Annotated in this window: 52 protein-coding genes, 3 tRNA genes, 1 pseudogene and 1 riboswitch (2 of these 57 running past the window's edge); of the genes and pseudogenes, 27 read left to right on the top strand and 29 right to left on the bottom strand. The window is 68.0% G+C overall.

Annotation, left to right across the window (positions count from 1 at the left end):
* The 9 genes from argB to rpmH all read right to left on the bottom strand — a co-directional run.
* A protein-coding gene (gene argB, locus FNF32_RS11405; protein WP_131674691.1) for an acetylglutamate kinase crosses the window boundary here: on the bottom strand, nt 1-649 show its 5' portion. It extends 251 nt beyond the left edge of the window; the window shows 649 of its 900 coding nt (coding positions 1-649); it begins with the start codon at nt 647-649; the stop codon falls past the left edge of the window.
* Between the two features lie 71 nt (nt 650-720).
* Complete coding sequence (yihA, locus tag FNF32_RS11400) at nt 721-1371, bottom strand: ribosome biogenesis GTP-binding protein YihA/YsxC (protein ID WP_131674678.1); 651 nt, start codon at nt 1369-1371, stop codon at nt 721-723.
* Nucleotides 1368-2153 (bottom strand): MOSC domain-containing protein, encoded by a 786-nt coding sequence (locus FNF32_RS11395; protein ID WP_131674679.1) that lies wholly within the window; start codon nt 2151-2153, stop codon nt 1368-1370. The genes yihA and FNF32_RS11395 overlap by 4 nt, the downstream gene beginning before the upstream one ends.
* Nucleotides 2150-4015: a membrane protein insertase YidC gene (gene yidC, locus FNF32_RS11390; RefSeq protein ID WP_131674680.1), complete on the bottom strand. Its 1866-nt coding sequence runs from the start codon at nt 4013-4015 to the stop codon at nt 2150-2152. Before yidC ends, FNF32_RS11395 begins: the two co-directional genes overlap by 4 nt.
* 93 nt (nt 4016-4108) lie before the next feature.
* On the bottom strand, nt 4109-5050 hold the full coding sequence (ttcA, locus tag FNF32_RS11385; RefSeq protein ID WP_425467905.1) for a tRNA 2-thiocytidine(32) synthetase TtcA: 942 nt from the start codon (nt 5048-5050) through the stop codon (nt 4109-4111).
* On the bottom strand, nt 5047-5214 hold the full coding sequence (locus FNF32_RS15335) for a hypothetical protein (RefSeq protein WP_185961943.1): 168 nt from the start codon (nt 5212-5214) through the stop codon (nt 5047-5049). The genes ttcA and FNF32_RS15335 overlap by 4 nt, the downstream gene beginning before the upstream one ends.
* Entirely contained in the window at nt 5211-5465 is a 255-nt protein-coding gene (gene yidD / locus FNF32_RS11380) for a membrane protein insertion efficiency factor YidD (RefSeq protein WP_131674681.1), read from the bottom strand. The genes FNF32_RS15335 and yidD overlap by 4 nt, the downstream gene beginning before the upstream one ends.
* Nucleotides 5462-5965: a ribonuclease P protein component gene (gene rnpA, locus FNF32_RS11375; protein WP_246087802.1), complete on the bottom strand. Its 504-nt coding sequence runs from the start codon at nt 5963-5965 to the stop codon at nt 5462-5464. The genes yidD and rnpA overlap by 4 nt, the downstream gene beginning before the upstream one ends.
* A gap of 116 nt (nt 5966-6081) precedes the next feature.
* Nucleotides 6082-6216 (bottom strand): 50S ribosomal protein L34, encoded by a 135-nt coding sequence (gene rpmH, locus FNF32_RS11370; protein WP_073061402.1) that lies wholly within the window; start codon nt 6214-6216, stop codon nt 6082-6084.
* A gap of 291 nt (nt 6217-6507) precedes the next feature.
* Between rpmH and FNF32_RS11365 the strand changes: the two genes are divergently transcribed.
* From FNF32_RS11365 to FNF32_RS11355, 3 genes are all read left to right on the top strand, one after another.
* A complete protein-coding gene (locus FNF32_RS11365) occupies nt 6508-7926 on the top strand; it encodes a sensor histidine kinase (RefSeq protein ID WP_143796640.1) in 1419 nt (472 codons plus the stop codon).
* Nucleotides 7927-8002: 76 nt separating this feature from the next.
* A tRNA-Arg gene (locus tag FNF32_RS11360) sits at nt 8003-8079 on the top strand.
* A 167-nt stretch (nt 8080-8246) separates the two neighbouring features.
* Nucleotides 8247-9518, top strand: coding sequence for an Hsp70 family protein (locus tag FNF32_RS11355; RefSeq protein ID WP_143796639.1), 1272 nt, complete (start codon nt 8247-8249; stop codon nt 9516-9518).
* Between the two features lie 46 nt (nt 9519-9564).
* On the opposite strand, the gene ptsP is transcribed toward FNF32_RS11355, so the two are convergent.
* Both ptsP and FNF32_RS11345 read right to left on the bottom strand, forming a co-directional pair.
* Nucleotides 9565-11814, bottom strand: coding sequence for a phosphoenolpyruvate--protein phosphotransferase (ptsP, locus tag FNF32_RS11350; RefSeq protein WP_143796638.1), 2250 nt, complete (start codon nt 11812-11814; stop codon nt 9565-9567).
* 53 nt (nt 11815-11867) lie between these two features.
* Nucleotides 11868-13124, bottom strand: a complete 1257-nt coding sequence (locus FNF32_RS11345; RefSeq protein WP_131674685.1) for an aspartate kinase — start codon at nt 13122-13124, stop codon at nt 11868-11870.
* Between the two features lie 436 nt (nt 13125-13560).
* On the opposite strand from FNF32_RS11345, the gene FNF32_RS11340 reads away from it, so the two are divergent.
* Both FNF32_RS11340 and FNF32_RS11335 read left to right on the top strand, forming a co-directional pair.
* On the top strand, nt 13561-15354 hold the full coding sequence (locus FNF32_RS11340) for a calcium-binding protein (protein WP_131674686.1): 1794 nt from the start codon (nt 13561-13563) through the stop codon (nt 15352-15354).
* Nucleotides 15355-15356: 2 nt separating this feature from the next.
* Nucleotides 15357-15743, top strand: coding sequence for a Hint domain-containing protein (locus FNF32_RS11335; protein WP_221930709.1), 387 nt, complete (start codon nt 15357-15359; stop codon nt 15741-15743).
* An 88-nt stretch (nt 15744-15831) separates the two neighbouring features.
* On the opposite strand, the gene FNF32_RS11330 is transcribed toward FNF32_RS11335, so the two are convergent.
* The 3 genes from FNF32_RS11330 to FNF32_RS11320 form a co-directional block, all read right to left on the bottom strand.
* Nucleotides 15832-16242: a DUF1178 family protein gene (locus FNF32_RS11330; protein ID WP_131674688.1), complete on the bottom strand. Its 411-nt coding sequence runs from the start codon at nt 16240-16242 to the stop codon at nt 15832-15834.
* 84 nt (nt 16243-16326) lie between these two features.
* On the bottom strand, nt 16327-17547 hold the full coding sequence (locus FNF32_RS11325; protein ID WP_143796637.1) for a 3-deoxy-D-manno-octulosonic acid transferase: 1221 nt from the start codon (nt 17545-17547) through the stop codon (nt 16327-16329).
* A 54-nt stretch (nt 17548-17601) separates the two neighbouring features.
* A tRNA-Cys gene (locus tag FNF32_RS11320) sits at nt 17602-17678 on the bottom strand.
* 294 nt (nt 17679-17972) lie between these two features.
* Here FNF32_RS11320 and FNF32_RS15855 point away from each other — a divergent pair.
* Entirely contained in the window at nt 17973-18614 is a 642-nt protein-coding gene (locus FNF32_RS15855; protein WP_425467904.1) for a recombinase family protein, read from the top strand.
* Nucleotides 18559-18774: a hypothetical protein gene (locus tag FNF32_RS15460; protein WP_221930714.1), complete on the top strand. Its 216-nt coding sequence runs from the start codon at nt 18559-18561 to the stop codon at nt 18772-18774. The genes FNF32_RS15855 and FNF32_RS15460 overlap by 56 nt, the downstream gene beginning before the upstream one ends.
* A 260-nt stretch (nt 18775-19034) precedes the next feature.
* Here the strand turns inward: FNF32_RS15460 and FNF32_RS11310 are convergent, their stop codons facing one another.
* Nucleotides 19035-19943 (bottom strand): LysR family transcriptional regulator, encoded by a 909-nt coding sequence (locus tag FNF32_RS11310; protein ID WP_131673673.1) that lies wholly within the window; start codon nt 19941-19943, stop codon nt 19035-19037.
* Between the two features lie 94 nt (nt 19944-20037).
* Between FNF32_RS11310 and FNF32_RS11305 the strand changes: the two genes are divergently transcribed.
* The 12 genes from FNF32_RS11305 (at nt 20038) to FNF32_RS11250 (ending at nt 31769) form a co-directional block, all read left to right on the top strand.
* Nucleotides 20038-21234, top strand: coding sequence for a lipid-transfer protein (locus tag FNF32_RS11305; protein ID WP_281285671.1), 1197 nt, complete (start codon nt 20038-20040; stop codon nt 21232-21234).
* A gap of 41 nt (nt 21235-21275) precedes the next feature.
* Nucleotides 21276-21767, top strand: a complete 492-nt coding sequence (locus FNF32_RS11300; RefSeq protein WP_185961940.1) for an FAS1-like dehydratase domain-containing protein — start codon at nt 21276-21278, stop codon at nt 21765-21767.
* A gap of 8 nt (nt 21768-21775) precedes the next feature.
* On the top strand, nt 21776-22237 hold the full coding sequence (locus FNF32_RS11295; protein WP_221930708.1) for a MaoC/PaaZ C-terminal domain-containing protein: 462 nt from the start codon (nt 21776-21778) through the stop codon (nt 22235-22237).
* 2 nt (nt 22238-22239) lie between these two features.
* Entirely contained in the window at nt 22240-23400 is a 1161-nt protein-coding gene (locus FNF32_RS11290; RefSeq protein WP_131673675.1) for an acyl-CoA dehydrogenase family protein, read from the top strand.
* 4 nt (nt 23401-23404) lie between these two features.
* A complete protein-coding gene (locus FNF32_RS11285) occupies nt 23405-24262 on the top strand; it encodes an SDR family NAD(P)-dependent oxidoreductase (RefSeq protein WP_246087798.1) in 858 nt (285 codons plus the stop codon).
* Between the two features lie 37 nt (nt 24263-24299).
* Nucleotides 24300-25172, top strand: coding sequence for a branched-chain amino acid ABC transporter permease (locus tag FNF32_RS11280; protein WP_131673676.1), 873 nt, complete (start codon nt 24300-24302; stop codon nt 25170-25172).
* A 4-nt stretch (nt 25173-25176) separates the two neighbouring features.
* Complete coding sequence (locus tag FNF32_RS11275; protein ID WP_131673677.1) at nt 25177-26253, top strand: branched-chain amino acid ABC transporter permease; 1077 nt, start codon at nt 25177-25179, stop codon at nt 26251-26253.
* Nucleotides 26250-27014, top strand: coding sequence for an ABC transporter ATP-binding protein (locus FNF32_RS11270; protein ID WP_131673678.1), 765 nt, complete (start codon nt 26250-26252; stop codon nt 27012-27014). The genes FNF32_RS11275 and FNF32_RS11270 overlap by 4 nt, the downstream gene beginning before the upstream one ends.
* Nucleotides 27011-27784 carry an ABC transporter ATP-binding protein gene (locus FNF32_RS11265; protein ID WP_131673679.1) on the top strand — a complete coding sequence of 258 codons (774 nt, stop codon included), beginning with the start codon at nt 27011-27013 and terminating at the stop codon, nt 27782-27784. The genes FNF32_RS11270 and FNF32_RS11265 overlap by 4 nt, the downstream gene beginning before the upstream one ends.
* A 6-nt stretch (nt 27785-27790) precedes the next feature.
* A complete protein-coding gene (locus FNF32_RS11260) occupies nt 27791-29635 on the top strand; it encodes an AMP-dependent synthetase/ligase (protein ID WP_131673680.1) in 1845 nt (614 codons plus the stop codon).
* Nucleotides 29636-29678: 43 nt separating this feature from the next.
* Nucleotides 29679-30848, top strand: a complete 1170-nt coding sequence (locus FNF32_RS11255; protein WP_131673681.1) for an ABC transporter substrate-binding protein — start codon at nt 29679-29681, stop codon at nt 30846-30848.
* Between the two features lie 63 nt (nt 30849-30911).
* Nucleotides 30912-31769: an enoyl-CoA hydratase-related protein gene (locus FNF32_RS11250; RefSeq protein ID WP_131673682.1), complete on the top strand. Its 858-nt coding sequence runs from the start codon at nt 30912-30914 to the stop codon at nt 31767-31769.
* 262 nt (nt 31770-32031) lie between these two features.
* Here the strand turns inward: FNF32_RS11250 and FNF32_RS11245 are convergent, their stop codons facing one another.
* The 9 genes from FNF32_RS11245 to FNF32_RS11205 form a co-directional block, all read right to left on the bottom strand.
* Entirely contained in the window at nt 32032-33210 is a 1179-nt protein-coding gene (locus tag FNF32_RS11245; RefSeq protein WP_131673683.1) for a lipid-transfer protein, read from the bottom strand.
* A gap of 48 nt (nt 33211-33258) precedes the next feature.
* On the bottom strand, nt 33259-34743 hold the full coding sequence (locus FNF32_RS11240) for a class I adenylate-forming enzyme family protein (RefSeq protein ID WP_131673684.1): 1485 nt from the start codon (nt 34741-34743) through the stop codon (nt 33259-33261).
* Nucleotides 34744-34753: 10 nt separating this feature from the next.
* A complete protein-coding gene (locus FNF32_RS11235; protein WP_131673685.1) occupies nt 34754-36304 on the bottom strand; it encodes an AMP-binding protein in 1551 nt (516 codons plus the stop codon).
* Nucleotides 36305-36312: 8 nt separating this feature from the next.
* Nucleotides 36313-37545, bottom strand: a complete 1233-nt coding sequence (locus tag FNF32_RS11230; RefSeq protein ID WP_131673686.1) for a thiolase family protein — start codon at nt 37543-37545, stop codon at nt 36313-36315.
* Between the two features lie 9 nt (nt 37546-37554).
* Nucleotides 37555-38256 carry an ABC transporter ATP-binding protein gene (locus FNF32_RS11225; protein WP_185961939.1) on the bottom strand — a complete coding sequence of 234 codons (702 nt, stop codon included), beginning with the start codon at nt 38254-38256 and terminating at the stop codon, nt 37555-37557.
* Nucleotides 38253-39002, bottom strand: coding sequence for an ABC transporter ATP-binding protein (locus tag FNF32_RS11220; RefSeq protein WP_131673687.1), 750 nt, complete (start codon nt 39000-39002; stop codon nt 38253-38255). The genes FNF32_RS11225 and FNF32_RS11220 overlap by 4 nt, the downstream gene beginning before the upstream one ends.
* Nucleotides 38999-39955 (bottom strand): branched-chain amino acid ABC transporter permease, encoded by a 957-nt coding sequence (locus FNF32_RS11215; protein WP_221930707.1) that lies wholly within the window; start codon nt 39953-39955, stop codon nt 38999-39001. Before FNF32_RS11215 ends, FNF32_RS11220 begins: the two co-directional genes overlap by 4 nt.
* Nucleotides 39952-40809: a branched-chain amino acid ABC transporter permease gene (locus FNF32_RS11210; protein ID WP_131673688.1), complete on the bottom strand. Its 858-nt coding sequence runs from the start codon at nt 40807-40809 to the stop codon at nt 39952-39954. The genes FNF32_RS11215 and FNF32_RS11210 overlap by 4 nt, the downstream gene beginning before the upstream one ends.
* Nucleotides 40810-40891: 82 nt before the next feature.
* Nucleotides 40892-42115 (bottom strand): ABC transporter substrate-binding protein, encoded by a 1224-nt coding sequence (locus tag FNF32_RS11205; protein WP_221930706.1) that lies wholly within the window; start codon nt 42113-42115, stop codon nt 40892-40894.
* Between the two features lie 269 nt (nt 42116-42384).
* Here FNF32_RS11205 and FNF32_RS11200 point away from each other — a divergent pair, with 269 nt between their 5' ends.
* Entirely contained in the window at nt 42385-43425 is a 1041-nt protein-coding gene (locus FNF32_RS11200; RefSeq protein ID WP_221930705.1) for an AraC family transcriptional regulator, read from the top strand.
* A gap of 293 nt (nt 43426-43718) precedes the next feature.
* A pseudogene (locus tag FNF32_RS15895) lies at nt 43719-44081 on the top strand (P-type ATPase actuator domain-containing protein); the annotation flags it as partial.
* A 36-nt stretch (nt 44082-44117) separates the two neighbouring features.
* Here the strand turns inward: FNF32_RS15895 and FNF32_RS15850 are convergent.
* The 4 genes from FNF32_RS15850 to FNF32_RS11180 form a co-directional block, all read right to left on the bottom strand.
* Nucleotides 44118-44603: a hypothetical protein gene (locus FNF32_RS15850; RefSeq protein WP_185961938.1), complete on the bottom strand. Its 486-nt coding sequence runs from the start codon at nt 44601-44603 to the stop codon at nt 44118-44120.
* A gap of 368 nt (nt 44604-44971) precedes the next feature.
* Complete coding sequence (locus FNF32_RS11190; RefSeq protein WP_131673691.1) at nt 44972-46000, bottom strand: methionine synthase; 1029 nt, start codon at nt 45998-46000, stop codon at nt 44972-44974.
* Nucleotides 46001-46029: 29 nt separating this feature from the next.
* A complete protein-coding gene (locus FNF32_RS11185) occupies nt 46030-47001 on the bottom strand; it encodes a putative oxygenase MesX (RefSeq protein ID WP_131673692.1) in 972 nt (323 codons plus the stop codon).
* Nucleotides 47002-47126: 125 nt separating this feature from the next.
* A riboswitch (cobalamin riboswitch) is annotated at nt 47127-47325 on the bottom strand.
* A 220-nt stretch (nt 47326-47545) separates the two neighbouring features.
* On the bottom strand, nt 47546-48925 hold the full coding sequence (locus tag FNF32_RS11180; RefSeq protein WP_131673693.1) for a short-chain fatty acyl-CoA regulator family protein: 1380 nt from the start codon (nt 48923-48925) through the stop codon (nt 47546-47548).
* A 119-nt stretch (nt 48926-49044) separates the two neighbouring features.
* Between FNF32_RS11180 and FNF32_RS11175 the strand changes: the two genes are divergently transcribed.
* The 4 genes from FNF32_RS11175 to prpB are packed head-to-tail and all read left to right on the top strand — an operon-like array spanning nt 49045 to nt 53060.
* Nucleotides 49045-49452 carry an acyl-CoA thioesterase gene (locus FNF32_RS11175; protein ID WP_131673694.1) on the top strand — a complete coding sequence of 136 codons (408 nt, stop codon included), beginning with the start codon at nt 49045-49047 and terminating at the stop codon, nt 49450-49452.
* Nucleotides 49449-50963 carry an MmgE/PrpD family protein gene (locus FNF32_RS11170; RefSeq protein WP_131673695.1) on the top strand — a complete coding sequence of 505 codons (1515 nt, stop codon included), beginning with the start codon at nt 49449-49451 and terminating at the stop codon, nt 50961-50963. The genes FNF32_RS11175 and FNF32_RS11170 overlap by 4 nt, the downstream gene beginning before the upstream one ends.
* A complete protein-coding gene (prpC, locus tag FNF32_RS11165) occupies nt 50960-52141 on the top strand; it encodes a bifunctional 2-methylcitrate synthase/citrate synthase (protein ID WP_185961937.1) in 1182 nt (393 codons plus the stop codon). Before FNF32_RS11170 ends, prpC begins: the two co-directional genes overlap by 4 nt.
* Before the next feature lie 4 nt (nt 52142-52145).
* On the top strand, nt 52146-53060 hold the full coding sequence (gene prpB / locus FNF32_RS11160) for a methylisocitrate lyase (RefSeq protein WP_131673696.1): 915 nt from the start codon (nt 52146-52148) through the stop codon (nt 53058-53060).
* 1175 nt (nt 53061-54235) lie between these two features.
* Here the strand turns inward: prpB and FNF32_RS11155 are convergent.
* Nucleotides 54236-54309, bottom strand: a tRNA-Cys gene (locus FNF32_RS11155).
* 128 nt (nt 54310-54437) lie between these two features.
* Between FNF32_RS11155 and FNF32_RS11150 the strand changes: the two genes are divergently transcribed.
* Nucleotides 54438-55142, top strand: coding sequence for a protein-L-isoaspartate O-methyltransferase family protein (locus FNF32_RS11150; RefSeq protein ID WP_131673697.1), 705 nt, complete (start codon nt 54438-54440; stop codon nt 55140-55142).
* Nucleotides 55139-55895: the 5' portion of a TolC family outer membrane protein gene (locus FNF32_RS11145; protein WP_246087796.1), read on the top strand. Its footprint extends 650 nt past the window's final position; the window shows 757 of its 1407 coding nt (coding positions 1-757); its start codon is at nt 55139-55141; its stop codon lies off the right edge, out of view. The genes FNF32_RS11150 and FNF32_RS11145 overlap by 4 nt, the downstream gene beginning before the upstream one ends.

Genomic DNA, 55895 nt, shown 5'->3' with positions numbered 1-55895 from the left:
TCACCACCTCGCCCGAGGCGTCCTTGACGCCCGCGACATCGGTCAGCAGCAGCAGCCGGTCGGCCTGCAGCGCGCCCGCGATCGCGCCCGCGGCGGTGTCGCCGTTGACGTTGAACGTCTCGTTGTCGGCCATGCCGGTCGCGACCGGGGCGATCACCGGGATCAGACCCGCGAGGTAAAGGTCGCGGATGATCTGGATGTTCATCTCGATCGGGCGGCCGACGAAGCCCAGTTCCGGGTCGTCCGCCTCGCACACCATCATGTCGTCGTCCTTGCCGGAGATCCCGATCGCGCGCCCGCCCGCGTCGTTGATCGCCTGCACGATGCGCTTGTTGACGAGGCCCGACAGGACCATCTCGACCACCTGCACCGCTTCCTTGGTGGTCACGCGCTTGCCGCGCACGAAGCGGCTTTCGATGCCGAGCTTGCCCAGCAGGTCGTTGATCATCGGCCCGCCGCCGTGGACCACGACCGGGTGGATGCCTACCTGCTTCATCAGCACGATGTCGCGCGCGAAATCGGCCATCGCCTCGTCGTCGCCCATCGCGTTGCCGCCGAACTTCACCACCACGACCGCGCCGGCATAGCGCTGCATGTAGGGCAGCGCCTCGGACAGGGTGTCGGCGGTGGTGGCGAAATCACGGTTCATGTTCTGCTGTCTCATCCGGCGTTCCCCAGGGTCGGCGAAGGCTAGGGCGCGGGGCGGCCGACGTCCACCCTTCAGCAAAGCCCGTCGATGATGGCGCGCAGCGTCGCGATCCCCTGCCCCTTTTCGGACGAGGTCACGACCAGTTCCGGGAACGCGGCGGGGTGCTTTTGCAGCTCTGCCTCGATCTGTTCCAGCGTCTGCGCCAGCACCTGCGTGCCGACCTTGTCGGCCTTGGTGACGACGACCTGGAACGGCACGGCCGAGCGGTCGAGCAGCGTCATGATCTCGTGGTCCACGGGCTTCACCCCGTGACGCGCGTCGATCAGCGCGAAGGCGCGGCGCAGCGTCGGTCGCCCGGCGAGATAGGCTTTCAGCAGCGCCTGCCACTTCTTCACGACCGGCAGCGGCGCCTGCGCGTAGCCGTAGCCCGGCAGGTCCACCAGATAGCCGCGCTCGCCCAGGGCGAAATAGTTGATCTCCTGAGTGCGGCCGGGCGTGTTCGAGGCGCGGGCGATGCCCTTGCGGCCGGTCAGCGCGTTGATGAGGCTGGACTTGCCGACATTCGAGCGGCCGGCGAAGCAGACCTCGGGGCGGTCGGCGGCGGGCATCCCGTCCATCGCGACCACGCCCTTGACGAAATCGACCGGCCCCGCGAACAGCAGCCGCGCGGCCTCGGCGGCGTCCGCCTCGGGCTCGGGGGCGGCGGGGAAGGCGACCTTCACAGGACCACCACGGCGTCGCCCGGACGGATCGTGCCGGGGGTGCGGACCTCGGCATAGACGCCGAAATCCTGATGGCCGAAGGCGGCTTCCAGTTCCGCCGGGGTGTCGCCGTCAAGGCAGCCGGTGCCGGTGTCGGCGCTGGTCGCGGCGCAGCGGCCGATGGGTTCCAGGACCGACAGCTCGGCGTCGCCGATGCGGATCGTGGCGCCGATCAGGTCGCGCTCGGCCAGGGGCGCCCAGCCCTCGACCCACAGATTGCCGCGCCAGCGATCGACGCCCAGGGGGCGGCCCAGCCGATCCTCGACCAGCGCCAGCGACGACAGCGACAGGATCGACACCCACGGCTTGTTCACGTCGCTCAGCGCCTGCGGCCCTTCGACCAGCCGCGCGGCGGGGGACTTGCCCGACGCGGCCCACAGCGGTTCCAGCCACGCGATCAGCGGGGCGTCGTCGCCCGCCGGATCGAACCGCAGCTCGCCCCGTTCGGGATGGGTCAGGACCAGGTCCGCCCCGTCCCAGCCGCCGCGTACGGCCTGCAGCGGCGCGGCCGCCGCGCCGCGCAGGAACGCGGACTTCGGCAGCCAGCGGTCCAGCGCGCCGTTCGTCAGGTGCCGCAGCGCATCGGCGTGCAGCACCCCGAAGCGGCGGTCGCCCGGCAGCGGGCGCGCGGGTTCAAGCGGAGCCTCTGCCAGCGCCTCGCCGCCGATCGACTTGACCGGAAAACGGAAAAGGTGAGCCAGCCGGCCCACCCCTTCCTGCGGTTCCGATGCGGCGGGGGTCATCCCTTGCGCCGCTTCGGCAGGCTGTCGCGGATGTTGCCGAACAGCTGCGGCGGATGCCCGTGCATCGACATGATCGTGTACTGCTGGATGATCGTGATCGTGTTGTTGGCGATCCAGTACAGCACCAGCCCCGACGCGAAGCCGCCCAGCATGAACATGAACAGCCACGGCATCCACGCGAAGATCATCTTCTGCGCCGGATCGGCGGGCGCGGGGTTCAGCTTTTGCTGCACCCACATCGAGATCCCCAGCACGATCGCCAGAGCCGGCAGCGACAGCGAATGCAGCAGCGTGCCCTGCGCGGGCGGCGCATAGGACAGCAGCCAGAACAGGTTGAGAAGGCTGGACGGGTCGGGCGCGGACAGGTCGCGGATCCAGCCGAACCACGGCGCGTGCCGCAGCTCGATCGTGACGAAGATCACCTTGTAGAGAGAGAAGAAGATCGGGATCTGGATCAGCATCGGCAGGCAGCCCGCGGCGGGGTTCACCTTTTCCCGCTTGTAAAGCGCCATCACCTCTTGCTGGTACTTCACCCGGTCGTCGCCGGTGCGTTCCTTGATCGCCTCCATCTGCGGCTGCATCTCGCGCATCCGGGCCATCGAAACATAGGATTTCCGCGCCAGCGGGAACACCAGCATCTTCAGCACGAAGGTCAGCGCGATGATCGCCCAGCCCATGTTGCCGATGATGCCGTGCAGCCAGTGCAGGATGTGGAAGATCGGCTTGGTGAAGAAATAGAACCAGCCCCAGTCGATCGCGTCCACGAACCGCTCGATCCCCCGATCCTCCTGATAGGCGTGCAGGACCTCGTAGGTCTTGGCGCCCGCGAACAGGTAGGACGAGGTGGTCGCGGTCGCGCCCGCCGCCACCGTCTGCAGCGGCATCCGCGCCTCGGTCTGGTAGATGTCGGCGCCGGGCGCGTATTTCACCACGGCCGTGAAGGGCTGGCCCGGCGCAGGCGCAAGCGTCGTCATCCAGTACTTGTCGGTAAAGCCGATCCAGCCGTTGCCCGTGACCTGGCGCACGTCGGCCTGCCCCTCGCCCGCGACCGGGTCGAGATCGGCGATGTTCTTGTACTTTTCCTCGAGCAGCTCGCCGTCGAGCATGCCGACCGCGCCCTCGTGCAGGACGAAGTAGTTCTGCGTGTCGGGGCGGCCGTGGCGCGCGATGATCCCGTAGGGCGCGGCGGCGAACGGCGTGGCGGCGGTGTTTTCCAGCGTCTGGGTGACGGTGAACAGGTACTTGTCGTCCAGCTCGAACGTGCGGCGGAATATCTGGCCCGCGCCGTTGTTCCACGCTAGCGTCACCGGCTGGCCGGGGGCGAGCGTCTGCCCGGACTCGGCCGTCCACACGGTCGCGGGGTTCGGGACCAGCGCCGGGTCCACGCCCGGGCCGGGGGTCCAGCCATAGACCGCGTAGTAGGGTTTCTGGATCACCACCTCGGCCTCGGTCGCGGGCGCGGCGGGGGTCCCTTCCTCGGTCACGCGCGGTTGCGCGGTGGGCGAGAGCAGCCGAACAAAGGGCGAGGCCGGGTCCAGCGTCTCGCGGTAGCCGGTCAGCAGCAGGTCGTCGATGCGCCCGCCGGCAAGCGAGATCGTGCCGCGCAGGGCCGGGGATTGAATCGTCAGCCGCGCCGCGTCCCGGGACGGGTCGGCGGCGCCGGTATCGGCCTGCACCGCGCCGGGGGCCGGGGCGGCGGTTCCGGGGGCGGGCGCGGTAGCGGTCGCCGGTGCCGTGGTAGCGGTGGGCACGGCCGCGGGATCAACGGTCGGCTCGGGCGGGGCGAAGAAGGCATACCATCCGACCGTGACGAGCGCCGAAAGCACCATCGCCAGGATCAGGTTGCGGTTGTTGTCGTCCATCGGGTCACCGGCCTTGCGTCACACCGCGCCGCTTCAATCGAAGCGACGGCTCAAGGTCAAGGGGAAAGCCCGGGATGGAAAGCTTTCCCGGGGTCAGTCGGCATCGCCCGCGGCCAGCATCGGCACGGGCGCGCCGCCCTGCGCGTCCGGCGCGCCCGGCGGGGAAGCGGCGGCCTTCGGCATCAGGTCGGCAAAGTCAAACAGCGCCGGGTCGAGCAGGTGCGACGGGCGCACGTTCATCAGGGCGCGGAACATGACCTGCCGGCGGCCGGGGCTGCGCGCTTCCCATTCGTCCAGCAGGCGCTTGACCTGCACGCGCTGCAACCCTTCCTGGCTGCCGCACAGGTCGCAGGGAATGATCGGGTAGTTCATCGCGCGGGCGAAGCGGTCGCAATCCGCCTCGGCCACGAAGGCCAGCGGACGCAGCACGTTCAGGTCGCCATCCTCGTTCAACAGCTTCGGCGGCATCGTCGCCAGCCGCCCGCCGTGGAACAGGTTCATGAAAAAGGTTTCCAGCATGTCGTCGCGGTGATGGCCAAGGACGACGGCCGAACACCCCTCTTCGCGGGCGACGCGGTACAGGTTGCCGCGGCGCAGGCGCGAACACAGCGAGCACATGGTCCCGCCCGGCGCGATCTTGTCCACGACGACGGAATAGGTGTCCTGATACTCGATCCGGTGCGCGACGCCGCGATCCTTGAGGAACTCGGGCAGCACCGTCGCCGGAAAGCCGGGCTGGCCCTGGTCGAGGTTGCAGGCAAGCAGGTCCACCGGCAGAAGGCCGCGCCATTGCAGTTCATGCAGCACGGCCAGCAGCGTGTAGCTGTCCTTGCCGCCCGACAGGCAGACCAGCCAGCGGTCGCCGGGCGTCACCATGGAATAGCTGTCGATGGCCGAACGCACCTCGCGCACCAGCCGCTTCCTGAGCTTGCGGAACTCTGTCGAGGCCGGGGCGCCCCGGAACAGCGGGTGGATGTCGTCGCCCGCGTCGGGCAGGTCGGCCGCGTCGTCCTGCGTGTCCGTATGCGCGTTCATGCCGAGAACCGCGACACGATGAAGCTGGTGAGCGCCAGCACCACCATCGCCGCCACGATGATGAGCGACAGCCCCAGCAGCAGGTTGCGGGGCTTTCCGGCGGGTTTGGGTGCGGGCTTGCGGGCCTTGCGCGGCGCATCGGGCCGGGGATCGCGGTCGGTCATGTCCTGTCCTCGTCATCTTTGACCCGACCGCCTTGCGGCACCGGATCGTAGCCCTGCCCGCCCCACGGGTGGCACCGGGCGATCCGGCGCGCGGTCAGCCAGCCGCCGCGCGCCGCGCCGTGCCGGTCCAGCGCCTCGAGCGCATAGGCCGAGCAGGTCGGCTGGAAGCGGCAGGCATGGCCGATCCACGGGCTGAGGACCAGCCGATACGCCCGCACCGGCAAGGCCACGACATGGGCTAGCGGGGTCACGCGCCGGCCCCCGTCTTTGGCAGGTTCTTGGGCTGGTTCTTCGGCTGGTTCTTGTGAGGCCGGGGCGGGCGGCCCCCCTGCCCCTCGGGTTGCGAATGGATCCGGTCGAGCGCGGATACTAGGTCGGACCGCAGGTCGGCGAAGGCGCGGTCGATGGTCGCGTCGGGGCGCCCGACCAGCACATAGTCCCAGCCCGGCCGACCGCCCAAGGGCATGATCTCGGCCGCGAGCGCGCGCAGACGCCGCTTGGCGCGGTTGCGCGCGACGGCGTTGCCGATCTTCTTGGAACAGGTGAATCCCACGCGCATCGCGCCGGCGGGGGCCGCATCCGGCCCGCACGCCCCATCCGCACCGCCGTCAGGCCGCTGACGCGCCTGCAGCAGAAAGCCCGCCGTTCCCTGACGGCGGGCCGAGGCAGCCCTGAGAAAATCGGCGCGCTGGCGCAGTCGCTCGATGCGGGGCTTGTCGATGCGGGGCTTTTCGGTTCGCGGCTTATCGATATGGGGCGTCCGGGGCACGGCGACACCCGCCGGATCGGCGGCGTCGCCCGTGGCCGGGACCGCGGGGTCAGGCGCAGGCTGTGCCGCCGCCCTGTCCACGCTCGCCCCGCACGCGATCAGGCCGACAGGACCTTGCGGCCCTTGGCGCGGCGCGCGTTCAGAACCCGGCGGCCGCCTTTGGTCGCCATGCGGGCACGGAAACCGTGGCGGCGCGCGCGAACGAGGTTCGACGGCTGGAAGGTGCGTTTCATTGTCTTCACTCCGAAGGTCGGGTGTGCGCGTTCGACGGCCGGACGGCCCGCGGCGCGCGCAGGTGATGCGAAGCCCGCCTGATAGAAGTGCCGACGGGACGAGTCAACCGCCCATTCGCGCGCCCATTCGCGCGAAGCCCGTGATCGGCAGGCCCACCAGCCCCCGAACTCGCCTTCCGGGCAGGCGATCGGGAACCCCGCGCCGATCACGGTTGTTTGATCGCCACGGGTTGCCCCTGTCGGCGGCGTCATGCAAGCCGGGCGGAAACGGGTGCGCGGCATCGGGAGCAGATGAACTTCAACACGCTATCAGGTCGGTTCGCAGCACTCACGATCCTGTTCGTGGTGCTGGCCGAGGCCGCGATCCTGATCCCATCGCTCAGCAACCACCGCCGCGGCTATCTCGACAGCCGGCTGGAACGGGCCCAGATCGCCAGCCTCGCGCTGCTGGCCACCGACGAGTCGCTCGCCTCGGACCTCGAATCGGAACTGCTGGAAACGGCGGGCGTCTATAACGTCGTCCTGCGCCGCGACGATATCCGCAGGCTGGTGCTGTCCTCGCCGCTGCCTGCGCCCATCGCCGCCACCTACGACCTGCGCGACCCGGGCTTTCTTGCGCTGACGGGCGACGCGCTGCGGTTGCTGGTGCGGCCCCAGAACCAGATCATCCGCGTGATCGGCGCGCCGGTCCGCCAGGCGGGCCAGCTGATCGAGATCACGATGGACAGCGCCCCCCTGCGCGCCGACATGATCGAGTTCGGGATCCGCCTTCTGACCGTGTCGGCGGCGTTCTCGATCCTCACGGCGCTGGTGCTGAACCTTGCCGCGCAGCGGCTGATCGTCCAGCCGATCCGGCGCGTGATCGGGCACATGATCGCCTATGCCAACGCGCCCGACGACGCCCGCCGCATCATCGAGCCGTCGGCCAGCATGGCCGAGGTCCGCGCCGCCGAGACCGCGCTTGCCGCCATGCAGCGGACGGTCACGTCTTCCCTGAAGCAGCGCGAGCGGCTGGCGCAGCTGGGGCAGGCGGTCGCCAAGATCAGCCACGACCTGCGCAACGTCCTGTCCACCAGCCAGATCCTCGCCGACCGGCTGGAAGGCAGCGCCGACCCCGGCGTGCGCCGCACCGCGCCGAAGCTGGTGGGGTCGATCTCGCGCGCGGTGAACCTTTGCGAGACGACGCTGGCCTTCGGCAAGGCCGAGGAGGCGCCCCCGCAGCTGTCGCTGTTCAACCTGTCCACGCTCGTCGCCGACGTGATCGAGGCCGAGCGCCTTGCCGCCGAAAGCCGCGATCAGGCGCGCGAGAAGCTCGAGCCGGTCGAATTCCTGACCGACGTGCCCGCGGGCCTGACGATCCGCGCCGACCGCGAGCAGCTTTACCGGGTGCTGACCAACCTCGTCCGCAACGCCCGCCAGGCGATCGAGGCCACGCGCCGCGCGGGCACGATCGAGATCGGCGCGGGCGAGAACGAGACCGGCTGGTGGCTGCGCGTGGGCGACACCGGGCCGGGCCTGCCGGAAAGGGCGCTCGCGAACCTGTTCCAGCCCTTCACCGGCGGCATCCGCAAGGGCGGCACCGGGCTTGGCCTTGCGATCGCCGCCGACCTGATGCGCGGACACGGCGGCGGGCTGGAGCTGGTGCGGACCGGCGAGGACGGGACCGAGTTCTGCGTTCACCTGCCCCGCGACCCGCACGGCGCGGGCTGACCCCGAAACCGCGCCGCCCGAGCGAAGTTTCCGCTTGCATCCCCCGCCGCCCGGCCGTAGGAACCGCCCTCACGACGGACCCATAGCTCAGCTGGATAGAGCACCAGACTACGAATCTGGGGGTCGGGCGTTCGAATCGCTCTGGGTCCGCCACTTGCCTTGCCAATCTCCTGCCAGCCGCCTTCGGGCGCGCCGCGCGCAGGCATAGACCGACACCGCCGCAAGGGCCAGGCATCGCTGCCGTGGCCCTTTTTCGTCCCAGCCTGCCCTGCCCAGCCCTGCCCCGCCCTTCCCGCCCTTCGACCTGCCGGAGCCGTCCCATGTCCCCCCGCACCCCCGCGCTCGGGATCGACTTCGGCACCTCGAACTCGGCGGCGGGGTTTCTGGACGGCAAACCGCGCCTGATCCGCATGGGTCAGGGACAGTCCACGCTGCCCACCACCTTCTTCTTCGACTATGAGACCCGGCGCACGCTGATCGGCGAGGCGGCGAACCGCGCGCTTCTGGACGGGGTCGAGGGGCGGTTCATGCGGGCGCTGAAGCGGGTGCTGGGCACATCGCTCATGCACGAACGCCGCCAGATCCTGAACGAGCGCGTGACGTTCGTGGACATCATCGCCCGCTTCCTGTCGCACATGAAAACGCGGGCCGAGTCGGAAACGGGCCTGACCTTCGACCGCGCGCTGTCGGGGCGGCCGGTGGTGTTTCACGGCGCGGACGACCCGCGCGAGGGGCAGGCGCTGGACGATCTGCGCCGCTGCTATCTCGCCGCGGGCTTCCGCGAGGTCGAGTTCATGGCCGAGCCCGAGGCCGCCGCGATCGCCAGCGGCGCGCTGGACGCCGACGGATCGGTCGGGCTGATCGTGGACGTGGGCGGCGGCACCTCGGACTTCTCGCTGTTTCGCGCGGGCGGGGGCACGGCTCAGGGCACGGCCGGACTGGGCGGGGTCGACATCCTCGCCAACCACGGCGTCCGCATCGGCGGCACCGACTTCGACCGCGCGATCAGCATCGACCGGGTGATGCCGCTGCTGGGCAGGGGGACCGAGCTTCGCAAGGCGATGGGGCCGGGCACCTCGCCCACCCCGAACGCGATCTTCAACGACCTGGCGACGTGGGAAAAGATCCCCTTCGCTTACACCCCCCAGAACCGCCGCATGACGGCCGAGATGGTGCGGCTGGCCGAAGAGCCCGCGAAGCTGTCGCGGCTGGCCCGGGTGCTGGACGACGAGCTGGCCCATGACGTGGCCTTTGCGGTCGAGCGAGGCAAGATCGCCGCGAACGGGGGCGAGGACGGCGCCGCGATCCGGCTGGACCTGGTCGAGCCCGGCCTGTCGGCGCCCCTGAGCGCCGACGCCGTGTCCGAAAGCCTTGCGCGCCACGCCGACGCGCTGGCGCAGGGCGCGCGCGAGACGCTGCGGATGGCCGGGGTTGACGCGCGCGAGGTCGGGCAAGTGATCTATGTCGGCGGGTCCAGCCTGATGGCGATGGTGTCGGCCGCCATGCGGGCCGAGTTCCCGGCCGCCCGCCATTCGTTTTCCGAGGTGTTCACGGCGGTCGCCGACGGCCTTGCCATCGCCGCGGCACGCTGAGCCGCGCGCGGCTGCCGCCCCATCAACCGCCGCGTCAGCCGTTCCGTCAGCCGTTCCGCGCCAGCCAGTCGGTGATCGCGGGGCGCAGCGTTTCGGCGTCGCTTTCCATGCCGCCTGCCACCACCCGCGACAGTTCCGACAGGTCGATGCGGCGGAACAGATGCTTGACCGGCCCGATCGACGCGGGCCGCATCGACAGCTTGCGCAGCCCCAGCGCGGCAAAGGTCGCGGCCTCGATCGGGCGGCCCGCATCCTCGCCGCAGAAGCTGAGCGGCACGCCCGCTTCGTCGCAGCGGTCCACGATCTGCTTGAGAAGCGACAGGAACGCGGGCGACAGCGTGTCATAGCGGCGGCGCACCGCCTCGTTCTCGCGGTCGGCGGCGAAGAAGAACTGCTTGAGGTCGTTGCCGCCGATCGACAGGAAATCGCAGGACGTGAAGAACGAGCGCGGCGCGAACGCGATCGACGGCGTTTCCAGCATCGCGCCGACGCGGATGCTGGTCGGCAGCTCGTGCCCCAGCTGCCGCTCGCGTTCCAGCTGCTCGCCCAGGATCGCGCGGGCGCGCGTGAACTCGGACGGCTCGGCCACGAACGGGAACATGATCTCAAGCGGCCGGCCCGCGCCCGCGCGCAGAAGCGCCTGCAACTGCATCCGCAGGACGCCGCGCTTGTCGAGGCCGAGCCGGATCGCGCGCCACCCCATCGCCGGGTTCGGCTCGTCCTGCGGCTTCATGTAGGGCAGAACCTTGTCGGACCCGATGTCGAGGGTGCGGAACACGACGGGCTTGCCCTGCGCGTTGTCCATCACCTTGCGGTACAGCGTGGCGAGATCGCCGCGCCGGGGCACGCGGGTTCGGGTCAGGAACTGCAACTCGGTGCGGAACAGGCCCACGCCTTCGGCCCCCGACCCTTCGAGCGACGGCAGGTCGGCCATCAGGCCCGCGTTCATGTAAAGCTCGATCCGGGTGCCGCAGGTGGCGACGGCGGGCAGGCCGCGCAGGTCGGCGTACCGCTTCTGCGCCTCGGCCTGCATCGCGATCTTGTCGCGGAACGCGGCGGCCACGCTGTCCTCGGGGCGCAGGTGGACGATCCCGGTGTCGCCGTCGACGAAGATCGCGTCGCCGTTCAGCGCCTCGACCGCGATCCGGCCCGCGTTGACGACCAGCGGGATCGCCAGCGCCCGCGCGACGATGGCCGCGTGGCTGCCGACGCTGCCTTCGGACAGGACCACCCCGCGCAGCTTGCGGCCATAGTCCAGCAGTTCGGCCGGGCCGATGTTGCGCGCGACGAGGATCGGGTTTTCCGGCATCTCGGCCCCGGTGTCGCGGCCCTGCCCGGTCAGGATCCGCAGCAGCCGGTTCGACAGGTCGTCGAGATCGTGCAGCCGCTCGCGCAGATAGGGGTCGGTCGCGCGTTCCAGCCGCGCGCGGGCCTGCCCCTGTTCCTTTTCCACCGCGGCCTCCGCCGACAGGCCAAGGTCGATGTCCTCTTCCATCCGCCGCATCCAGCTGCGCGAGTTGGCGAACATGCGGAAGGTTTCCATGACGTCGGCGTGATCGCCCCCGCCCAGCGACAGGTCCGCCAGCAGCGCATCAAGGCGGGACCGCAGCATCGCCACGCCCTCGGCCAGGCGCGCGCGCTCGCGCTGCGGATCGTCGCCGACCGGGTTCGTCACGACGACACGGGGTTCGTGCAGCCAGACATGCCCCTCGGCCGCGCCTTCCTGCCCGCTGGTGCCCCGGAACACGGCCGGAAAGCGGTGGCGCGCGGTCACGCCGTCGTTGCTGCCGCCGGCAAAGGCGCCCAGTTCCGCCATCTCGGCCAGCACCATCGCGACGACTTCCATGCCGTAGCATTCGTCCTCGGTGAAGCGGCGGGACTGGCGCGACTGCACGACCAGAACGCCCAGCTTCTCGCCCACGCGCTGGATCGGCACGCCTAGGAACGAGGGATACACCTCTTCCCCCGTCTCGGGCATGAAGCGGAAGCCCGGCTCGGCGGGGGCGTCGGCGGTGTTGATCGGCTGGCCGGTGCGGGCCACGCGGCCCACCAGCCCCTCGCCCAGCCGCAGCCGGGTCTGATGCACCGCCTCGGGCCGCAGCCCTTCGGTCGCGCATAGTTCCAGCGTCTGCGGATCGCGGAACAGATAGACCGAACAGACCTCGGCCCCGATCGAATCGGCGATGTGGTGGGTGATGTTGTCGAGCCGGTCCTGGCTCGCCCCCGGCGCGGCAAGCGTATCCCTGAGCCGCTGAAGCAGCTTGCGGGATTCGCTTTCGGCCAGGTCTCCGCTCAACTCTCCGTCCCCCGCCGCGCGGCCCGGCCGCCGGCTATGGCCGATCCCGGGGATCAGGCCCTTTCAAGCTGGAAGGCATCATGCAGCGCCTGCACCGCCAGTTCCATATATCTGCGGTCGATCAGGACCGAAATCTTGATCTCGCTGGTGGCGATCACCTTGATGTTGATGTTCTCGTCGGCAAGTGCCTTGAACATGCGCGCGGCCACGCCCGCGTGCGAGCGCATCCCGATGCCCACGACCGACACCTTGGCCACGTCGTCGTCCACGACCAGCTCGTCATAGGCGATGGCGCCGCTGGCGCGCGCGTCCTCCATCGCCTTCTTGGCCCGCTCGACCTGGTTGATCGGGCAGGAAAACGTCATGTCGGTGACCGCGCCGGGATGGTTCTCGTAGTCGCGTTCCGAGATGTTCTGGACGATCATGTCCACGTTCACGCCGCCGTCCGCCAGCGGCTGGAAGATGGCGGCCGAGATGCCGGGCCGGTCCTCGACCGTGACCAGCGTGATCTTGGCCTCGTCGCGGCTGTAGGCGACGCCCGATACGACCTTGGATTCCATGATCTCGTCCTCATCGCAGACCAGCGTGCCGCTGGTTTCATCCGTATCCTCGAACGAGGACAGCACCCGCAGGCGCACGTTGTAGCGCATCGCCAGCTCGACCGAGCGGGTCTGCAGCACCTTCGCGCCGAGGGACGCCAGTTCCAGCATCTCCTCGAACGCGATCTTGTCCAGCTTGCGCGCCTTGCGCGCGATCCGCGGGTCGGTCGTGTAGATGCCGTCCACGTCGGTATAGATGTCGCAGCGTTCCGCCCCGAAGGCCGCGGCAAAGGCCACGGCGGTGGTGTCGGACCCACCCCGGCCCAGCGTCGTCACGCGCCCGTCCGGCGCGATCCCCTGGAAACCCGCGACGACGGCCACCTTCATCCCTTCGGCGAACTTCGCGTCGATATTGTCGCGCGGAATCGTCACGAACCGCGCCGCGCCGTGCTGCGCGGTGGTGTTGATCGGCACCTGCCAGCCCTGCCAGCTGCGCGCGGGCACGCCCAGCTCCTGCAGCCTCAGCGCCATCAGCCCCGCCGTCACGTTCTCGCCCGATGCGACCACGGCGTCGTATTCGCGCGCGTCGTACAGGCGCGACGTGCCCTCGACCCAGCCCACCAGCTCGTTGGTCTTGCCCGACATGGCGCTGACGATGGCGATGACGTCGTAGCCGCGTTCCACCTCGCGCTGGACCTTGCGGGCCGCGTTCGCGATCCGGTCGATGTCGGCCACCGAAGTGCCGCCGAATTTCATTACGAGAAGCGGCACGAAAGCCCCCCTGCCATCGACCCGCGGGTCGTCCGTTCGCCACAAGGAACGGCAGGGACCTATCGTCGGCGGCCGCCAAGGGCAAGCGTGCAACACACGAAACGGCATCGGCAAAAAAGTTCCGCAGTCGCCACGTAAATGTAGCTTCAAAGTGAATGGGATGCTAATCCGCCACAACCCTGACGGGTAACGTCGCAACCGGGAACCGCCCGCCGCCATTTCGGCCGGAGGGGTGGTTGCTGGCCAGCGGCACCTGAAAAATCGAACCGCTGTTCGTTGCAGCAACCGCCGGACCCCGCGTCCCGCCGGTGGCCTCGACGACTCGCCAAGACTGCCGGCCCTGCCATGCGCGGAAGGGCCGGACCGATAACGCTCCGCCTGCGGCCAGACCCGGCCGCGGGACGGACCGACGACACTGTTGCCAAGGGAGTGACGCATGGCAGTGAAGACCTATGTCGGCCTTTATATCGGCCGCCTTTCGGACATGGATCCGGTCGAGGGCACCACCAACACGACCACGACGTCGAGCGGCGCGGCGGAAAACGCGCTTTCGACGCTGGGCAACAAGACGTTCGGATCGAACGGGACGCCGCTTTTCGCGCAAAGCACGCGGCTGATGCTGGACGACGTCAACGGCGACGGGTCGCTGGCGCTGAACCAGTACAACACGACCGAAACGATGTCCTACCGGCTGGGGAACGACATCATCAAGGCCAAGCCCGACGCCATCGTCGTGGTGTCGAACGCCTCGGTCACGCAGCGCCTGCCCGACGGCACCTTCCAGACGATCACCGGAACCATCCGCGTCGCGCAGGACGTGAACGGCAACGCCTTCATCCTGCCGCCCCGCACCGCGGACACGGGTGAAACGTCGATCACCAGCTATCCGATCACCAGCGTCACCTTCCCGACCCGGTCGGAAGACTACGTGTCGAACCACAAGGGCGTCACCATGACGCGCCAGGATCTCAGCGCGTTCCAGGACGGCTATATCGACGGCGGCGACGGCAACGACGTCATCGACGAGAACTACACCGGCGATCTCGACGGCGACCGGGTCGACAACAACGACGCGCTGCTGCCCGGCGCGACCGGGAACGAGGACTTCATCCGCTCGGGCCTCGGCGACGACCTGATCTATGGCGGCGCGGGGCGCGACAGCGTGCGCGGCGGCGGCGGCAACGACACGGTCTACGGCTACGGCCGGACCACGGACGACGGCGCGGCCGACACGCTTGAGGGGCTGACCGGCAGCGACCAGCTTTACGGCGGGCGCGGCAACGACGTCATCTACGGCGACAACTTCGACGGCACCCTGACCGAAGGCGCGGCGGACACGCTTGACGGCGGGTCGGGCAGCGACAGTCTGGTCGGCGGCGCGGCGGGCGACAGCCTGATCGGCGGGACCGGCAACGACACTATCTACGGCGACGACATCGACGGCATCAGCACGGTCGGCGGGGCCGACCGGATCGACGCGGGCGACGGCCAGGATTCGGTCGTCGCGGGCATCGGCGACGACACCGTGACGGGCGGGCTTGGCCGCGACACCATCTTCGGCAACGACGGCGACGACAGCATCGCGGGCGACGACAGCGCGGGCTCGACCCTGGGCGACGCGGACGTCATCGACGCCGGCGCCGGCAACGACGTCGTGACCGGCGGCGCCGGCGCCGACACCGTGACCGGCGGCGTGGGTGCCGACAGCGTGCTGGGCGGGATCGGCGACGACGTCATCCACGGCGACGACGCCGCAGGCAGCGACACGCTGGGCGGCGCCGACACCCTGTCCGGCGGCGACGGGAACGACAACGTGGACGGCGGGTTCGGCGATGACCTGATCGCGGGCGACGAGGGCAACGACAGCCTTGCGGGCGGGGCCGGCAACGACACGCTCGGCGGCGGCGCGGGCGCGGACACGCTTGCGGGCGGCGACGGCGACGACCTGCTGGACGGCGGCGCGGGCCAGAACACCCTGACCGGCGGCGCCGGCCGCGACGTGTTCGTGGCGCGCGACACCAACACCGTCACCGACTTCTACGCCGGCGACGACGCGGACCAGCGCGACAGCATCGACCTGTCGGGCTACTACAACGCGGAAAACCTCGCGCGGTGGAACGCGGCCCATCCCGACCAGACCTACCGCAACCCGCTGCAGTGGCTGCGCGCCGACCAGGCGGACGGACGGCTCGACATGCTGGACGGCGCGGACGGGCTGCCGCCGACCTGATCGTGTCGCCGCAGCACCGGGTGCTGGTCCGTTCGGGCATCGCGCGCACGCTGTTCGGCGCGGACGAGGTGCTGGTCGCGGCCAAGCAGCTGCTGGCGCTGGACGGGTTCGAGGTCGCCTGCGACCTTCAGGCGGTCGATTACGTCCACTTCCTGTTCGACGACCACCAGGTCGTGATCTCGAACGGGGCCGAGACGGAATCGCTGCATCCGGGCAAGCAGGCGCTGTCGATGATGGGCGACGCGGGCCGGGCCGAGGTGCTGGCGCTGTTCCCCGACCTCGCGGACGCGGACCACGTCCGCCCGACCGCGCGGATCGTGGCGCCGGGCCGGCAGGCGCGCACGCTGGCCGCCCGCCACGCCGAGGACGCGCGGCCGCTGGTCGCCTGATCCGCAACGCCCGCAGGAGACCAAGGGGACCGGCCGTTGCGCCGGTCCTTTTTCATTGCGGCTTTCGGTGGCGGCAGGGCGCGGGCGCTCAGCTGACCTTGCGGCGGGTGCGGAACGGCAGCGGCGCGACCGGCACGCCGTCCTCCAGCAGCTTGCGCGCCTCGTCCGGGCGCGCCTCGCCATGGATCGCGCGCTCGGGCTTCTCGCCGTCATGCATCGCCCGCGCCTCGGCCGCGAAGCTCATGCCCACATAGTCCGAGGTGGCCTCGACATGCCGGCGCAGCTTTTCCAGCGGGGTCATGTCGGCCGGCGCCGACCGCAGCGGCGCATCCTCGCGCGCGGCGACCGAGGGGGCCATCAGCGCCTTGTCCACGCCCGTGCCGCCGCAGACGGCGCAGGCGACCTGCCCCGCCGCCCGCATCCGGTCGAAATCGTCGGCCGAACGGAACCAGCCGTCGAAGTCGTGCCCTTCGGCGCAGCTGAGCGTGTAGCGGATCATGGATCGGTCTCCTTCACCGTCCGAATATCGTGGGCGGAGGGGACGCGATCAAGCGGGACGCGGGGGAGCGGTTAACGGGCGCGCTTACGCGGACCGATGGGCGAGGTCGAGGATCCGGGCGACCAGCGCCGCCGGATCGCCCGCGCGGTCGCGCAGCAGGGCGCGGGCGCGCCCGCCCATGTCGCGGGCCCGCCCCGGATCGCCCGCCAGCCGCGCCACCGCCGCGCCAAGATCGCCCGGCGCGACCGCCAGCGCCGCCCCGGCCGCATCGAGCGCGGCGTAATCGTCGGCCGCGTTGCCGACATGGGGGCCGTGCAGGATCGCGCAGCCGTGGCCCGCCGGTTCCCACGGCGTATGCCCGCCGTGATCGACCAGCGACCCGCCCGTCAGGCAGACGCCCGCGGCGGCATACCAGCGCGCCATCTCGCCCAGCACGTCCACCAGCAGCACGCCGCCCGGACCGACCGCGTCCTGCCCCCCGGACCGCCGCGACAGCGCCAGGCCCCGCGCCCGCACCAGCGCCGCGACCTCGTCCGCGCGCCGGGGATGGCGCGGCGCGAGGATCAGCCGCAAGTCCGGCGCGGCCTGGCGGGCGCGCAGGAACGCGTCAACCACCACCTCGTCCTCGCCCGGATGGGTCGACGCCGCAAGGAAAGTGGCATCGCGCGCGGCGTTCGGATCGGGCGCGGGCGTCGCCGCGGGGTCGATGAGCTTCAGCTGCAGGGGCGGCATCAGCGCATCCGGCCGCAGCCCCAGCGCGACCAGCCGCGCCTCGCTGCCCGCGTCCTGCGCCGACAGCGCGTCGATGCCCCCCAGCACCGGCCCGACCAGCCGCCGCGCCCGCCCCCAGCGCGCGGCCGATCGCGCCGACATCCGCGCCCCAACCACAACCTGCGCGATCCCGCGCGCGCGGGCGGCGGCGGCGCGGTTGGGCCAGATCTCGTTTTCCACCGTGACGATCACCGACGGCGCGAAGAGGTCCAGGAACCGCTCGACCGCGCCCGGCAGGTCGAGGGGCGCAAGCCGCGCCTCGGCCGCCCAGCCGTCCCGACACCAGTCGGCCGCGAGGTTCCGTCCCGTGGCGGTGTTCGCGGTCACGACCAGCGGCAGGTCGCGCCCAAGCGCGCGCGCGACCCCGCGCGCCGAGGTCAGTTCCCCCACCGATGCGCCGTGCAGCCACACGCCGCCCGGCGGGTGCAGCACCTCGTCGTCCATCGCCAGCCGCTCGCGCCAGTCCGCGCCGGCCAGCGGCCCGGCCAGTTCGGCCAGCGGGCCCGCCGCCCGCGTCACTGCGCGATAGATCATGCGGATTTCCCCCGGCCTTTCCCTGCCTGCACCGTCGTCGCGGCGGGGCTGAAGTGGAGGCGGGTACCGGAATCGAACCGGTCTTCACGGATTTGCAATCCGTCCCTTCCACCTGAACAGCAAGACCAACCGTGTCAACGTCCCCGGTTCGTTCCCACAATTTGGATCAACGACTTGCGGCAAGTTGTAAACAGGAAGAGATGCATCGGACAGCGGAAATGGGGGGGGTCCGGCCCCCGTGGCAAAGCTGGGGCGCGCCGTCCGGCGGACGTGAACCGACGCTGCGCCGCGCAAGGCACGCGCGGCCTCAGCAAGAGCAGAATGGCTGAAGGTCTTGTCCCGGTCCCGTGTCGCGGGACGCAATCTCGTTGCGACCTATGTCGAGGGGCACCGCACTACGGTCAGCCTGCGGCTAAATCTAAGCGATGCGGACGAAGACAAGAGATCACTCCCTGAATCTTGGGAAAAGTCTTGTGACCGGCCTACTTGCACGACAAGCGCCGCAACCCGATGGAGATCATGACCGGCCGCTTGCAAGGCTGACGGTGTATCGCCAAACGTTACGACCATTGCCCGGGGGACGGCCTGTCCGCCATCGCGCTCGCTCACCTCATAGGTCAGCTCGGTCGATCATGCCCACCACCTTTCCCACTAATGAACCTCATGCGGGACAGCCGAGATCCGGAACGAGCCCGGACGGCTTCGCTTTGCTAGAACCTTTTGGAACTGGCGGCTCGGGATGGAGCTACGGGAAAGATGCTGATCGGCTACGCACGTGTTCGGCGGCCGATCAGCATCTGGCTCTGCAAAGGGACGCGCTGACCAAGGTCGGATGCGAGAAGCTGTTCACCGACAAGGCAAGCGGCGCGAAAGCCAATCGGCCGCAGCTCGCCGATCCCCTTACCTTCGGGGGGCCGGCGACAAGATCGACGTATATTGACGGTACGAAGACGGCAGAGCTTTGCCGCCGACATGGGATCAGCAGTGCGACGTGCCTCAGCTTGGAAGATCATGTTCGGCGGCATGGATGTGTCCGACGCGAAGCGACTGAAGGCACCCGAGGATGAGAGCGCCCGGCGCAAACGGCTGTTAATGCACTCGCTGCTCGACCAGGCTGCGCTGAAGGTTCTTCTCTCGCGAAAGTGGCAACGCCCGCCGCCGGGCACGAAGCGGTCGCTGTTCTCGTTAAGCGTCACGAGACGAGCGAGCGGCGGACGTGTACCGTGATCTGCGCGGCCCGGTCACGCGTCCGTTGTCTGAGCCGGTGACCGACGACGGCGAGCTGCGAGCTGCGAGCTGCGAGCTGCGAGCTGCGCGAGCAGCTACGGCCGGTGGCCTAGCGCAAACGCAAATTGCCTCCCGAGGAAGCCATTGCGGAGTCACGTTCGGCGATCGCTGAAACAATGCCTCCTTGATTAGAGATGGTGAGCGGCTGGGGTTTCGACTAGTGGTCTAATGCGACCCAGTCCGACGATCACCGCCGACCGCTATCGGTCGACCCTGCCGGTCAGCGGAAATTTTTCCAGCGCGTGGCGAAATTGTGCAATCTGACGGGTCTCGGGCCAGCGGGTGCGGGTGGCGAACGAGAATGGCATGGCGCGTCCTACATCGAACCGAATGACGCGGAAGCGCTGGCCGAATGCGGACGTGACCGCATAGCCCTCTGCCACGATCCCGATCATGTTCGTCGCGCTGACGATGTCCGCGACCATCGTGAAATGCTCCAGGATGTGCACGCTCCGTGTCCGGTGGCTTCCTTCGGCGCTGTGGATCGGCAGCTTTTCCATGTAGGTGCCCTGGTCCGGGAGGATGGTCGGGTACTGCGACAGGTCCTCGGCCGTGACCTTGGTGAGCCTCGTCAGCGGATGGTCCTTGCGGCAGAACAGGTTGGCGCGAAGCGGCGGGAGAGGCAGGCTGTCGAACTCGTCGACGACGGAGAGCCTTTCTTCCGCGCCGATGCAGATGTCCACGTCGCCCTGCCGCAGCAGGCGGATCCCGTCCTCGATGACCGAGGTGAACAGGTGCAGGCGGCAGCTCGGATTGTTCGTCACGAACCAGCCGACCGCGCGATTGAGGAGGCCCTCGATCGACGCCGGGCAGACGACGACGCGAAGAAGCGCGTCGCGCGTGCTCCGCTCGACCCGCGCATCGGCGATCAGCTGGTCCATGTCCGACATGATCCTGGACGCGCGGTCGATGAAGGCCCGCCCCTCCAGCGTCGTGGACACGCCGCGCGCCAAGCGGTCGAACAGCAGGTAGCCGAGGTCGAGCTCGACTTCGGATACGCTCTTCGACACCGCCGACTGGGTCACGCGCAGGTGCTGGGCGGCGCGCGTGAACGAGCCGAACCTGTCCACGGCGATGATGTGGCGAAGCTTCGTTGCGTTCAGAACCATTCCTCCCAGGAATGTGTCGGGAGATTTTTGAATTATGCTGATGCGAAAACAAGTGCAACGCTTGGCTCAGGAACCTATCTGGGGAGGTAAGGTTTTGACTGTCAGCGACGCGGACAAGGCACTCGTTGCCGGGGTCGGGATGATCCCGTTCACCAAGCCGGGTGCATCCGAAAACTACGACGATATGGCCGCTAGGGCGGTGCGTCTTGCGATCGAGGACGCGGGCCTCGCCTTTGCCGACCTGAAGCAGGCTTACGCCGGCTACGTCTATGGCGATTCAACCTGCGGCCAGAAGGCGCTCTACAAGGTGGGGATGACCGGCATCCCGGTCATCAACGTCAACAACAACTGCTCGACCGGATCGACCGCGCTGTGGCTTGCCCGACAGGCAATCGAAAGCGGAGCGGCGGACTGCGTCCTCGCATTCGGGTTCGAGCAGATGCGCCCCGGCGCGATCGGCAGCGTGTTTGACGACCGGCCCAGCCCCTTCGCCGAGTTCGACGCGGCGGTCGAGAAGCTCGCGGGCGACATCCAGCTGCCCCTGGCGCCGCGCTACTTCGGGGGCGCCGGGATCGAGCACATGCGCCGGCACGGATCCCGCCTCGAGGACTTCGCCGCCGTGCGTGCCAAGGCCAGCCGCCACGCGGCGCGCAACCCGCTGGCGCTTTTCCGGCAGGAGATCACGGCGGACGACGTGATGGCCTCGCCCGAGATCTGGCCGGGCGCCATGCACCGGCTGATGGCCTGCCCGCCCACCTGCGGTGCCGCGGCGGCGGTCCTGGTGTCGCGCGATTTCGCCCGCCGCCGGGGGATCGACGCCAGGGTCGCGATCGCCGCGCAGTCGATGACGACCGACACGCCCTCGACCTTCGAGAGCGAGGACATGATGCGGCTGGTCGGCTACGACATGACCGCAGCCGCGGCCCGGCAGGTGTACGAGGTCGCAGGCATCGGTCCCGAAGACCTGGACGTGGTGGAACTGCATGACTGCTTCGCGCAGAACGAGCTGATCACCTACGAGGCGCTGGGGCTCTGCGCACCGGGGGGGGCGTCGCAATTCATCGCCGACGGCGACAACACCTACGGCGGCGCGATCGTCACCAACCCGTCGGGCGGGCTGCTGTCGAAGGGGCATCCGCTGGGCGCCACGGGACTGGCGCAGTGCTACGAGCTTACCCACCAGCTGCGCGGCACGGCGGGAGAGCGGCAGGTCGAGGATGCGCGGCTGGCGCTGCAGCACAACCTCGGCCTCGGCGGCGCCTGCGTGGTGACATTGTACGAACCCGCGTGACGCGGTTTCGACGATTTCCAGCATCGAGAGGAGAACCAGGCGTGAGCGATACCATTTTCCCACCGCGCGGGTTGTTCAACCGGGCGACCACCGGACTGAAGACCGACCCGATCTTCTTCGACGTCGAGGCGGGCAGGATCTCGTTTTTCGCCGAGACACTCGGCGAAGACGATCCGGTCTATCACGACCGTGACGATGCGCGGGCCGCCGGGCACCCCGATGTCCCCGCGCCGCCGACCTTCCCGTGCGTGGTGGACCTTGAAACCAGCCGCATCGCGAAGCGCATGGGCCGGACGCCGATCTACGACCTGATCGGCTGCGACTACACGCGCCTGCTGCACGGTGAGGAAACCTACGAATACTTCGGTCCGATCTATGCCGGCGACCGGGTATCGTTCACCACCGAGGTCGTGGGTTTCGAGGACAAGAAGGGCGGCGCGCTGGAAACCGCCCGGCTCCGCGCCGAGATCCGCCACGCCCGACGCGGGCTCCTCGTCGCGATCGAGCGGGTGCTGGTCCACCGGCTGAACTGAGGGACAACATGAACGACATGGACACCGACACCGACGCCGGCTCCGACACCTGCCTGGCCCTTGCCCGTCCCGGCGACACCCTGCCCGAGATTCACTTCGGCCGGATTTCGCGGGCGACGCTCACGCTCTATGCCGGGGCATCCGGGGATCACAACCTCGTCCATATCGACACCGATTTCGCCCGTGAGGCGGGGCTCAACGACGTGTTCGCGCAAGGGATGCTGTCGCTGGGCGTGCTGGCGCGGGTGGCGTCGAGCTGGGGCGGCGCGGACAGGATCCGGCGTCTTTCCGGCCGCTTCATGGCCATTACGCCGGTCAACGCCGACCTGACCTGTTCGGGCGAGGTGGCCGAACGGCTGGAGATTGACGGCCAGCCTCATGTCCGGGTCAACCTCGTGGCCGAGATCATAGCCCCGGACGCAAGCCGGACGCGCACCATCGCCGGCGAAGCCATCATCAGGACCAATTAAACATGCTCGACACGTTTCTCGACCACGGCTGGATAAACGACGACCTGCGGGCTCACGCCGACAGCGTGCGCCGCTTCCTTGCCGCGGAGTACGAACCCAACCGCGACGCCTACACCGAAGCGGGACTGGTGGCGCACGAATTCTGGGAAAAGGCCGGCGCGCACGGCATTCTCGGCGCGTCCGTCCCCGAGGAATACGGCGGGCTCGGCCTGTCGCGGCTCTTCGACCTCGTGAGCATCATCGAGCAGGGCCGCACCGGCGACAGCGGCTGGGGCATGGTCATCCACAACATCGTGCTTCACTACGTGACCGATCTGGCCACCCCCGACCAGAAGGAGCGGTGGCTGCCGAAGCTCGCGTCGGGTGAATGGGTGGCCGGCATCGCCATGACGGAGCCCGGCACCGGATCGGACCTGCAGCGGGTGCGGACCACGGCGACGAAGGACGGCAACGAATATGTGCTGTCGGGATCGAAGACGTTCATCTCGAACGGCATGAACGCCGACTTCATCCTGGTCGTGGCCAAGACCGACCCGACCGCAGGCGCACGGGGCATCTCGCTTGTCGCGCTGGAAACCGCGGGCGCCGAGGGGTTCCGCCGGGGCCGCAAGCTCGACAAGATCGGCATGCGGCGGCAGGACACGCTGGAGCTGTTCTTCGACGACGTTCGGGTGCCGCGGACCAACCTCCTGGGGACTGAGGAAGGTGAGGGTTTCGTTCAGCTGATGACGCAGCTTCCGTGGGAGCGGCTGACCATCGCCTACTCCGCGCTCGCGGCGTCGCGCTGCGCGCTGCAGCATACGCTGGCCTACGTGAAGGACCGCAACGCCTTCGGCCAGCGGCTGATGGACTTCCAGAACACCCGCTTCCGGCTGGCCGAGGTCACGACCGAGATCGAGCTTCTTGCAGGTTTCCTCGACCGGCTGACCCGCGAGCTGGAGGAAGGACGGCTGACGCCCGAACGTGCGGCGATGGCCAAGATGTGGGGCACCGAGATGCAGGGACGGACGGTGGACGTCTGCCTGCAGCTTCACGGCGGCTACGGCTACATCAACGACTACCCGATCGCGGAGCTTTACGCCGACGCGCGGGTGCAGCGCATCTACGGCGGCTCGAACGAGATCATGCGCGAGATCGTCGCGCGCTCGCTGGACAGGAACTGACCCGATGGACACTCAAGCATTGCAGAAGGACGAACGGATGGCCGACCTCGCGGGCAGGACGGCCTACGTCACCGGCGCCGGGCGCGGGATCGGCCGCGCGGTGGCGCTGAAGCTGGCCTCGAAGGGCGCGGCGGTCGTGGTGAACGACCTTGACGCCGAACCGGCCGAGGCGGTCGTGGCCGAGATCCGCGCCGCAAGCGGCAGGGCCGCCGCGGTGCCGGGCAGCGTCAGCGCGGACGGGTTTGCCGAACGGTTCATCCAGACCGGCATCGACCAGTTCGGGGGCGTGGACATCATCGTCAACAACGCGGGCTACACCCGCGACGCGCTGATCGGAAAGATGACCGACCAGCAGTTCGACGCGATGATGGACGTCCACGTCAAGGCGCCTTTCCGGATCCTGCGCGCGGCCTCGTCGTTCATCCGCGACGCCGCCACGGCCGAGGCCGCCGAAGGGCGCGAGGTGTTCCGCAAGGTCGTCAACATCTCGTCGGTGGCGGGGACCAGCGGCAACGTCGGGCAGGTGAACTACTCCAGCGCCAAATCGGCGGTGCTGGGGCTGACGAAGACGCTTTCCAAGGAATGGGGCCGCTACAAGGTCAACGTGAACTGCGTCGCCTTCGGCTACATCGAGACGCGGATGACCGAAGCGTCGGACGAAAAGCGCGTCATCGAGATCGAGGGCGAGCAGATCGCCGTGGGTATCCCTGAAAAGGTCGCGCGCGGCATGATCGGAATGATCCCGCTCGGGCGGGCCGGCACGCCGGCCGAGGCTGCGGACGGGGTCTATCTCTTCTGTGCGCCGGAATCGAACTACGTCTCGGGGCAGGTGCTGGTGGTCGGCGGAGGGCTTTCGCTCTGACCTGAACACGCCGCGCAAACCTGGGGAGGGGGAACACATGCAGTGGACCGACGCGCTTCAACTGACGATCATCGGACTGGCGCAGGGATCGGGGTACGCGCTGGTCGCGCTGGGTTTCGTGTTCATCTACCGGGCGACCGAGATCGTGAACTTCGCCCATGGCGAGCTGATGATGCTTGGCGCCTTCATGGTGCTGACCTTCGCCGAACTCTGGGGGCTGGGGTTCTGGATGGGTGCCGCGCTGGGGATCCTGACGCTCGGCGTCGCCGGATACGCGCTGGATGCGGCGGTGATGCGCCGGATGATCGGGGAATCCCAGTCCAGCGTCTTCATCCTGACGGTGGCGCTCGGCGTCATGCTGAAGGCGCTGGCCGGGATGATCTGGGGCTACGGTCCGCGCAACCTGACCGTGCCGTTCCAGGGGACGGTCGAGGTCGGCGGGCTGGTGATCGCGACTAGCCGGATCGTCGTCATCGCCGGCACGATCGTCATCTGCGCGGGCCTCTACCTGTTTCTCAGCCGCACGAAGCTGGGCGTGGCCATGCAGGCGGCATCGCAGAACCAGCTGGCGGCCTATTACAGCCGCGTTCCGGTCAAGCGGCTGGTGTCGGTGATCTGGGCGATCAGCGCGATGGTCGCGGCGACGGCGGGCATGCTGATGGCGCCGGTGACGCAGGTCAGCCCGGAGATCACGGCGGTCGGCATCAAGGCGCTGGCGGGCGCGGTGGTCGGCGGCTTCGGCTCGATCCCGGGCGCGCTGCTCGGCTGCCTGCTGATCGGCGTGGCCGAGCCGTTCCTCGACTATGCGTACCCGCCGCTTCAGGGCGTCTATGCCTACGCCATCATGCTGCTGGTGCTGGTCGTGCGGCCGGACGGCCTGATCCCGCAAACCTTCCGCAAGAAGGTGTGACGCGATGCGGACCCTGTTCAAGACGAGCTACGCCTTCGACATCAACCACCTGGTCGATCCCGGCGAACGCGCCCGCGTCGGCTTGCTGATCCTTCTCGCGCTCGGTCTGCCGCTGCTGCTGTCGGACTATGCCCTGTCCGAGACGATGATGTTCCTGTGCTACGCGGTTGCAGGTCTGGGACTGATGGTGCTGACCGGCTTCACGGGGCAGGTGTCGTTCGGACACGCAGCCTTCCTGGGGATCGGCGGCTACGCGCATACCTGGTTCCTGATGCAAGGCGTGCCGTTTCTCCTTTCGCTGCCGCTGGCGGGGCTGGTGGCGGGGGCGGTCGGCGCGCTGCTGGGCCGCGCGGCCAGCAAGATGCACGGCTTCTACCTGGCGATCGCCACCCTCGCCTTCGCGATCCTGATGGAGACCGTCTTCGGCGCGGCGGAGCCGCTCACCGGCGGGCACATGGGGATCGAGGTGCCGCCGATCGCCCTGTTCGGCCACGTCGTCGAAAGCGCCTGGCAAAGCTACTACCTCTATCTCGCGGTGCTGCTGTTCCTCGTCTGGGGCGTGGCGAACATGAACCGCTCGCCCAGCGGCCGCGCCATGATCGCGCTGCGCGATTCCGAAACATCGGCGCAGAGCCTGGGCGTGAACATCGCCCGCGGCAAAATCGTCGCCTTCTTCATCAGCACCTTCATCACCGGCATCGCCGGGGCGCTGATGGCGCACCAGCTCATGTACCTGTCGCCCGAGACGTTCGGCCTGAACGAGTCGCTCAAGCTCTTGCTGATGATCGTCGTCGGCGGCCTTGGCACGATCAGCGGGGCGATCATCGGCGCCGTGTTCGTCTCGTTCCTTCCCAACGCGATCGAGGTGCTGCGTGGGGTGCTGCCCGCCGGCATTGGCGAGCAGGTAGGGCTTGAGCCGTTCCTGTTCGGCGCGATCATCGCCGGCTTCATCATCTTCGAGCCGGACGGGCTTTACGGACGCTGGCGGAAGTTCCGGCTCTTCCTCGAGACCTATCCCTATTACAAGCGCGCCAGCGCGGTCCGCCAGAAACGCTACCTCAAGACGGGGCGGTTCAGATGAGCACCCTTTCCGTTCGCAACATCTCCGTCGCCTTCGGAGGAAACAAGGCGCTGAGCGACGTCTCGTTCGATGTCGGCCCGGGGCAGATATTCGCGATCATCGGGCCGAACGGCGCCGGGAAGAGCACGATCTTCAACGCCGTCAGCCGCATCTACGACGTCGCGACCGGCTCGATCAGCTTCGGAAGCCACGACATTCTGGCACTTGCGCCGCATCAGGTCGTGGCGACCGGCATCGCCCGCACCTTCCAGAACATCGAGCTGTTCGACAACGCCACGGTGCTGCAGAACCTTCTCGTCGGCTGCCACAGCCGCATGTCGCGCAACATGCTGGCCGACTTCCTGTTCCTGCCCTCGGTGCGACGGGGCGAACTGGCGGCGCGGCACCGGGTCGAGGAGATCCTGGACCTGCTGGATCTCCAGCACCTGCGGGGCGAACGCGTGGCCGACCTGCCGTACGGGGCGCGCAAGAACGTGGAACTGGCGCGCGCGCTGTGCGCGGATCCGAAGCTTCTGCTGCTGGACGAACCCGCCTCGGGGCTGAACCCGGAGGAAACGACCGACATGGCCTTCTGGCTGAAGGACATCAAGGAAGAGCTGGGCGTCACCATCCTCATGGTCGAGCACGACATGAACCTTGTCGGCCGGACCGCCGACAGGGTGCTGGCGCTGGCGAACGGCCGCGTCGTGGCCGAGGGCACCATCGCCGAGGTTCAGGCGAACCCGGACGTGCAGGCCGCCTATCTGGGGGTGACGGCATGAGCGGCGTTCTTCTGGAAACACGAAACCTCGAAACCTATTACGGCCCGATCATGGCGATCTCCGGGATCAGCCTTTCGGTCCGGACGGGCAGCGTGGTGACGGTGCTGGGCGCGAACGGCGCGGGCAAGACGACGCTGCTGAAGACCGTGTCCGGCGCGGTCGACTGCAAGAAGGGGCAGGTCATCTTCGACGGGGTCGAGGTCCAGAACCAGCAACCCGACCGGGTCGCGGCACGCGGGATCGGTCACGTGCCAGAGGGGCGCGAGGTTTTCCCCTTCATGTCGGTGGACGAGAACCTGTCCGTCGGCGCCTGGGGCCGAAAGGACCGCGACGCGGTGGCGCGCGATCTCAAGCAGGTTTTCGCCTATTTCCCGGACCTCCGGGCCAAGCGGGATCAGATGGCGGGCTTCCTGTCGGGCGGGCAGCAGCAGATGCTGGCCATCGCCCGCGCCTACATGGGCCGCCCCAAGCTGATGATCCTCGACGAGCCGTCGCTGGGTCTGTCGCCGCTGCTGACGCAGACGATCTTCGGGATCGTTCGCCGCATCAACCGGGACGAGGGCGTGACGATCCTGCTGGTGGAACAGAACGCCCATGCCGCGCTGCAACTCGCCGACCACGGCTATGTCCTGGAAACGGGGCGGGTGGTGATGGAGGGCACCGGCGCCGAGCTGACCGAAAGCGAGGACATCAAGGAATTCTACCTCGGCCGGGCCGAAGCCGGCGTCCGCGGCGAGAAGCGCTGGAAGAAGCGCAAGACCTGGAGGTGACGGATCATGCTGGATACATCGGGTGACCGGCGCGAACGTGCCGAAATCTCCTTCGCAGGTCAGAAGACCATCTCGGCGCTGTTTCGGGCCCGCGTGGCCCAGTGGGGCGACCGCGTCGCGATGCGCGACAAGGAACTGGGCGTCTGGCGGGACTACAACTGGAACGACTATGACCGCTTCGCCCGGCAGATCGCGGCGGGACTGATCGCCGACGGTTTCCAGCCGGGGCAGGTCGCCGCGATCCTTTCGGAAACCTGCAAGGAATGGGTCTTTGCCGATATGGGCGTCCACCTGAGCGGCGGCACCGTCAACGGCATCTACCCCACTTACCAGCCCGGACAGCTCGAATACGCGCTGAACGATTCCGCGGCCTCGGTGCTTTTCGTCGAGGACGAGGAGCAGCTGGACAAGTTCCTCGCCGTCCGCGACCGGCTGCCCGGCATCCGGCGGGTCTACGTCTTCGACTGGAAGGGGCTGCGGAACTTCGACGATCCGCTGGTCGTCCCGCTGGACGAACTGCTGCGCCGGGGCGCCGCCTTGCGGGCCGAGGGCGCGGACGACGAGATCGACGCCCGTGTCGATGCGGTGCGGAACGAGGATACGGCGATCCTGATCTATACCTCGGGCACGACCGGCCGGCCGAAGGGCGCGAGGATCCCGCACAGCTACCTGCTGTTCCAGATGAGCATGGCGCCCGATCCCCTGCCCGTGGGCGAGGACGACGACGTCCTGACCTACCTGCCGCTCTGCCACGCCGCCGAGCGGCTGCTGTCGCCCGGCATGTCGCTGGGGCACGGGCTGCGGATGAACTTCGCCGAAAGCTCGGAAACGGTGTTCCAGAACATCCAGGAGCTGTCGCCGACCTTCCTGTTCGCTGTCCCCCGCATCTGGGAAAAGTTCTATTCGCGGGTCTCGACGCTCATGGCCGAAGCGACCTGGGCCGGGCGCGCCGGATACCGGCTGGCGCTGGCCATCGGCTATCGCCGCGCCGACCTGCTGATCGCGGGGCGGCCCATTCCGCTGTCGCTGCGGCTGGCGGGCAAGGCCGCCGATGCGCTGGTGTTCCGCAATCTCAAGCTGTTGCTCGGTCTCGACCGGGCGCGTGTCCTTCTGTCCGGCGCGGCGCCGATCTCGGCCGAGCTGATCCGCTGGTACCTCGCGATGGGGCTGCCCATGGCCGAAATCTACGGCCAGACCGAGACCGGCTTCGCCACCATGACCCGCAAGGGGGAAGTGCGCCCGGGAACCATCGGCCACCCGGGTCCGGGCATCGAAGTGAAGCTGGGCGAGCAGGACGAGATCCTCGTGCGCTCACCCGGCATGTTCAGCGGTTACCTGAACATGCCCGAGGCGACGGGCGAAACGCTGGTGGAGGGCTGGGTCCGCACCGGCGACGTGGGCAGGATCGACCCGGACGGCTCGTTCCGGATCGCAGACCGGCTCAAGGACATCATCATCACCGCGGGCGGCAAGAACATCACGCCGAGCCAGATTGAGAACCAGCTGAAGTTCTCGCCCTACATCTCGGACGCGACGGTGATCGGGGACAAGCGCAAGTACCTGTCCTGCCTCATCATGATCGACCGCGACAATGTCGAACACTACGCGCAGACCCGGTCGATCCCGTTTACCGACTACCGATCGCTCTGCGCCCGGCCCGAGGTCGTGAAACTGGTCGGATCCGAGGTGGCCCGCGTCAACTCGCAGTTCTCGCCGGTCGAGCAGATCAAGGCCTTCCGCCTGATCGACGTAATGCTGACGCCGGAGGACGAGGAGCTGACGCCGACGATGAAGCTCAAGCGCAGCTTCGTGGCGCAAAAGTATGCGCCGCTGATCGAGCAGATGTACTGACGTTCGCCTGATCGTTTCTATTTCTTTGGGAGGGGAAAGCAGAATGAAAACGTGGAAGAAATTGGCGCTCATGGTGGCCTTGGGCAGCCTTGCGGCCATGACGGCCGAGGCCGAGACCCGCGGCGTCACCGATGACAAGGTGATCATCGGATCGCATTCCGACCTGTCCGGCCCGCTGGCCAGCTGGGGCGTCTCCGCCATCAACGGCGCGAAGATGCGCATCGACGATTTCAACGCAGCCGGCGGCGCGAACGGCCGCACGATCGAGTTCCTCGTCGAGGACAGCCAGTACCAGGTGCCGCTGGCCGTGCGGGCGACGAACCGGCTCGTCCAGCGCGGCGACGTCTTCGCGATCCTGCTGGGCACGGGCACGGGGCATACCCTCGCCTCGTACGAGATCACTGACAAGCTCGGCATCCCCAACGTCTTCCCGCTCAGCGCAGCGCGGTCGCTGGCCGAACCGGTCCATCCACTGCACGTGTCGCTGTTCGTGAGCTACCAGGACCAGGCCGCCGGCGCGATCCGCTACTTCAAGACCAAGGACAACATCGAGACGGTGTGCCTGCAAACCCTCGCCAACGAATACGGCGAGGAAGTCACCGAAGGCGTGCGCGCGGTGAGCGAGGAGCTCGGCATCGAGATCGTCCAGACCGGCTCTCATCGCCCGACCGAAACCGACTTTGCCGGCGTGTCCACCGCGATCCGCAACGCCGACTGCGATCTCGTGTATCTCGGAACCTCGGGCCGCGACACGATCGCGCTTTACACCACGCTGCGCCAGTTGGGGGTGACGGCGCCGATCGTGGGCAACATGGTGTCCTATCTTCCGGTCGTCGCCACGGCCGCCGGCGGAGCCATGGACGGGCTCTATGTCGTCACCCCCGTCGTCGATGCCGACTGGAAGAACGCCGACGCCTTCCAGGCCGACTTCGTCGCCAGATACCGTGCCGCGTTCGGCCAGGACCCGACCGTGCAGAGCCAGATCGGCTGGATCGCCGCCGACCTCACGACCAAGGCGCTCGAGAAGGCCGGTCCCGACCTGACGCCGGACAGCTTCATGCAGGCGATCCTCTCGATCGACGACTACTCCGATCCCTTCGGCGGACCCTCGCTGTCGTTCAGTGCCGAGAAACGCTTCGGCGGCGACAGCCTCGAGCTGCTGCAGGTGGAGAACTCGGCATGGGTGGAGCGCGAGCGCGAGCTTCCGTTCTGAGCCTTGCGAACCAGGACGGGGCGGCCGCCGAGCCGCCCCGCCATCTTCAGTCGGAGGAACCGGATGGAGCATTTCGTTCAGACCCGCGACGGTGGCGTCGCGGTTGTCACCCTGAACCAGCCCGACAGGTTGAACGCGCTGACGCCCGGCGGGTTTTCGGACCTGCGGGACACGCTGTCCCGGCTGGCCGACGAGCCGGACACACGAGCCTTGGTGATCACCGGCGCGGGCCGGGCGTTCTGCGCCGGGGCCGATCTCGGCGGCCTGCGAAAGATGATCGGGACCGACGCCGGCGGCGGCATAGATCCCGACCTGATGCGCGACCTTTTCGACACCGCCGTCAACCCCGCGCTGAGGGCCCTAACCGGGATGGAGAAGCCGGTGGTCTGCGCGGTCAACGGCATGGCTTCGGGCGGCGGCGTCGGGCTGGCGCTGGTCGGCGACGTCGTGTTGGCGAGCCCTTCGGCCGAGTTCCACCTGCCCTTCGCGCCCCGTCTGGGCATCGTTCCCGATGCCGGCGCAAGCTGGCTGGTGACGCGCGCGCTGGGGCGGCCGCGCGCGCTTGCGGCCATGCTGACCGGCGCGCGGATCGGCGCGACCCAAGCGCTTAACTGGGGCATGGTGTGGGCGATCGAACCCGAGGGCAACCTGATGGCCGCAGCCTGCGACTTGGCCGCCCGGCTCGCGGCGCAGCCGTCCGCTGTCCTGCCCTGGCTCAGGCAGGCGGTCGACAGCGCCGCCGGCCAAAGCTTCGCGGCGCAGCTGGACCTCGAACGCGATGCCAACGCGGCGCTGTGCGCGACGCCCGATTTCGTCGAGGGGGTCAACGCGTTCCTCGAAAAGCGCACGCCCCGCTTCGGGCGAGACGTTCCCGACGTCGAAAGGACGGAGCGGTCGCAGCCGTCATCTGCGGCACTTTAGCGCCAGCACCGCGGGAAGCAGCGAACCCGGACGGGGCTGATCCGCGCGAGCGGACAGCACCGCCGGACCGGCCGGATGCCCCGGTGCGTGCAGTCAATGTCGTCCACGTCGGCCAGCCACTCGCCGGCGACCTTATCATCGGCATGCAAAGCGCATCGGCGTGCATGGGTTCATCTCCTGCGCCGAGGGCCGGCACCTGAAAACTCAGGATCGGGCCCTCGCCCTTTTAGGTCGTGGCTGATCGGAGCAGGCCGCGACGTTGTCAGCTGCGCTCGTAGAGCGTCAGCACCGCCGCTCCGCCAAGGCCGAGGTTATGCTGCAGCGCGATCCGCGCCCCATCCACCTGCCGGTCGGCGGCAGTGCCGCGCAGTTGATGCGTCAGCTCGTAGCACTGCGCGAGACCGGTGGCGCCCAGCGGGTGCCCCTTGGAAAGAAGCCCGCCCGAAGGGTTGGTGACGTAGCGGCCGCCATAGGTGTTGTCGCCGTCGTTGACGAACTTCTCGCCCTCACCCTCGCCGCAGAGGCCAAGGCCCTCGTAGGTGATCAGCTCATTCTGGGCGAAGCAGTCATGCAGTTCGACCACGTCCAGGTCCTCGGGGCCGACGCCTGCCGCGTCGTAGATCTTGCGCGCCGCGCGGCGGGTCAGGTCCGCGCCCACGACATCGATCATGTCGCGGGTCTCGAAGGTGGACGGGGTATCGGTCGTCATCGCCTGTGCGCGGATGCTGACTGAGGCGTCGATGCCGTGGCGCCGCGCGAAGTCTTCGGACACGAGAACGGCTGCCGCGGCTCCGCAGGTGGGTGGGCATGCCATCGACCGGGTCATGACGCCGGGCCAGATGACCGGCGCGTTCATCACCTCGTCCACGGTCATCTCCTTGCGGAACAGCGACAACGGATTGCGGGCGGCGTGGCGGCTGGCCTTGGCGCGGATGCTGGCGAAGGTTTCCATGCTGGTGCCGTATTTCTGCATGTGCGACTGCCCGGCGCCGCCGAAGTAGCGCAGCGTCATCGGCATGTCCTGGACATCGACCAGCTCGTCGGTCGCGGTGTCGAAGTCGAGGAACGGCGAGGGACGGTCGTCGAACACCTGCGAAAGCGCGCCCGGCTTCATCTGTTCGAATCCGACCGCCAACACGCAGTCCGACATGCCGCTTTCGATGGCCTGCCGCGCGAGGTACAGCGCGGTCGAGCCGGTCGAGCAGTTGTTGTTGACGTTCACGATGGGCACGCCGGTCATGCCGACGCGATAGATCACCCGCTGCCCGGCCGTGGAATCGCCGTAGACATAGCCGGCGAAAGCCTGTTCGACGGACTCGTAATCCACACCCGCATCCTCGAGCGCGAGGCGGATCGCCGCCTCTCCCATCCGGTCATAGGGGTCCGAGGCGCCGGGCTTGGTGAACGGGATCATGCCTACGCCGGCAACGATGGTCTTCATGGGGATTTCTCCTGTCATTGGGTTGGCCACGTCATGGCGCGGCAGAGATCAGAGAAGCTTGCGGAGGTCGGTCTTCAGGATCTTGCCGTAGCTGCTCTTGGGCAGGCTCGGCAGAAAGCGGTACTCGCGCGGGCGCTTGTAGCGCGCCATCTGGTCGAGGCAGTGCCGGTCGAGGTCGTCGGCCCCGAGGTGCGGGTCGCCCGAGACGAAGGCGATCACCTCCTCCCCCCAATCGGGGTGGGGGCGACCGATCACGCTGACCTCCACGACGCCGGGGCAGGTCAGCAGCACCTCCTCGACCTCGCGCGGATAGATGTTCGATCCGCCCGAGATGATGACGTCCTTGGACCGGTCGAGCAGGGTCAGCACGCCTCCGGCGTTCAGGCTGCCGATGTCGCCCGTGTGCAGCCATCCGCCGCGCAGCGCGCTGTCGGTCGCCGCGGCGTTGTTCCAGTAGCCCGCCATGACGACGTCGCCCTTGACCACGACCTCGCCGGGGCTGCCGGGCGCGCAGTCCGCCCCGGTGTCGTCCACCACGCGGACGCAGACGCCGCTGCGTGCGATCCCGACCGAGCCCAGCCACTCAGCCCCGATCAGGTCGGGCCGCGACAGCAGGTGGTGCGGCACGTAGGTGATCGTGCAAGGCGCCTCGCCCTGCCCGTAGCCGATCCAGATTCGCGGCCCGAGCGCGTCGAGCGCCCGTTGCAGGTCCGACACGTAAAGCGGCGCGCCGCCGACGAAGACCAGATCCAGATGGTCCAGTGCCGCGTCATCAAGCGTGCCATCCTCGACGAGACGCCGCAGCATGGTCGGGGCCGCGAAGAAGCTGCACCCGGAATGGTGCCGCAGAAGGCCGGCCAGTTCGCGGGTGTCGAAACCGCCGCTTTCGGGGATCACGTGGGCCGCGCCCCGGAGCGCGAAGGCCAGACCGATCAGCCCGGCCGCATGCGACAGCGGCGCGACGTGAAGCGCGCTCGACGTTTCCGTGATCGGGCAGAAGTCGGCGAGGAAGGCCAGCGTCATCGCCCACAGGTTGCGGTGCGTCAGCATCGCGCCCTTTGGCCGTCCGGTGGTGCCGCTGGTGTAGAAGAGCCATGCCAGATCGTCGGGCGCGACCTCTGCCGCGCGCAGGTCGCCGCCGCCTTCGGCGATGCGGGAGTAGCCGACGGTTGCAACCTCGATCAGCCGGCACCCGTCCGGCACCTCGACCGGCTGCTCCGCGAAGACGACGGAGGCACCGCTGTCGGACAGGATGTGGAGCAGTTCGCGCGGGTGAAGCCGCACGTTGACCGGGACCGCCACGTGGCCCGCCGCCCAGATCCCGTAGAGGATCTCGAGGTATTCAGGCCGGTTCGACATGAAGGCCGCGACCCGCGAGCCGGGGCCGAGCTGCATCCGCCCCAGTTCCGCGGCGATCCCCGCCGCCCGCCGGGCAAGGTCGGCATAGCCGTGCAGGACCTCCGTCCCAAGGCAGACTGCCGGGCGCGTGGCGAATGCGGCCGCGGGCTGGACCAGCGTCATGGCAATGTTCATCGACCTATCCTCAGATCATTCGCTTCCGGTCCGCCCAGTAGACGTCGCGGATGTCCTTCTTGCGGACCTTGCCGACCGGGCTGCGCGGCAGTTCGTCCCAGACTTCGACCGACTTCGGTGCCTTGACGCTGCCCAGGCGGGACTTGCACATGGCGATGATTTCGGCCGCGTCCACGCTCGCCCCGGGCTTGAGTTCAAGCACCGCCTTCACCGCCTCGCCCCACTTGTCGTCCGGCACCCCGATCACAGCGCAGTCCTGCACGGCGGGGTGGCTCCAGATCACCTGCTCGACCTCGCTGGGATAGACGTTGAAGCCGCCCGAGATGATCATGTCCTTCTTGCGATCAACGATATAAAGGAAGCCGTCGTCGTCGATGCGGCCGATGTCGCCGGTGTGGTGCCAGCCGAACTGCGAAACTTCCGCAGTTGCCTGCGGGTTCTTGTAGTACCCCGTCATCACCAGGTTGCCGCGCACGACGATCTCGCCCGGCTCGCCGCGCGGCAGAAGGTTGCCGTCGTCGTCCATGATGGCGACCGGGGTGAGCAGCGTCGGGCGGCCGCAGCTGGCGAGCCGGTGCAGGCGCGCGGGATCGTCGAGCACCAGGTGGTCCTCGGGCTTGAGGATGGTGCAGAACATCGGCGACTCCGCCTGTCCGAAGGTCTGCATCATCACCGGCCCGAACGTCTTCAGGCACTCGCGCAGCTTGTCGATGGCCATCGGAGCGGCGGCATACATGAACTGCCGCAGACTGGAATGGTCGTGGTCGCCCAGGCCGGGATAGGCCAGCAGCATGTAGATCGCCGTCGGCGGCAGGAACAGGTGGGTGACGCCCTCGGCCTCGATCGCCGCGGCCACCCATGCGGCGTCGAAGCCCGGCAGGATGACACTGGTGCCCCCCGCGGCCATCAGGGTCAGCGCGAGGACGCCGGCGGCATGGGTCATCGGCGCCACGCAGAGGTGAACCGGATCGGGCCCGGGATCGACTGTGGCGTAGTAGTTCGCGATCATCGTGACCCAGTTCAGCTGCGTCAGCATGATCCCCTTGGGCCGACCCGTGGTGCCGCCTGACGACAGGATGCCGACCAGGTCACCGGGTTTCAAGGCCACGTCGGGGTCGGTTGCCGGCGCCTCGGCCCACCAGTCCTGCATGGCGGGCGCCGACGATCCCGTGCGGTCGATGCAGACCAGTTCGCGGATCTTCGGGCAGTCGGCCCTGATCCGGTCCAGGATCGCCTCGAAGTCGCTGTGGTAGAAGAGGATCTCCACGTCGAAGGCGTCGAGGATGTAGGTGTTCTCTGCGACCGCGTTCTTAGCGTTCACCGGCACCCAGGCAACACCCGACCGGAACAGGCCGATCATGGCGACGAAGCCCTCGACGCAGTTGGGACTGTAGATGGCGGCCTTCTGCCCCGGGCTGTAGCCCGCGGCGGCGATGGCGTTGGCAAAGCGGCAACTGCGCGCCTTCACTTCGCTGAAGCTGAGGGAAGTCCTGTCGTCCTTCAGGCACACGCGGTCAGGGCTGATGGCAACGCCGCGGTCAAAAAGATCGATGAGCCGCATGTTCTTTCCTATTTCTGCAGAAGAGTGATGACGGCCGCAGCCTCTTCGAACCCAAGGAAGCCGCCGCCGTTCTCGGCCAGTGCGACCCGCGCGTCGGCGACCTGACGGGCGCCCGCCTCGCCGCGCAGCTGCGTGACGAGCTCGTGGATCTGCGCCAGTCCGGTGGCCCCGATGGGATGGCCGCGGGATTCCAGACCACCCGATACGTTGACCGGAACCCTGCCGCCGAGCGTGGTGGCGCCCGAGGCGGCCAGCCGGCCGCCCTCCCCCGTCGGGCAGAGCCGCAGCAGTTCGGTCTGCTGCAGTTCCGCGAATGCTGTCGCGTCGTGGACTTCGACGACACCGACGTCGTCCGGCCCGAGCCCTGCCAGTTCATAGGCCCGGTCGGCGGCGCGCCGGCAGACATGACTGTCGAGGTCTTCGGGCGCCCGGTCCGACCCGGCGGTCAGCACCGATGCCGCGATGCAGACGGATCGTCCCCGCCCAAGCTCGCGCGCCTTGCGGTCGGATACCACCACGGCGGCGGCGGCCCCGTCGCTGATGGGCGCGCACATCGGCAGCGTCAGCGGCCACGAGATCAGCCGAGCCTCCAGCACCTCCTCGCCCGTCATCGGCGTGCGATACTGTGCCTTGGGGTTCAGCGCCGAATGGGTGTGGTTCTTGGCCGATACCGCTGCGATGTCGGCGATCGTGGTTCCGAAGCGGCCCATGTGGTAGCGGGCAAGTGCCGCATAAACGTCGATGAAGACACTGCGCTGCCCCGGCTCGGGCGTCCCCGGCGGCGGCTGGACCGCCGCGCCCAGTAGATCCAGCCGAGCGATGGCGGTGGCCGGGTCCGACACGTCCCAAGCGCCGTCGAAGATGGCGAACGACCGCGCGCGGTCGGGCGAATTCATCTTGTCGGCACCCACCACCAGCGCCACGTCCCCCTGCCCCGACGCGATATGCGCCCAGGCCGCATTCAGCGCGCTGCTGGAACTGGCGCAGGCGTTCTCGATGTTCATCACCGGCACGCCTCCGAGGCCAAGGTTCCGCGCAACGACCTGTCCGCGCACCAGATGCTGGCCCTCGACGACCCCCTGCGAGGCGTTCGCGAAGAAGATCGACTGGACGTCCTGCCGCTGCAGCCCCGCGTCGGCCAGCGCCTCGTCCACCGCCTCGGCGGCGATGTCCGACAGCGACCGGTCGAAGAACCGGCCGAACCGGGACATGCCCACGCCCTGTATCCAGATGTCCGTCACGGTGATCTCCTAGATGCTGATGAGGGCTTCGACGCGCGCGCGGTCGGCCAGCAGGTCGGCGGTCGTGCCGCTCCACAGCATCGCGCCGTGGTCGATGACATACTGCCGGTGCGCCAGCTTCATCGGCACCCGCAGGTTCTGTTCGACCAGCAGGATCGCCATGCCCTCGGCGTTGATGGTTCGCATCGCCTCGGTCAGCTGTTCCACGACCAGCGGCGCCAGCCCCTCCGTCGGCTCGTCCAGCAGCAGGACCGCGGGGTTGGTCAAAAGGCCGCGGGCAATCGCGAGCATCTGCTGCTCGCCGCCCGACAGCGTGTTGCCGGGCTGGGCGCCGCGATCCTTCAGCACCGGAAACAGTCGCCACACCCGGTCCATCGTCCAGGGCCCCCGCCGGTCCATGACCTGCGCGAGGACCAGGTTCTCGTGAACCGAGAGGTTGGCGAAGATGCGCCGGTCCTCGGGGACGAAGGCGATCCCTCGGCGCGCCAGTTGCGACGGCTTCAGCCCCGTCACGTCCTGCCCGCCCAGCACGCGCCGTCCCGCCCGCAGCGGGGCCAGCCCGATCGCGGCTTTGAGGGTCGTGCTCTTGCCCGCGCCGTTGCGCCCGATCAGGGACACGATCTCGCCCTGCCCGACCGCGATCGAAGCACGTTGCAGCGCCTGCGCCTTGCCGTAGAAGACGTCGGCTTCCTCGAGCGCGAGGATGCTCATGGCTCTTCTCCCAGATAGGCGGACCGGACAGCGGGGTTGTTGCGCACCTGTTCAGGCGAGCCGGTCGCGAGGATCTGCCCCTGCACCATCACGAGGATCTCGTGCGAGATCCGCATCACGACATCCATGTTGTGCTCGATCAACAGGACGGTGCGCCCGGTGACGATGCGCTGGATCAGCCCGATCGCGCGTTCCAGCTGCTCGTTTCCAACCCCGGCGAGCGGTTCGTCCAGCAAGAGGACGCGCGGCTCGCCCAGGAGGGTCAGCCCCACCTCCAGCGCGCGCTGGTCGCCGTGCGACAGGTACTCCGCCGGGCGGTGGGCGAGCCGCGTCAGGCCGACCTGTTCCAGCACCCGCTCGGCGGCCTCGCGGACCTTGAGGAAGCGTCCCGCCGGCAGCCAGAACGGCTGCACGCGATAGCGGTGCGCGAACGCCGCGATCTCGAGGTTCTCCAGCACGGTCATGCCCGCGAAGATCTTCGTGATCTGGAAGCTGCGGCCCAGCCCCGCCCGGGTGCGGGCGTGGATCGACAGGCCGGTCACGTCCCGGTCATCGAGGAAGGCGCGCCCCTGGGCGACCGGCACGTGACCGGACAAGGCGTTCATCAGCGTCGTCTTGCCGGCCCCGTTCGGCCCGATCAGGCCATAGACATGACCGGGACGGAACTCGTGCGTGATCCCGCTGAGCGCCTTGAAGGCACCGTAGGCGACATGGATGTTCTCGCAGCGCAGCAGGCCCCCGGTCATCGGCCTTCTCCTTTGTCGCGGTCGCGGCGCGGGGCGAACAGGCCCGCGATGCCGTTCGGCAGGAAGATGGTCGCGGCGATGAACACGGCGCCGAGGATGCCGTACCAGTACTGCGTGTACTGGCTTAGTTCTTCCTTCAGCAGCTCGAATACGGCGACCCCGAGGACCGGCCCCAGCAGGGTGCCCTTGCCGCCGAGAACCGTCATGATCAGTACGTCGCCCGACACTGACCAGTGCAGCATCTGCGGGCTGATGTAGAAGATCAGCGATGCCAGCAGGGATCCCGCCACCCCCGCATAGGCGCCCGAGATGACGAACGCCGCCTGCCGCAGGCGCTGCACATTGTAGCCAAGCTGGGCCGCGCGGACCTCGTTGGCCTGCACCGCCCTCAGCGAGCGCCCGAACGGCGACGCGCGCAGCAGCGCCATCAGGCCCAGCCCGATCAGGAACACGACGACGATGAAGACGTAGAAATTGTCGTTGTCGTATAAGTCGATCCCGAACAGGGCGGGACGCGGCACCCCGGCGATGCCGTCCAGCCCGCCGGTCAAGCCCCGCAGCTTCGTTGACGCCAGCACATAGATCATCTGCGCCAGCGCCAGCGTCAGGAGCGAGAAGAACAGCCCCGACACCCGCACCGCGAAGATGCTGAGGCCGAAGGCCATCGCCGCGCCGACCAGCGCCGCCATGCCGAGGGCGGGCATGAACCCCCAGCCGTGGGCGACGGTCAGGATGGCGAGCGCATAGCCCCCCGACCCGAGCAGCGCCGCGTGTCCGAACGACAGCATGCCCGCGGTGCCGAACACCAGGTCGAAGCCGATCGCGAACAGCGCCCAGACGAGAATGAGCGCGACGAGGTTCGCCGCCTCGCCCCCGGTCCACACGAACGGCACCAGGATCATCGCCCCGACGATCAGGCCCATCAGGGCCGTGCCCAGCCAAGTTGTCTTCATGCCGTGCGCCCCTTCACGCTGAACAGGCCCGCCGGACGGAACATCAGCGTCCCGATCAGCAGCGCGAACGTGATGAGTTCGACCCACTCCGTCGCGTAGGTGTACCCGGCTGCGCGGGCCATGCCGATCAGCAGCGACGCGAGGATGGCGCCGCGGATGTTGCCGAGGCCGCCGATGATGACGACGATGAAGCAGTCGATGATGATGCTGAAACCCATGCCGAGCTCGATCGGGACCAGCGGCGCCGTGACAGCCCCGCCAATCGCGGCAAGCCCCGCGCCAAGCGCGAACACCGCCGTGCGCACCCGTGACACGTCGATCCCGAGCGCCTGCGCCATGTCCGCGTCGGCGCTGGCGGCGCGGATCACGATGCCCCACTTGCTGCGGTCCAGAAGCAGGAACAGCGCCAGCGAGACGGCCGCGCCGAAGCCGATCACGAACAGCCGGTAGGACGGGATCATGCTGCCGAACAGCTCGACCGGCTGCGCGAACAGCGCGGGCGTCGGCACCTGCTTGTAGTCGAGCCCCCAGATCACCTTGGTCAGTTCGTCGATGACCAGGATGAAGCCGAAGGTCAGCAGCAGCTGGTAGATGTGGTCGCGGTCATAGACGCGCCGCAGCGCCGTCATCTCCATCAACGCGCCGAGCAGCGCGACGACGAGCGGTGCGACCAGAAGCCCTATCCAGAACGAACCGGTCATCGTGACGACCTGATAGCAGATGTAGGCGCCCAGCATGTAGAGCGCGCCGTGGGCGAAGTTGATGACGCCCAGCATGCCGAAGATCAGGGTCAGCCCGGCCGCCAGAAGGAACAGCAGGAAGCTGAGGCTGAGGCCGATGATGAGGATGGACATGGACAGTGTTCCGGCGTTCGGATGGCAGGCCGGCCCGGGGCGTCAGCGTAAGCCCCGGACCGCTCGGACTCGGGATGCGGCCCTAGCAGGCGGCGAACAGCGCCTCGGGCGGGAACACGCTGGTGATTTGCATCGTGAGCGGCGGCAGCGGCGCCTCGCCGCGGACCACCTTGCCGAACAGGCCCACTTGCGTCGCCTGATGGTCGCAGGCCCGCATCTCCTTACGGCCTTCGATCGAGTTCTCGCGCACGCTGTCCTCGAAGGCGTCGACCCACGTCTCGACATCCCAGCTGTCGGTCGACTCGATCACGTCGAACCACCAGCTAAGGCCGTCATACGCCTCACCTGCGAAGCTCGACGGGTAGACGTTGTTAGCTGCGCGGTAAGCCTCGACGAACGCCTTGTTCGCAGGATTGTCAGTGCTGAAGTGGTAGCGCACGCCGGAATAGACCCCCAGCGCCGCATCGCCCGTCGCGGCGGCGAAGGTCTCGTCCTGAAGCACGGGGCCGAAGATGGTCCGATCCTTGCCGAGGCCAACCTGACCGGCCTGCTTGACGAAGGTCACGCCGTCGTTGCCAGTCGCCACCACGATGATGCCGTCCGCGTCGGAGTTGGCCATCTTGTCGATGATGACCGAATAGTCCCGGTTCCCGAGCGGCGCGTAGTCGTTGCCGACGATCTCGACTCCGGCCGCCTCGGCCATGGTCCTGAACTGCTCGAACCCGTCGCGGGTCGCCTGGTAGTCGGCGGTCACCGCATAGATGCGTTTCAAGCCCGACAGCTTGACGAACTCCATGCACATCTTCACCTCCATGCCGAGGGTGTTGGAGGTGCGGAAGCTGTAGCGGGAGCCGCCCGGCTTTGTGATCACGTCGTCAGCCGAGATCGTCACGAGCTGCGGGATCTTGCGCTGCGTCGCCAGCGATTGCAGCGCCAGCGTAGAAGCCGAACCAACCGCGCCGAAGATCATGTTGGCGCCACCGGACAGCAGCCGGGTCGCCTTCTGCACGGCGGGCTGGGGCTTGGTCTCGTCGTCTTCCCAGCTGAACCGGATCGTCTTGCCCAGCACCTTCCCGCCCCGTTGGGCGGCCGCCAGTTCGGCGCCCAGACGCATGTCCTTGCCGATAAGGCCGTAGGCACCCGAGAACGCCAGGATCGCGGCGATGTGGAAGTCCTCGGGCGCATTCGCCGCGCGCAGCATCGGCGCGGGCAGAGCCGTCGCCAAGGCAGCAGCGCCCGCGGTATGCAGGAATTGTCTGCGCTTCATGTGTGTGTTCCTCCCCTGTAGATCGGCTGCAAGACGCATGCCGCAAGCTTCTCCGGGCGCCGCGGTGCGGCACCTGTTCCCTTCGATCTTCGGTTTCAGGCCCCTCCGGCCCGGCGACATGACCTGTTCCAGTCAGGCCGACGCGCGTTCCCGAGCCTCGCTTTTCCGCGATGTCCAACTCCGAACACGCTGCTCCCCTGACAGGATATTGCGGTCGCACCGACTCAGATGAAACGTCCGAACGTGACAATCATTTGACTTTAACTGCCATCCACCTAGCCTGGTGATCCACGCCAAGGGGGCAGCCCGTGCTCGCAGAATCGATCGGAACCATTCGTCTGCCCGTTCAGAGCCTGCGCATCATGTCCGACTTCCTCGTCGCGGCTGGTATGGACCCGAACAGGCTGATCAAGGCGGCGGGCATCGATCCTGCCGTCCTGCGGGACGCATGGGGCACCGTCACGGGCACGCAGGAACTGCGTTTCGAGCAGTTGTTCATGAAGGTGACCTGCGACATCCCCGGAGCGGCCTTCAAGGTCGGGATGCGCTACAAGCTGTTCGTCTATGGACCGCTGGGGCTTGCGGTCATGGTCTCTCCCACCGTCACCACCGCATTGCGCGAGTTCACGAGAATGCAGGCTCTGGGCTATTCGATTCTGGAATACCAGCTGATCGAAGCTGACGGCGAGGGCATTGCCTTGGCCGCGAGCGACGCGGCCTGCCCGCCCGACATGCGCGGCTTCGCGCACGAACGGGCGCTCGGGTCGGTGCCCACGTTCTTCCGTGACCTTCTGCAGCGGCCATTTCCGCTGAAATACATCGAGAGCCCGCTGGTGCGGGATCACGGCTGGATGGGTATCGAGGACGAATGGCAGACCGAGATCCGCTACGGCGCCCCGCGTACCGTCTTTCACTTCGCCGAAGGCGCCGGGGGGTTGCGGCTGCCCCTGGCGGACGCAGCACTTTCGGAAAGCTACGGCAAGCTGTGCGAGGGGCAGCTGGAAACCAGCCCCGTCCAAGAGGCATTTCTGATCAGCGTCTATCAGATCCTGATGAACGCACGCGGGGCGCTTCCCCCGGCCAAGGCGGTCGCGACCAGCCTCAACATTTCCGAGCGCACGCTGCACCGCAAGCTTGCGGACAGGGACACCAGCTTCCGCCGCGCGCTCGACACGGTGCGCCTGCGGCGCGCCCGCGAGTTGCTAGACGGCACGTCGCAGGACATCCAGACGATCTCGGACGTGCTGGGCTTTGCAGAAGTCGCCAGCTTCTCGAGGTTCTTCCGCAGAGTAGCCGGAGTGTCACCGTCGATCTACCGGCGCAACAGCAAGGACGTCTTCATGACCTGAGGCCGTGCGATCCTCGCTCCGGATTCGCGCAGCCATCCGGAGCAACGCATTGCGTTTCAGGCGAAAGGCTGGCCGCGGCTGCGCCAGTATCCCGGCGCCGCACGGTCCCAGCCGCAGCGGCGCCTGTCGGCCCGGCCAGCGACCGGCGTCTCCGCCGACCTCCACCATCCGCCGATCGGCGCCTGCAGCGCCTCTCGATCAGGCCGTCCGCGCGGCGGGTGCCGCTGGGTCGAGCGGTGTTGGCCGAACGCGCGTCAGGTCATGCGCTCCGAAACGCAGGACTTCTGCCGGTGATGGTCGATGCAGGCGCGGCGCCGGGCGGAGCTCGACATTTTCCCGACGCAGCTTTCCTTAACATCGGCTTCTCCAGCGCTCGGTCGGACACTGCCTTCCGCAGCCCCTCGCTGTCCTTCTCGATACCCTCACGCGTTGATTGGTCCCTTTCCCGGCTGTCGCCCCGCGGCGCGATGATCCGCAAGAACGACGGCTCGCGGCGCTACGCGGCCTTTGACGACGTGCTAGTGGGCGCAATCCTGTGGAACGGCCCGGATGAGCGGGTGCCGATTGACGTCGAGATCGTCGAGGGTGCGACCGACCTTGACCGCAGCTTGGTCACGGGCGACGCGGCACGGGTCGCGCCAGGTCCCGGCGACACGCTCGAGGCGCGCGCGCTGCGCACGTCCGAATGCGCGTCACCACCTCATCGAAATGCACCGGGCCCTCGACCTCGGCGACCTGCTCGACCTGAGCGACAAGGATGCCACGCGGGGCCTCGTGCAACTCGCCCGAATGATGACTGGGGTGCTGAAAAGCCGCTTCCTCGTAGGGCTTGGCGGACGCAGAGTTGGTCGCGGGAACAGCTTCTCGGCCGGATCGCCGGTCTGAAGATCGAAGATCGTCCACTCACCCTCATCCTCGGTCGTGATGCGAACAGTGGGGCGGGTATGGCGCAGGTCGCGCCCCTGGTCCTCGGCCTTCGCCACCTCGATGGCGGCGATGATGCGGGCAATTTCCTGCTGCGGCCGCTGAAACCAGTCGGTGCTCCACAGCCGGTGGATGTGCCAGCCGTGGCTTTCAAGGACGGACTGCCGCAAGCGGTCACGATCTCGGGCTGACAGAGCGTCGTGATAAGCAACGGGCTTTCGCCTGCCCCGCCCGAGGCCCGCAGCCGCATTCATTGCGCTATTTCCTGAGGAATGTCTGCAAGGAGGATGTCTCCAGGTTCGTCGAAGGGGTCATTGCCGGAGCCCGCGGGACGGATCAGGTGCAAGTTGGCCCATCACCGCCCGTCGGGAGCCGAAACCACGCCGCGGTGCTGCACCCTCGAAGCGGTCGTTCGCGGCGGTTTAACATTGCACGCAGGCAATATCCGCTACTCGGAGCGGAGCCGCCGTTTGACTCAGCTGCAGCCTCATCGCCCGCGTGGAAGGATTTCAGTCACTCCGACAGGAAGCGACTCAACTAGAATAGCTTGTCTGTCGCACTGCAGAGGCATGCCTGGTGCCGGTCCACCCCTGCAGTGCTGGTCCGCCCGCTGCCAAATACTTCAGGCCGCAAGCTCGCGTCTGACGATCTCGGCACCCGCGCTCAAGGCTGCCAGCTTGCCCCGGGCCACGTGGCGGGGCAAAGGCGCCATGCCGCAATTGGTGCAGGGATAAAGCTTGTCTGCGTCCACGAAACGCAGCGCCTGCCGCAGGACTTCGGCGACCTCCTCGGGCGACTCGATGATCTGGGTCGCCACGTCGATGGCTCCGACCATCACCTTCTTGCCCCGCAGCAGCTCGATCAGGTCAATCGGCACATGGGAGTGCTGGCATTCCAGCGACACCATGTCGATGGACGAGGTCTGCAGTTTCGGGAACACCTGCTCGTATTGACGCCACTCTGCGCCAAGGGTCTTCTTCCAGTCGGTGTTGGCCTTGATCCCGTAGCCGTAGCAGATGTGGACGGCGGTTTCGCATGCCAGCCCCTCGGCCGCCCTTTCAAGCGCCGCGATCCCCCAGTCGTTCACCTCGTCGAAGAAGACGTTGAAGGCGGGCTCGTCGAATTGGATGATGTTCACGCCGGCTGCTTCCAGGTCCCTCGCCTCCTGGTTCAGGATCGCGGCGAATTCCCAAGCGAGCTTCTCGCGGCTTTTGTAATGGGCGTCGTAAAGCGTGTCGATCATGGTCATGGGGCCGGGCAGCGCCCATTTGATCGGCCGGTCGGTCTGGGCGCGCAGGAACTTCGCATCCTCCACAAAGACCGGGCGGGGCCGCGAGACGGGGCCGGTCACGGTCGGCACGCTGGCGTCATAGCGGTCACGGATCCGCACGGTTTCGCGCTTGTCGAAATCAACGCCATCCAGATGCTCGATGAAGGTGGTGACGAAATGCTGGCGCGTCTGCTCGCCGTCGCTGACGATGTCGATCCCGGCCCGCACCTGATCGTGCAGCGCGACGCGCAGGGCATCCTCCTTGCCCTCGGTAAGGGCTGCGCCCTGCAGCTTCCAGGGCGACCAGAGGGTCTCGGGCTCGGCAAGCCAGGAAGGCTTCGGCAGGCTTCCGGCGGTGGCGGTGGGCAGCAGCTTGTTCATGACATGTAACCTTGGCGCGTAAAGGGGGATCAGGCGGCGTGGCTGGCGGACCATACTTCGAGGATCGGCCCGTAAGGCTTGATGAGCTTTTCTTCGGCCAGCTTTCCCTGCTGGACGGCCAGGCGGCTGCGTTCCTCCCGATCGTACTCGACCCGCGTCAGGGAATAGTCCTGATGCGTCAGGCCGGGCCGGAAGCAAAGGCCGGCGGCGGCATTGGCGTTGTAGATCTCGGGCCGGTAGATCCGCTGAAAGGTCTCCATCGTGCCGATCGTGCCGATCAGTTCCAGGCTGGAGTAATCGTTCAGCAGGTCGCCGCCGGCGTAAAAAGCCAGCGGCGCCACGGCGCCCCTGGGCATGAAGTAGCGCGCCCGCAGCCCCATTTCGCCGAAATACAGGTCGGTGGCGGATTGCGCGTTCTGACTGTACTCGACCCCCAGGACCGGATGCGAATTCGCGGTCTGGTGATAGGTCCGGCTGCTTGAGACGCTGAGGCAGATGACCGGCGGCTTGGCGAAGGCCGTGCGATAGGCGGACGAGCCGAGGAACCGCCGGAACAGATTGCCGTGCAGCCGGCCGAAATCCTGCGGCAAGGCGAACTCGTCCCGGCCCGCGTTATGCTGCGGCAGAAGGATGCTGAAATCGTAGTCCCGCACATAGGATGAGAAATTGTTCCCCGCGATGCCGGGGATCCGTTTCCCGGTCTCGCCATCGAGGATGGTCGGCTTTAGGATCTCGATCAGCGGGAAGGCGGTGGTGCCGATGGCGATCTCCGCCGTGACGATCTCCAGTTCGACCTTGTAGCGGTCGGCGTCGGGGTTGTCCCAGTCGGCCAGCGCATTGAAGCGGCGATCGATCATGGCAAAGGCGTTGCGCAGGTTTTCCTGCCGGCGCGGCCCCCGCGCGAGATTGGCGAAGTTGGTCGTGGCGCGCGTGCCGTCGGCGGGGTGGTAATCCTCGTCGAACGGGATCGTCCTGATGGTATAGGTCAGTTCCGTCGTCATCCTGACATGCCTTCCGGGCGGCCTGCCGTGGCGGGCCGGTAAACAAACGGCCCCGGGGCGGATGCCTTGGGGCGGCGATGTCACCTTGCGGATGGGACCGCGCCCGACGCGCCCTCCGCGGCCGGAACAGGTGAACGATCAGGGCAGGTTTCCTGACTTGCGGATTGGCGCCTTGCCCGGCCTTCCCGGCGCAGGGCTGCGCCAGTGGCATGTCGGACAGGCTCTCCGCCTACAGTTGCGGGGGCAGTTCCGGATTTGGCCCGAGCCGGACCGGATTCCCTTTTACCCGGGGCTTCCCCCGGCACCTTGATCTGCGGGCAAACTCGGTCGGATGGGGCTGCATGTCAACGTGACCGACGCGTCGAATTTCTCATGTAGATCATGAGGCATCGACAATCTGTCGGGCAGCCGTGGGGCGCCTTGCCTCGCTCTGCCTGCGGGTGCGGGGGCGATTCCGGTCGGGGACGTGAGGCCGCGGCGGATTTTCTTTCCGGCGCAGGCTCGCCGGCGTCGGGTTTCGGGGACCCGGCGCGGGGAACGGCGTTCAGCCCGCGCCGGAATAGGGGGCGAAGCGCGCCTCGCCGGGACTGGCGGCCAGCGGCCGGCCGACCATCGGAAAGGCGCGCTGGGGGCAGGCGCGCCGTTCGCAGACCTTGCAGCCAGGACCAATGGGAATGGCCGTTCCAGGATTTCCAAGGTCCAGCCCCCGGGCATAGACCAGGCGGTCGGCATGGGCGAGGTCGCAGCCGAGCGCCACGGCGAAGGTCTTGACCGGCGCGCCGAAGCCGCCTTGTCCGCTTTGCACCATCCGCGCGATCCACAGGTAGCTGCGGCCGTCGGGCATCTGGGCCACCTGCCGCAGGATCTCGCCGGGGCGGGCGAATGCCGCGTAGACGTTCCACAGCGGGCACGAACCGCCGATGCGGCTGAAATGAAAGTCGGTGGCCGACTGGCGCTTGGAGATGTTGCCCGCCCGGTCGACCCGGACGAAGAAGAACGGCACCCCCCGCGCCTCGGGACGCTGCAGGGTGGACAGGCGGTGGCAGGTCGTCTCGAATCCGACGCCGAAGCGGCGGGCGATCAGGTCGATGTCATAGCGCGCCGCCTCGGCCGTCTGCAGGAATGCCTGATAGGGCAGGATCAGCGCGCCCGCGAAATAGTTGGCCAGCCCGATCCGCAATAGGGTCCGGGCATCGCTCGACAGCGCGGGGTCGTCCGACAGCCGGGCGATCACGTCGCCCTGTTCCAGGAAGGCGAGGTGCGTGGCGATCTGGAAGGCGGTCTGGCCGGGGTCGAGATGCGCGGCCAGATGCAGGATGCGCGCTTCGGCATCGAAGCGGCGCAGCGCCTCGCCCGCGCCCTGCGCGATGCGGATGCCGTGGCGGCCGGCCAGCCGGTCGATCAGCCCCGGGGCCATGCGGCCGGGCGGCAGCGCATCGCCGATCGCCTCGGCCGCAAGGTCCAGTTCGGCCACGTGGTTGCGCCGTTCATAGAACCAGTCGCGGACGGCCTCGAATGCGGCGGGGGTGGTGCCGGGCGATTCGATCCGCCCGGCCAGCAGGTCGGCGCGTTCGGCGGTATCGCGCAGGCGGCGCTGCATGGCGACGATGCTTCGAGCGATCGCGGGCATGTTCGAGGCCAGCTCCCGCACCTCGGCCAGAGCGACGTCGGTTCCCTGGTCGGCCAGCGCCGCGCGCAGGTCGGTGATCAGGCGCGCCTCGTCCGCGTCCGAAAAGAGCTGCACGTCCAGCCCGAAAACCGCGTTCAGCCTGAGCAGCACGGGCACGGTCAGCGGCCGGGCGTTCTGCTCGATCTGGTTGAGATAGCTCGGGCTGATCTCCAGCGCGCGGGCGAGCGCCGCCTGGGTCATCCCCCGCTCCTCGCGGAGGCGACGCAGGCGGACGCCCATGAATGTCTTGCTCATCTTCGCAGCCTTCGCAATTCGCAAGCCGATCCTTTGCAGACCTACGCCTTTTCAGTCATTTATCCGGTCCGGCGTGATGTGAAAAGCAGAGCGTGCCAATCCTGCGAAGGCAAGCTGCAATGTCCATTCCCGCCGAGACCCGCCTGATCGAGATAATCTTTCCCGAACAGGCGAACCATTACGGGACCCTGTTCGGCGGCAACGCGCTGGCGCTGATGGCCAAGGCGGCGTTTGTCGCCGCCAGAAGGCATGCCGGGACCTCGGTGGTGATGGCGCGGTCCGAGCGCGCGGATTTCGCCGACCCGATCCGCGTGGGCGAGATGCTGGAGCTTGTGGCCCGCGTCACCCGCACCGGACGGAGTTCGATGACCGTCGAGGTCGAGGGCACGGCCGGCGCGGCGGGGATCGCCCCCGGCCGGCCCGCGCTTTCGGGACGGTTCGAGATGGTGGCGGTGGACGCGGAGGGCCGTCCCCGGCCGCTCGGCCCGTCTGCCTCGACGAAGCTTAACCAGAAGGAAGAAACATGATCACGCATGACGTGCGGACCTACAGGTCCGCGGAACACCTGCCCCGCGAAGACCAGCTCGCATGGAAGATCGCCGAGGTGGCGGCCGATCCGGTGCCGGTGGATGCCGACGTGACCGGCATGATCATCAACCGCGTCATCGACAACGCCGCCGTGGCCGCGGCATCGGTCGCGCGGCGCCCCGTCGCCTCCGCCCGCGCGCAGGCGCTTTGCCATCCGGCGAAGCCAGGCGCGACAGTGTTCGGCCTTGATGCCGAACGGGTCAGCCCGGAATGGGCGGCATGGGCCAACGGCACGGCGGTGCGCGAACTCGACTTCCACGACACGTTCCTGGCTGCCGACTATTCCCACCCCGGCGACAACATCCCGCCGATCCTGGCGGTGGCGCAGCATACCGGCAGATCCGGCGCCGATCTCATCCGCGGCCTGGCGACGGGCTACGAGATCCAGGTGAACTTGGTCCGCGCCATCTGCCTGCACGAGCACAAGATCGACCATATCGCCCATCTCGGCCCGTCGGCCGCGGCGGGGATCGGCACCTTGCTGAACCTGCCCGCCGAGGTGATCTATCAGGCCGTCCAGCAGGCGCTGCACGTCACCACCACCACCCGCCAGAGCCGCAAGGGCGAGATCTCGTCCTGGAAGGCGTTCGCCCCCGCCTTCGCCGGCAAGATGGCCATCGAGGCGGTGGACCGGGTGATGCGCGGCGAGGGCGCGCCCAGCCCGGCCTGGGAGGGCGAGGATGGCTTCATCGCCTGGCTGCTGTCAGGGCCGGACGCCCGTTATCACGTGCCGCTGCCCGGCAAGGGCGAGGCCAAGCGCGCGATCCTCGACACCTACACCAAGGAACATTCGGCGGAATACCAGAGCCAGGCGCTGATCGACCTTGCCCGCAGGATGGGTCCGCAGGTCGGCGACCTGTCGCAGGTCGAAAGCATCGTCATCCACACCAGCCATCACACCCACAACGTGATCGGCACGGGTGCCAACGATCCGCAGAAGATGGACCCCAAGGCCAGCCGCGAAACGCTGGACCATTCGATCACCTACATCTTCGCCGTGGCGCTGGAGGACGGCGGCTGGCATCACGAGAAATCCTATGCGCCCGAACGTGCCGGCCGGCCGGAAACCGTGGCGCTGTGGCACAAGATCACGACCGTCGAGGATCCCGAGTGGACGCGCCGCTATCACGCGCGCGATCCCAGGGAAAAGGCGTTCGGCGGCCGCGTGGTAGTCACGCTTCGGAACGGCAGGGTCGTCGAGGACCAGCTTGCGCTGGCCGACGCGCATCCCGACGGCGCCCGCCCCTTCGCGCGCGAGAACTATGTCGCAAAGTTCCTGACCCTGTCTGACGGCATTGTCGGCCCCGCCGAGCAGCAGCGCTTCCTGCAGGCTGCCGAGGCGCTTGCCGACCTCGGCGCCGGCGATCTTGCGGCCCTGAACTTCACGGTGGATCCGGGCAAGCTGGGCGCCCGGCGTCCGGGGGGCATCTTCGACTGGGGAAACAAATGAGCGGAATCATCACCAGGCCCAAGAAATCCGTCGCCCTGTCCGGGGTGGTGGCCGGCAATACCGCGCTTTGCAGCGTGGGCCAGTCGGGCAACGACCTGCATTACCGCGGCTTCGACATCCTCGATCTCGCGGCGGCCTGCGAGTTCGAGGAGGTGGCGCATCTGCTGGTCCATGGCAGCCTGCCCACGGCCCCCGAGCTGCGGGCCTACAAGGAAAGGCTGAAGGTCCTGCGGGGCCTTCCGAAAGCCGTGCGCGATACGCTCGAGGCGATCCCCGCCGCGGCGCATCCCATGGATGTGCTGCGCTCGGGCGTCAGCGCGCTCGGCTGCGTCCTGCCCGAGGTGGCCGACCACAACATCCCCGGTGCCCGCGACATCATCGACCGGCTGATCGCGTCGCAGGGCTCGATGCTGCTCTACTGGCACCACTTCGCCCAGAACGGTCGCCGGATCGACGTCGAAACCCCGGACGACACGGTAGCGGGTCACTTCCTGCACCTTCTGCACGGAAAGCCTGCAAGCGAAGCCGAGGTGCGCGCCATGCACACCACCCTCAACCTTTACGCCGAGCACGAGTTCAACGCCTCGACCTTCACCGCCCGCACCATCGCGGGCACCGGCTCGGACGTCTATTCGGCCGTCGCAGGCGCGATCGGGGCGCTGCGGGGGCCCAAGCACGGCGGCGCCAACGAGGTCGCATTCGAGATCCAGAAGCGCTACGCCGACCCGGACGAGGCCGAGGCCGACATCCGCGCCCGCGTCGAGGCGAAAGAGGTCGTGATCGGCTTCGGCCATCCGGTCTATACCATCTCGGACCCGCGCAACGCCGTCATCAAGCGCGTCGCCCGGCAGCTTTCCGCGGCGGCGGGATCAAGCAGGATGTTCGACATCGCCGAGCGGATCGAGGACGTGATGGCCGAAACCAAGCGCATGTTCCCGAACCTCGACTGGTATTCGGCGGTCTCCTATCACCTGCTCGGCGTGCCCACCGCGATGTTCACGCCCATCTTCGTGATCGCCCGGACCTCGGGTTGGGGCGCCCATGTCATCGAGCAGCGCCAGGACAACAGGATCATCCGCCCCTCGGCCAACTACATCGGGCCCGACAACCGGGCCTTTCAGCCTCTGGACCGGCGGGGCCTGCTGCCGTCCGCCGCCCCTCAGACCGCAGCAAAGTGACGCCATGCCCTATCTGATCTCGGACGACCTTCCCGCCACTCCTGCCGGCCAGCGCTTCCGCGAGGCGCTGGACCGCCCCGGCATCCTGCGCCTGCCGGGCGCCCACAACGGCATGGCCGCGCTGCAGGCCAGGCGCGCCGGGTTCGAGGCGCTGTATCTGTCGGGCGCGGCGATGACCGCTTCGATGGGGCTGCCGGACCTCGGCATCATCACCGTGGACGAGGTCGCCTTCTTCATCCGCCAGATCACCCGAGCCTGCGGCCTGCCGCTGCTGGTCGATGGCGACACCGGCTATGGCGAGGCGCTGAACGTCATGCACATGGTCCGCGTGTTCGAGGATGCGGGCGCAGGCGCCGTGCACCTGGAGGACCAGCTTCTGCCGAAGAAATGCGGGCATCTGAACGACAAGAAGCTGGCGAGTGCCGCCGACATGGCCGCCAAGGTGGCGGCCGCCGCCCGCGCCCGCCGCCATCTCGTCGTGATCGCCCGCACCGACGCGGCAGCCAGCGAGGGGATCGAGGGCGCCGTCGCCCGCGCGAAGCTTTACGTCGAGGCGGGCGCCGATGCGATCTTCCCCGAGGCTCTGACCTCGGTCGAGATGTTCCGCGAGGTCCGCGAGCGGCTGCCCGGCGTCAGACTTCTGGCCAACATGACCGAGTTCGGCCGCACCCCGTCCCTTACGGCCGAGGCGTTCCAAGAGCTTGGCTATGACATGGTGATCTGGCCGGTCTCGTCGCTGCGCGTCGCCAACAAGGCGCAGGAGCGGCTTTACGCCACGCTCGCCCGCGAGGGGCAGACCACGGCAATGCTGCCCGAGATGCAGACCCGCGCCGAGCTTTACGACCTGATCGGGCTGAACGACTTCGAGGCGCTCGACAGCTCGATCGCGCAATCGGTCGTGCCGGATTGGAACAGGTGATGCGGAGCGTAGAATGGGCGGAGCCGGGACGTCTGGCATGCACCCGAGGCGACGCCTCTGCCATTTTCGCTCGGCCTAAAAGCATCTCCAACCAACCGAGCGTCTGATCCTGAACTTCGAAGAGCACGTGATGCGAATTACCTGGAGGCGGCGTTCGGCCCCGCGGATCCATCAGCGTGCCAAAGGTGCTGCGCTGCAGATGAATGACAGCGTTACCCCTTGCTGCAGCTGCCTTGCTGCGCCGCCGACCGTCGGCTCTCCGCCCTTTCACGCCGTTGCATCGTCATCAGCTGCCCAGGCCTTCCTTACCAGCCGGCGGACCGGTTGGGGGCGGGATGGCAGGTCCGGCGCAACACGCCGCTGTTCGTCAATCCGCTCCACCAGGTGCATACGTCGCGCTAGAACATCAGCCTCTGCGCACCAGACAATCACCTACATCGGCGCAGACGGACATCGACGTAGAGCAAAGGCCGGCGACGCGAAAACCTCCGCCCATCGCAGCGCTGCCGGCCGTTGCCCTGTAGCTGCTCTCCGTGGATGCGCAGGGGTTCGATCGCCAATCCTTACCCTGGAGTTGATAACTCCTGCCCAACCCGCCGCTCGACTTGATGATTGTGCTCGCAGTGCACTTCTCCCAACGGAGCTTGACAGGGTGAAGCTTTCACGCGGACAGATCGAGACAACGCCCGACCGTCGCCGGATACGAAGCCGCACGGACAAGCGCCAGTGCGTGGCGAACAGACTGATCACCCCTAGTTGGCTGCTGTTGTCGATGCCACTCCTTCTGATCGCCTGATGACCCTGGTCAAACCGGACGGGGGCCGACTGACGGCGCGCATGCGGACGAGTGCTGCGCTATAACAGGGACATGGCTGGTCTCACCGAAGAAGCGATGGGCCATTCGCTGCGGCTGCAGGACTCCCGGGGCACCTCGACGACACGCCTTCTCAGCGCCGGGCTTAGCCTTGCCAAGACTGCCTCGCACATGGGCTGGTCCGCGCGGTACGCCGCGGCAATCATCGGGCAGTACGACCGCGTCTCGCCCGAAGAATTGACGCAACTTTGGTCAAGCTGCCCCCATTCGGAAAGGGCAGAGCCTGAACAGTGCTGTAAACGGACCTGTAAACGCAGTGTGCGACAGGTCCAAGGCAATCGCATAAGCACCTGTATCCATGTGGAGGCGGGTACCGGAATCGAACCGGTCTTCACGGATTTGCAATCCGCTGCGTAACCTCTCCGCCAACCCGCCGCCGTGAGGTGAATAGGCAGATAGGCCATCGCGTCACGCCGCGCAAGGCGGGCCGCGCGCCGTTGCCCCGGACCTTCTTTCGTGCCAAGAACCGGCCAACGCGACAACAGCAGCCGAGGTTTCGCCGCATGCCTGACTTCGCCCAGCGCCGAACCACGATGGTCGACACCCAGGTGCGGACCAACGACGTGACCCGCTATCCCGTCATCGCCGCGATGCTGCACGTGCCCCGCGAATGCTTCGTCCCCGAGGCGCGGCGCGAGGTCGCCTACAAGGGCGAGAACCTGGATCTCGCCCCCGGCCGCGTCCTGCTTGAACCGCGCACCTTCGCCAAGATGATCGACGCGCTCGACCTGCGGACGACCGACCTGGTGCTGGATCTGGGCTGCGGGCTTGGCTATTCGGCGGCGGTGCTGGCGCGGATGGCGCAGGCGGTGGTCGCGGTCGAACCCGACCCCACGATGGCCGCCGAGGCCGAGCGCCGGCTGGCCGCGCAGGGCGTGGACAACGCGGCCGTGGTCCACGCCGACCTGACCGTCGGCGCGCCCGCGCAGGGTCCCTATGACGCCATCGTCATCAACGGCGCGATCGGCGTGCTGCCCGACGCGATCGCGGACCAGCTGGCCGAGGGCGGGCGCATCGCCGCGCTGTGGCGCGACGATCCCCATGCGCTGGGCCTGGGCGCGTCCGGGCTGGGGTGCCCGAACGGATCGGGGATGGGCGTCGCCCGCCTCGGCTACAAGATCGACGGCCGGATCAACTGGCGCTACGCCTTCAACGCCCACGCCCCGGTCCTGCCGGGGCTCGCCAAAACCGAAGGGTTTGTCCTGTGAAGCTCTCGTTTAGCAGGCTGGCGCTTGTGCTGGCCCTGACCACCGCCCCGGCGCTTCCCGCGTCGGCCGAGTCGCTGGCCGACGTGCTCGTCGCCGCCTATCGCCATTCGGCACTGCTGGAACAGAACCGCGCCGTGGTGCGGGCCGCGGACGAGGACGTGGCGCAGGCCATGTCGGCGCTGCGCCCGGTGGTGCAGTGGGCCGCCTCGCACGGGTTCCGCCAGATCGACGGCGAGGAAAGCGTGTCGCAGACGATGCAGCTGGTCGCGCAGATGACGCTTTTCGATTTCGGCCGCAGCCAACTGGCCATCGACATCGCCAAGGAAAACGTCCTCGCCACGCGCGAATCGCTGCTGGCGATCGAACAGGACGTCCTGCTGGACGCGGTGGATTCCTATCTGCGCGTCCGCAACGCGCAGCAGCAGATCAGCCTGCAGCAGAACTCGGTCAACCTTCTGGGGCAGGAACTTCAGGCCGCGCGCGACCGCTTCGAGGTGGGTGAGATCACCACCACCGACGTGTCCCTGGCCGAGGCGCAGCTGGCCGCCACCCGCGCGAACCTGGCCGCGGCCGAGGGCAGCCTGGAAATCGCGATCGAGGCGTTCACCGCATCTGTCGGGCGCGCGCCGATCGACCTCGACCCGCCGCCGGCGCTGCCCAAGCGGCCGGAATCGCTGCAGGCGGCGCAGGCCGTGGGGCGTCGCACAAACCCCGCGATCCTGCAGGCGCAGCGCGCGACCGCCGGGGCCGAAC

Source organism: Paracoccus marinus (assembly GCF_007018965.1).
Taxonomy (GTDB): domain Bacteria; phylum Pseudomonadota; class Alphaproteobacteria; order Rhodobacterales; family Rhodobacteraceae; genus Paracoccus; species Paracoccus marinus.
Note: the sequence above shows the minus strand (reverse complement) of the source record. Positions and strands in the feature narration are given on the sequence as shown.

Bases quoted from the DNA above. Each gene is read 5' to 3' on its own strand.
- FNF32_RS11395 (WP_131674679.1), bottom strand. From the start codon at position 2,153: ATGACCCCCGCCGCATCGGAACCGCAGGAAGGGGTGGGCCGGCTGGCT.
- yidC (WP_131674680.1), bottom strand. From the start codon at position 4,015: ATGGACGACAACAACCGCAACCTGATCCTGGCGATGGTGCTTTCGGCG.
- ttcA (WP_425467905.1), bottom strand. From the start codon at position 5,050: ATGAACGCGCATACGGACACGCAGGACGACGCGGCCGACCTGCCCGAC.
- FNF32_RS15335 (WP_185961943.1), bottom strand. From the start codon at position 5,214: ATGACCGACCGCGATCCCCGGCCCGATGCGCCGCGCAAGGCCCGCAAG.
- rpmH (WP_073061402.1), bottom strand. From the start codon at position 6,216: ATGAAACGCACCTTCCAGCCGTCGAACCTCGTTCGCGCGCGCCGCCAC.
- FNF32_RS11365 (WP_143796640.1), top strand. From the start codon at position 6,508: ATGAACTTCAACACGCTATCAGGTCGGTTCGCAGCACTCACGATCCTG.
- FNF32_RS11355 (WP_143796639.1), top strand. From the start codon at position 8,247: ATGTCCCCCCGCACCCCCGCGCTCGGGATCGACTTCGGCACCTCGAAC.
- FNF32_RS11340 (WP_131674686.1), top strand. From the start codon at position 13,561: ATGGCAGTGAAGACCTATGTCGGCCTTTATATCGGCCGCCTTTCGGAC.
- FNF32_RS11330 (WP_131674688.1), bottom strand. From the start codon at position 16,242: ATGATCCGCTACACGCTCAGCTGCGCCGAAGGGCACGACTTCGACGGC.
- FNF32_RS11325 (WP_143796637.1), bottom strand. From the start codon at position 17,547: ATGATCTATCGCGCAGTGACGCGGGCGGCGGGCCCGCTGGCCGAACTG.
- FNF32_RS15855 (WP_425467904.1), top strand. From the start codon at position 17,973: ATGCGGACGAAGACAAGAGATCACTCCCTGAATCTTGGGAAAAGTCTT.
- FNF32_RS15460 (WP_221930714.1), top strand. From the start codon at position 18,559: ATGTTCGGCGGCATGGATGTGTCCGACGCGAAGCGACTGAAGGCACCC.
- FNF32_RS11310 (WP_131673673.1), bottom strand. From the start codon at position 19,943: ATGGTTCTGAACGCAACGAAGCTTCGCCACATCATCGCCGTGGACAGG.
- FNF32_RS11295 (WP_221930708.1), top strand. From the start codon at position 21,776: ATGAACGACATGGACACCGACACCGACGCCGGCTCCGACACCTGCCTG.
- FNF32_RS11290 (WP_131673675.1), top strand. From the start codon at position 22,240: ATGCTCGACACGTTTCTCGACCACGGCTGGATAAACGACGACCTGCGG.
- FNF32_RS11285 (WP_246087798.1), top strand. From the start codon at position 23,405: ATGGACACTCAAGCATTGCAGAAGGACGAACGGATGGCCGACCTCGCG.
- FNF32_RS11280 (WP_131673676.1), top strand. From the start codon at position 24,300: ATGCAGTGGACCGACGCGCTTCAACTGACGATCATCGGACTGGCGCAG.
- FNF32_RS11275 (WP_131673677.1), top strand. From the start codon at position 25,177: ATGCGGACCCTGTTCAAGACGAGCTACGCCTTCGACATCAACCACCTG.
- FNF32_RS11270 (WP_131673678.1), top strand. From the start codon at position 26,250: ATGAGCACCCTTTCCGTTCGCAACATCTCCGTCGCCTTCGGAGGAAAC.
- FNF32_RS11265 (WP_131673679.1), top strand. From the start codon at position 27,011: ATGAGCGGCGTTCTTCTGGAAACACGAAACCTCGAAACCTATTACGGC.
- FNF32_RS11260 (WP_131673680.1), top strand. From the start codon at position 27,791: ATGCTGGATACATCGGGTGACCGGCGCGAACGTGCCGAAATCTCCTTC.
- FNF32_RS11255 (WP_131673681.1), top strand. From the start codon at position 29,679: ATGAAAACGTGGAAGAAATTGGCGCTCATGGTGGCCTTGGGCAGCCTT.
- FNF32_RS11250 (WP_131673682.1), top strand. From the start codon at position 30,912: ATGGAGCATTTCGTTCAGACCCGCGACGGTGGCGTCGCGGTTGTCACC.
- FNF32_RS11245 (WP_131673683.1), bottom strand. From the start codon at position 33,210: ATGAAGACCATCGTTGCCGGCGTAGGCATGATCCCGTTCACCAAGCCC.
- FNF32_RS11240 (WP_131673684.1), bottom strand. From the start codon at position 34,743: ATGAACATTGCCATGACGCTGGTCCAGCCCGCGGCCGCATTCGCCACG.
- FNF32_RS11235 (WP_131673685.1), bottom strand. From the start codon at position 36,304: ATGCGGCTCATCGATCTTTTTGACCGCGGCGTTGCCATCAGCCCTGAC.
- FNF32_RS11225 (WP_185961939.1), bottom strand. From the start codon at position 38,256: ATGAGCATCCTCGCGCTCGAGGAAGCCGACGTCTTCTACGGCAAGGCG.
- FNF32_RS11220 (WP_131673687.1), bottom strand. From the start codon at position 39,002: ATGACCGGGGGCCTGCTGCGCTGCGAGAACATCCATGTCGCCTACGGT.
- FNF32_RS11215 (WP_221930707.1), bottom strand. From the start codon at position 39,955: ATGAAGACAACTTGGCTGGGCACGGCCCTGATGGGCCTGATCGTCGGG.
- FNF32_RS11210 (WP_131673688.1), bottom strand. From the start codon at position 40,809: ATGTCCATCCTCATCATCGGCCTCAGCCTCAGCTTCCTGCTGTTCCTT.
- FNF32_RS11205 (WP_221930706.1), bottom strand. From the start codon at position 42,115: ATGCGTCTTGCAGCCGATCTACAGGGGAGGAACACACACATGAAGCGC.
- FNF32_RS15850 (WP_185961938.1), bottom strand. From the start codon at position 44,603: ATGAATGCGGCTGCGGGCCTCGGGCGGGGCAGGCGAAAGCCCGTTGCT.
- FNF32_RS11190 (WP_131673691.1), bottom strand. From the start codon at position 46,000: ATGAACAAGCTGCTGCCCACCGCCACCGCCGGAAGCCTGCCGAAGCCT.
- FNF32_RS11185 (WP_131673692.1), bottom strand. From the start codon at position 47,001: ATGACGACGGAACTGACCTATACCATCAGGACGATCCCGTTCGACGAG.
- FNF32_RS11180 (WP_131673693.1), bottom strand. From the start codon at position 48,925: ATGAGCAAGACATTCATGGGCGTCCGCCTGCGTCGCCTCCGCGAGGAG.
- FNF32_RS11175 (WP_131673694.1), top strand. From the start codon at position 49,045: ATGTCCATTCCCGCCGAGACCCGCCTGATCGAGATAATCTTTCCCGAA.
- FNF32_RS11170 (WP_131673695.1), top strand. From the start codon at position 49,449: ATGATCACGCATGACGTGCGGACCTACAGGTCCGCGGAACACCTGCCC.
- prpC (WP_185961937.1), top strand. From the start codon at position 50,960: ATGAGCGGAATCATCACCAGGCCCAAGAAATCCGTCGCCCTGTCCGGG.
- prpB (WP_131673696.1), top strand. From the start codon at position 52,146: ATGCCCTATCTGATCTCGGACGACCTTCCCGCCACTCCTGCCGGCCAG.
- FNF32_RS11150 (WP_131673697.1), top strand. From the start codon at position 54,438: ATGCCTGACTTCGCCCAGCGCCGAACCACGATGGTCGACACCCAGGTG.